Origin of the sequence: Dyella sp. AD56 (genome assembly GCF_002878475.1) — a bacterium.
In the GTDB taxonomy this organism is placed as follows: domain Bacteria; phylum Pseudomonadota; class Gammaproteobacteria; order Xanthomonadales; family Rhodanobacteraceae; genus Dyella.
In genome coordinates, this window is record NZ_NRDP01000009.1 from 1 (window position 1) to 56,958 (window position 56,958).

At 63.2% G+C, this 56,958-nt stretch carries 54 protein-coding genes (1 of these 54 only partly in view); 19 read left to right on the forward strand and 35 right to left on the reverse strand.

All coding sequences use genetic code 11. The features are described 5' to 3' along the window. Positions 1–185: integrase core domain-containing protein (locus tag DyAD56_RS07785; RefSeq protein ID WP_146010465.1), on the forward strand; the 185-nt coding region annotated here is incomplete at its 5' end. 231 nt (positions 186–416) lie between these two features. Here DyAD56_RS07785 and DyAD56_RS07790 read toward each other — a convergent pair. The 6 genes from DyAD56_RS07790 to DyAD56_RS07825 all read right to left on the reverse strand — a co-directional run bounded on the left by DyAD56_RS07790 (position 417) and on the right by DyAD56_RS07825 (position 4,390). After that, the gene (locus DyAD56_RS07790) at positions 417–803 is read right to left on the reverse strand and encodes a hypothetical protein (RefSeq protein ID WP_102302200.1); all 387 of its coding nucleotides are present in this window, start codon (positions 801–803) and stop codon (positions 417–419) included. Between the two features lie 73 nt (positions 804–876). Then, entirely contained in the window at positions 877–1,110 is a 234-nt protein-coding gene (locus DyAD56_RS07795; protein WP_102302201.1) for a hypothetical protein, read from the reverse strand. 174 nt (positions 1,111–1,284) lie between these two features. Continuing rightward, the gene (locus DyAD56_RS07800) at positions 1,285–1,773 is read right to left on the reverse strand and encodes a hypothetical protein (RefSeq protein WP_102302202.1); all 489 of its coding nucleotides are present in this window, start codon (positions 1,771–1,773) and stop codon (positions 1,285–1,287) included. 806 nt (positions 1,774–2,579) lie between these two features. Beyond that, positions 2,580–2,972, reverse strand: coding sequence for a hypothetical protein (locus DyAD56_RS07810; protein ID WP_102302204.1), 393 nt, complete (start codon positions 2,970–2,972; stop codon positions 2,580–2,582). 210 nt (positions 2,973–3,182) lie between these two features. Then, a complete protein-coding gene (locus DyAD56_RS07815; protein WP_146010466.1) occupies positions 3,183–3,614 on the reverse strand; it encodes a hypothetical protein in 432 nt (143 codons plus the stop codon). 464 nt (positions 3,615–4,078) lie between these two features. Next, on the reverse strand, positions 4,079–4,390 hold the full coding sequence (locus tag DyAD56_RS07825) for a hypothetical protein (protein WP_102302207.1): 312 nt from the start codon (positions 4,388–4,390) through the stop codon (positions 4,079–4,081). A gap of 200 nt (positions 4,391–4,590) precedes the next feature. On the opposite strand from DyAD56_RS07825, the gene DyAD56_RS07830 reads away from it, so the two are divergent. Beyond that, complete coding sequence (locus DyAD56_RS07830; protein WP_102302208.1) at positions 4,591–4,938, forward strand: carboxymuconolactone decarboxylase family protein; 348 nt, start codon at positions 4,591–4,593, stop codon at positions 4,936–4,938. A gap of 29 nt (positions 4,939–4,967) precedes the next feature. On the opposite strand, the gene DyAD56_RS07835 is transcribed toward DyAD56_RS07830, so the two are convergent. Further along, entirely contained in the window at positions 4,968–5,801 is an 834-nt protein-coding gene (locus DyAD56_RS07835) for a DoxX family membrane protein (protein WP_199178915.1), read from the reverse strand. A gap of 186 nt (positions 5,802–5,987) precedes the next feature. Here DyAD56_RS07835 and DyAD56_RS07840 point away from each other — a divergent pair, with 186 nt between their 5' ends. Further along, the gene (locus DyAD56_RS07840; protein WP_102302209.1) at positions 5,988–6,404 is read left to right on the forward strand and encodes a hypothetical protein; all 417 of its coding nucleotides are present in this window, start codon (positions 5,988–5,990) and stop codon (positions 6,402–6,404) included. After that, complete coding sequence (locus DyAD56_RS23865; protein ID WP_158241291.1) at positions 6,401–6,544, forward strand: hypothetical protein; 144 nt, start codon at positions 6,401–6,403, stop codon at positions 6,542–6,544. The genes DyAD56_RS07840 and DyAD56_RS23865 overlap by 4 nt, the downstream gene beginning before the upstream one ends. Before the next feature lie 25 nt (positions 6,545–6,569). Here DyAD56_RS23865 and DyAD56_RS07845 read toward each other — a convergent pair whose 3' ends face one another. The 5 genes from DyAD56_RS07845 to ubiA form a co-directional block, all read right to left on the reverse strand. Further along, positions 6,570–7,169, reverse strand: coding sequence for an SMI1/KNR4 family protein (locus DyAD56_RS07845; protein WP_102302210.1), 600 nt, complete (start codon positions 7,167–7,169; stop codon positions 6,570–6,572). Positions 7,170–7,282: 113 nt separating this feature from the next. Further along, positions 7,283–8,545 (reverse strand): RNA polymerase sigma factor, encoded by a 1,263-nt coding sequence (locus DyAD56_RS07850; RefSeq protein ID WP_102302211.1) that lies wholly within the window; start codon positions 8,543–8,545, stop codon positions 7,283–7,285. 267 nt (positions 8,546–8,812) lie between these two features. Continuing rightward, positions 8,813–9,232: a VOC family protein gene (locus DyAD56_RS07855; protein WP_102302212.1), complete on the reverse strand. Its 420-nt coding sequence runs from the start codon at positions 9,230–9,232 to the stop codon at positions 8,813–8,815. A 291-nt stretch (positions 9,233–9,523) separates the two neighbouring features. Further along, the gene (locus tag DyAD56_RS07860) at positions 9,524–9,952 is read right to left on the reverse strand and encodes a YciI family protein (RefSeq protein WP_102302213.1); all 429 of its coding nucleotides are present in this window, start codon (positions 9,950–9,952) and stop codon (positions 9,524–9,526) included. A 181-nt stretch (positions 9,953–10,133) separates the two neighbouring features. Then, positions 10,134–11,159 (reverse strand): 4-hydroxybenzoate octaprenyltransferase, encoded by a 1,026-nt coding sequence (gene ubiA / locus DyAD56_RS07865; RefSeq protein WP_233202332.1) that lies wholly within the window; start codon positions 11,157–11,159, stop codon positions 10,134–10,136. Positions 11,160–11,283: 124 nt separating this feature from the next. Between ubiA and DyAD56_RS07870 the strand changes: the two genes are divergently transcribed. Together DyAD56_RS07870 and DyAD56_RS07875 are read left to right on the forward strand one after the other, a co-directional pair. Beyond that, the gene (locus DyAD56_RS07870) at positions 11,284–11,649 is read left to right on the forward strand and encodes a hypothetical protein (protein WP_102302214.1); all 366 of its coding nucleotides are present in this window, start codon (positions 11,284–11,286) and stop codon (positions 11,647–11,649) included. Positions 11,650–11,857: 208 nt separating this feature from the next. Further along, positions 11,858–14,203 carry a DUF2167 domain-containing protein gene (locus tag DyAD56_RS07875; protein ID WP_102302215.1) on the forward strand — a complete coding sequence of 782 codons (2,346 nt, stop codon included), beginning with the start codon at positions 11,858–11,860 and terminating at the stop codon, positions 14,201–14,203. A gap of 35 nt (positions 14,204–14,238) precedes the next feature. Here the strand turns inward: DyAD56_RS07875 and ilvA are convergent, their stop codons facing one another. From ilvA to DyAD56_RS07930, 11 genes are all read right to left on the reverse strand, one after another. After that, complete coding sequence (gene ilvA, locus DyAD56_RS07880) at positions 14,239–15,801, reverse strand: threonine ammonia-lyase, biosynthetic (RefSeq protein ID WP_102302216.1); 1,563 nt, start codon at positions 15,799–15,801, stop codon at positions 14,239–14,241. After that, a complete protein-coding gene (gene ilvN / locus DyAD56_RS07885) occupies positions 15,798–16,040 on the reverse strand; it encodes an acetolactate synthase small subunit (protein ID WP_102302217.1) in 243 nt (80 codons plus the stop codon). Before ilvN ends, ilvA begins: the two co-directional genes overlap by 4 nt. A 22-nt stretch (positions 16,041–16,062) precedes the next feature. After that, positions 16,063–17,943 (reverse strand): biosynthetic-type acetolactate synthase large subunit, encoded by a 1,881-nt coding sequence (gene ilvB / locus DyAD56_RS07890; RefSeq protein WP_102302218.1) that lies wholly within the window; start codon positions 17,941–17,943, stop codon positions 16,063–16,065. Between the two features lie 201 nt (positions 17,944–18,144). Then, entirely contained in the window at positions 18,145–19,161 is a 1,017-nt protein-coding gene (ilvC, locus tag DyAD56_RS07895) for a ketol-acid reductoisomerase (RefSeq protein ID WP_102302219.1), read from the reverse strand. Beyond that, positions 19,158–20,876 carry a dihydroxy-acid dehydratase gene (ilvD, locus tag DyAD56_RS07900; RefSeq protein WP_102302220.1) on the reverse strand — a complete coding sequence of 573 codons (1,719 nt, stop codon included), beginning with the start codon at positions 20,874–20,876 and terminating at the stop codon, positions 19,158–19,160. The genes ilvC and ilvD overlap by 4 nt, the downstream gene beginning before the upstream one ends. An 8-nt stretch (positions 20,877–20,884) precedes the next feature. Continuing rightward, entirely contained in the window at positions 20,885–21,982 is a 1,098-nt protein-coding gene (leuB, locus tag DyAD56_RS07905; protein WP_102302221.1) for a 3-isopropylmalate dehydrogenase, read from the reverse strand. Then, positions 21,979–22,563, reverse strand: a complete 585-nt coding sequence (gene leuD / locus DyAD56_RS07910) for a 3-isopropylmalate dehydratase small subunit (protein WP_102302222.1) — start codon at positions 22,561–22,563, stop codon at positions 21,979–21,981. The genes leuB and leuD overlap by 4 nt, the downstream gene beginning before the upstream one ends. Before the next feature lie 178 nt (positions 22,564–22,741). Beyond that, complete coding sequence (leuC, locus tag DyAD56_RS07915; protein ID WP_102302223.1) at positions 22,742–24,154, reverse strand: 3-isopropylmalate dehydratase large subunit; 1,413 nt, start codon at positions 24,152–24,154, stop codon at positions 22,742–22,744. Continuing rightward, the gene (locus DyAD56_RS07920) at positions 24,151–25,155 is read right to left on the reverse strand and encodes a branched-chain amino acid transaminase (protein ID WP_102302224.1); all 1,005 of its coding nucleotides are present in this window, start codon (positions 25,153–25,155) and stop codon (positions 24,151–24,153) included. Before DyAD56_RS07920 ends, leuC begins: the two co-directional genes overlap by 4 nt. A gap of 16 nt (positions 25,156–25,171) precedes the next feature. Continuing rightward, positions 25,172–26,764 (reverse strand): 2-isopropylmalate synthase, encoded by a 1,593-nt coding sequence (locus tag DyAD56_RS07925; RefSeq protein ID WP_102302225.1) that lies wholly within the window; start codon positions 26,762–26,764, stop codon positions 25,172–25,174. Between the two features lie 396 nt (positions 26,765–27,160). Next, a complete protein-coding gene (locus DyAD56_RS07930; RefSeq protein ID WP_199178916.1) occupies positions 27,161–27,781 on the reverse strand; it encodes a TetR/AcrR family transcriptional regulator in 621 nt (206 codons plus the stop codon). A 127-nt stretch (positions 27,782–27,908) separates the two neighbouring features. Between DyAD56_RS07930 and DyAD56_RS07935 the strand changes: the two genes are divergently transcribed. The 8 genes from DyAD56_RS07935 (at position 27,909) to DyAD56_RS07970 (ending at position 38,256) form a co-directional block, all read left to right on the forward strand. Further along, positions 27,909–28,478, forward strand: coding sequence for a hydrolase (locus tag DyAD56_RS07935; protein WP_102302227.1), 570 nt, complete (start codon positions 27,909–27,911; stop codon positions 28,476–28,478). 50 nt (positions 28,479–28,528) lie between these two features. Then, positions 28,529–29,317 carry a prolyl oligopeptidase family serine peptidase gene (locus DyAD56_RS07940; RefSeq protein WP_233202333.1) on the forward strand — a complete coding sequence of 263 codons (789 nt, stop codon included), beginning with the start codon at positions 28,529–28,531 and terminating at the stop codon, positions 29,315–29,317. A 237-nt stretch (positions 29,318–29,554) separates the two neighbouring features. Further along, positions 29,555–30,604, forward strand: a complete 1,050-nt coding sequence (locus DyAD56_RS07945; RefSeq protein WP_102302228.1) for a LacI family DNA-binding transcriptional regulator — start codon at positions 29,555–29,557, stop codon at positions 30,602–30,604. Positions 30,605–30,691: 87 nt separating this feature from the next. After that, positions 30,692–33,661 (forward strand): TonB-dependent receptor, encoded by a 2,970-nt coding sequence (locus DyAD56_RS07950; RefSeq protein ID WP_102302229.1) that lies wholly within the window; start codon positions 30,692–30,694, stop codon positions 33,659–33,661. Between the two features lie 136 nt (positions 33,662–33,797). Further along, the gene (locus DyAD56_RS07955) at positions 33,798–35,249 is read left to right on the forward strand and encodes a glucoamylase family protein (RefSeq protein ID WP_102302230.1); all 1,452 of its coding nucleotides are present in this window, start codon (positions 33,798–33,800) and stop codon (positions 35,247–35,249) included. A 3-nt stretch (positions 35,250–35,252) separates the two neighbouring features. Then, positions 35,253–36,563: a sugar ABC transporter substrate-binding protein gene (locus DyAD56_RS07960; protein WP_102302231.1), complete on the forward strand. Its 1,311-nt coding sequence runs from the start codon at positions 35,253–35,255 to the stop codon at positions 36,561–36,563. Further along, positions 36,560–37,438, forward strand: a complete 879-nt coding sequence (locus DyAD56_RS07965; protein WP_102302232.1) for a sugar ABC transporter permease — start codon at positions 36,560–36,562, stop codon at positions 37,436–37,438. The genes DyAD56_RS07960 and DyAD56_RS07965 overlap by 4 nt, the downstream gene beginning before the upstream one ends. Then, entirely contained in the window at positions 37,435–38,256 is an 822-nt protein-coding gene (locus tag DyAD56_RS07970; protein WP_102302233.1) for a carbohydrate ABC transporter permease, read from the forward strand. Before DyAD56_RS07965 ends, DyAD56_RS07970 begins: the two co-directional genes overlap by 4 nt. Before the next feature lie 8 nt (positions 38,257–38,264). Here the strand turns inward: DyAD56_RS07970 and ugpC are convergent, their stop codons facing one another. Continuing rightward, complete coding sequence (gene ugpC, locus DyAD56_RS07975) at positions 38,265–39,356, reverse strand: sn-glycerol-3-phosphate ABC transporter ATP-binding protein UgpC (RefSeq protein WP_102302234.1); 1,092 nt, start codon at positions 39,354–39,356, stop codon at positions 38,265–38,267. A gap of 149 nt (positions 39,357–39,505) precedes the next feature. Here ugpC and DyAD56_RS07980 point away from each other — a divergent pair, with 149 nt between their 5' ends. Continuing rightward, positions 39,506–40,855: a GH1 family beta-glucosidase gene (locus DyAD56_RS07980; protein ID WP_102302235.1), complete on the forward strand. Its 1,350-nt coding sequence runs from the start codon at positions 39,506–39,508 to the stop codon at positions 40,853–40,855. Positions 40,856–40,874: 19 nt separating this feature from the next. Further along, positions 40,875–41,294 (forward strand): hypothetical protein, encoded by a 420-nt coding sequence (locus tag DyAD56_RS07985; protein ID WP_102302236.1) that lies wholly within the window; start codon positions 40,875–40,877, stop codon positions 41,292–41,294. A 6-nt stretch (positions 41,295–41,300) separates the two neighbouring features. Here DyAD56_RS07985 and thrC read toward each other — a convergent pair whose 3' ends face one another. The 6 genes from thrC to DyAD56_RS08010 form a co-directional block, all read right to left on the reverse strand. Further along, positions 41,301–42,611 carry a threonine synthase gene (gene thrC, locus DyAD56_RS07990; protein WP_102302237.1) on the reverse strand — a complete coding sequence of 437 codons (1,311 nt, stop codon included), beginning with the start codon at positions 42,609–42,611 and terminating at the stop codon, positions 41,301–41,303. Continuing rightward, complete coding sequence (locus DyAD56_RS07995; RefSeq protein ID WP_102302238.1) at positions 42,608–43,585, reverse strand: homoserine kinase; 978 nt, start codon at positions 43,583–43,585, stop codon at positions 42,608–42,610. Before DyAD56_RS07995 ends, thrC begins: the two co-directional genes overlap by 4 nt. After that, positions 43,585–44,673: a homoserine dehydrogenase gene (locus DyAD56_RS08000; protein ID WP_233202338.1), complete on the reverse strand. Its 1,089-nt coding sequence runs from the start codon at positions 44,671–44,673 to the stop codon at positions 43,585–43,587. The genes DyAD56_RS07995 and DyAD56_RS08000 overlap by 1 nt, the downstream gene beginning before the upstream one ends. 156 nt (positions 44,674–44,829) lie before the next feature. Beyond that, positions 44,830–44,982, reverse strand: coding sequence for a hypothetical protein (locus tag DyAD56_RS23870; RefSeq protein WP_158241292.1), 153 nt, complete (start codon positions 44,980–44,982; stop codon positions 44,830–44,832). A 93-nt stretch (positions 44,983–45,075) separates the two neighbouring features. After that, a complete protein-coding gene (locus DyAD56_RS08005) occupies positions 45,076–45,327 on the reverse strand; it encodes a hypothetical protein (protein ID WP_102302240.1) in 252 nt (83 codons plus the stop codon). 151 nt (positions 45,328–45,478) lie between these two features. Next, on the reverse strand, positions 45,479–47,482 hold the full coding sequence (locus DyAD56_RS08010) for a bifunctional 2',3'-cyclic-nucleotide 2'-phosphodiesterase/3'-nucleotidase (protein ID WP_102302241.1): 2,004 nt from the start codon (positions 47,480–47,482) through the stop codon (positions 45,479–45,481). A gap of 184 nt (positions 47,483–47,666) precedes the next feature. Here DyAD56_RS08010 and DyAD56_RS08015 point away from each other — a divergent pair, with 184 nt between their 5' ends. Next, on the forward strand, positions 47,667–49,391 hold the full coding sequence (locus DyAD56_RS08015; protein ID WP_102302242.1) for an alkaline phosphatase family protein: 1,725 nt from the start codon (positions 47,667–47,669) through the stop codon (positions 49,389–49,391). Positions 49,392–49,432: 41 nt separating this feature from the next. Here DyAD56_RS08015 and nagA read toward each other — a convergent pair whose 3' ends face one another. The 5 genes from nagA to DyAD56_RS23550 all read right to left on the reverse strand — a co-directional run bounded on the left by nagA (position 49,433) and on the right by DyAD56_RS23550 (position 54,499). Beyond that, a complete protein-coding gene (gene nagA, locus DyAD56_RS08020) occupies positions 49,433–50,587 on the reverse strand; it encodes an N-acetylglucosamine-6-phosphate deacetylase (RefSeq protein WP_102302243.1) in 1,155 nt (384 codons plus the stop codon). Further along, entirely contained in the window at positions 50,587–51,621 is a 1,035-nt protein-coding gene (locus DyAD56_RS08025) for an SIS domain-containing protein (protein ID WP_102302244.1), read from the reverse strand. The genes nagA and DyAD56_RS08025 overlap by 1 nt, the downstream gene beginning before the upstream one ends. A 54-nt stretch (positions 51,622–51,675) precedes the next feature. Next, positions 51,676–52,728 (reverse strand): LacI family DNA-binding transcriptional regulator, encoded by a 1,053-nt coding sequence (locus DyAD56_RS08030; RefSeq protein ID WP_102302245.1) that lies wholly within the window; start codon positions 52,726–52,728, stop codon positions 51,676–51,678. 88 nt (positions 52,729–52,816) lie between these two features. Further along, positions 52,817–54,103 carry a sugar MFS transporter gene (locus DyAD56_RS08035; protein ID WP_102302246.1) on the reverse strand — a complete coding sequence of 429 codons (1,287 nt, stop codon included), beginning with the start codon at positions 54,101–54,103 and terminating at the stop codon, positions 52,817–52,819. A 9-nt stretch (positions 54,104–54,112) separates the two neighbouring features. Next, the gene (locus DyAD56_RS23550; RefSeq protein ID WP_146010467.1) at positions 54,113–54,499 is read right to left on the reverse strand and encodes a hypothetical protein; all 387 of its coding nucleotides are present in this window, start codon (positions 54,497–54,499) and stop codon (positions 54,113–54,115) included. A 68-nt stretch (positions 54,500–54,567) separates the two neighbouring features. Here DyAD56_RS23550 and glk point away from each other — a divergent pair, with 68 nt between their 5' ends. Beyond that, positions 54,568–55,647, forward strand: coding sequence for a glucokinase (glk, locus tag DyAD56_RS08040; protein WP_233202339.1), 1,080 nt, complete (start codon positions 54,568–54,570; stop codon positions 55,645–55,647). Between the two features lie 95 nt (positions 55,648–55,742). After that, a protein-coding gene (locus DyAD56_RS08045) for a TonB-dependent receptor (RefSeq protein ID WP_199178917.1) crosses the window boundary here: on the forward strand, positions 55,743–56,958 show its 5' portion. It continues 1,580 nt past the right edge of the window; only the first 1,216 of its 2,796 coding nucleotides appear in the window; it begins with the start codon at positions 55,743–55,745; the stop codon falls past the right edge of the window.

The following is a 56,958-nucleotide window of genomic DNA, read 5'->3' on the forward strand; positions in this document are numbered from 1 at the left end:
AGAACGCTTACATCGAATCGTTCAACGGGCGCTTGCGCGATGAATGCCTCAACGAGCACTGGTTTCCCAGCCTGCTTCACGCACGCACCGAGATCGAAACCTGGCGCCGGGAATACAACGAAGAACGACCCAAGAAGGCTTTGGGCGGGCTCACGCCCGCCGACTATGCGAAGCAGCTAAAGTGACACTGGGCTCTAATTCGTCCCGCTACTGAAAGCGGGGGGACGTCGCGACGGCAAATGGCTACCGTTGCGTCCGGGATTCAAGAGCAGCGCGACCACCAGGGGAGCCCAGAAGAAAGTGAGGGCGAACCACGTCTTGTATTGCCGCATACCCCCTCCACGTCGCCCCTGGGTTTCTGCCTACGACTTCTGGCTACTGCAAGGTCCGCTCCGGGTCGAAAGCAGACAGGTTAATTACAGTCTTCCAGCCACCTCTTCGAGGAAAGTGGCGGCCCCTATGGGACGAACCACGAGCCCTCGCCCAGTGATGCGAACAACTTCCCCGGAAAAGAGCTCGATCTCCAGTTGGATCGCTCCCTTTGTCGACAATGGAAGCATAAGCAGATTGTCATGGGGACCTTCGTCTGTAACGAGACGGCCGTCCGCGACCTTTGCAGGTAACGAAACCGAGTCTCCGCCGAGACGCGCCTCGTCGATCTGAATCTCGACCGCTTGGCTCCAACCTTTCCCGTCCAGATGCACGTAAGCGTGACTAAAGGTGATCAAAAGCGAGTCGCCACGTGTCTCCATACCACTGATCATCGAATCGTGCAGCTCGATGGAATGAGGCAAGTTGGGCACTATCAGACTCCCTGAATTCCCATACGAATGAGGTCCGCTATGGGTCGAAAGCGGATGCCAGCGCCTTATGGACTCACCCTAAAATCACGCCCTTGATGAACAGCCGCTGCCATCCCTTTTCTTCCATGCACAGAGTCAGGTTCGCGCCAGCCGTCTCTTCGTCCGGATACCACCAATGTCCTGTCGGCCGAAGCCTCTCCAAACACTCGTTGAAGGCTGGCGCCGCCGCATCGTTCTGGCAAGCATCGGCTGACTTCTCGGCACCAGCCGGCGCCCAGCAGAAAGTCGCCTGATAGTGCCGAAGCATGTGTTTGCTGGCCTCTGTATACGGATTCATCGATGCGCAGGACGACAAACCAAGCACTACGGCCACCCCGAGAGTTCGTTTAATCCACACCGTACAAGCCCCCTCCACGGTTTGGTGACGGCGAGTGAAAACCGGCCTTACGCATGTCCCCTTTTTGTGCCTAGGCGGAAATCTTCACCAGGCGCGTGTTGGTTCGACACTGAGCAACCCATGTCTGTCGCGGATGATATAGACATGGTGCTTTTCGGGCAGCTCTGGCAAGAAGAACGGCTCGTCGTTCCAGTAGTCCTCCTTCGAGAACGTCAGCGACGCGTAGTCGAAGCCGTAGTTCCGGGAGATATCAAACCTGGCCACTCCAAGGCCGGGAGTAATGGTGATGCCCCAGACGTCCAGTCGATTCCCTTCCCGTCTGGATATATCGTGCCTGGCCCAGAACTCGGGAATCATTATTCGTGAACAGTTCTCTGCAAGCTCAATTGCATCGGGAATAGCCTTACAAATGTCGGGCATGAGCTTGTCGGCTCTATCGACGCACTCCAGGCAATCTTGTCGATGCTGACACCTCACCCAGATCAATCGCCTTCCGACCTGATACTCGGATCGAAAGAAGCCATCCTGATCGGAATAGATACCCAACGGCCGGTCATCAATGAGCTTTTCCATAAGTACTCTCTCCAGTGCCCGGCGGCTCCATCGTCTTCACAAACGATCGCAAGGTCCGCTTCGGGTCGGAAGCGGACCTAACCAATAGCCCTTTTTACCTAGGATTTGCCCTAGTTTCCATTTGGGGATAGCAATAGTTTCTCTACAAGTGGCCGTCTGACCGACGTCCGCATCAGATTGGCCCACTCTTGCGCGTTATCGTTGAAGACTTTGCAGGCATCGTGAAGCGATATACCTCGGTCGAGACCTAGCTCCCTCGTATCCTTTTCGACTGCCTCTAAGGCACCCTGTCGGACTCGCCGATATAGATCCTCTTCGTCATATGGATGCGGCCTCGATTTCGAGTAATCGGCAAACAATGCATGCGCTACTCGATACTCCTTGGCGTTATCCTTCACATACTCGCTGACAAACATTGAGATGTCGGCACCTTGCTCGGAGCAGAACTCCGCTCGGGCCCTCGTGTTCATGAAGTACACGCCGAAGAATTGCGACGCCGCCAAGAGCCGTTTCGTTTCGAGGTTCGGGGCTTGACTCAATAACGCATCCTGCCGAGTCGAATCTGGGATAACTGGCACAACGGCCACGGATCCGCGAGGCCATGCAACCGCGGCTCCAGAATCAATTTGGCCGACCGGTGAGACAGGCGCCGCCAACACGTCATGTGCCAAGGAGCCGGCGATCGCCAGTAGCACTGCGCACATACAGACCTTCATGTCGCCCCCCCGGGCCCCTAAGTGGAAAAGAATGCTAATTCGTTAGGTCCGCTTTGGGTCGAAAGCGGACACTTTACCCATTCGAAGGCGTCAAACCTCGATCCGAGCTGCCCCTTGGAGAACGGCTACGTATCGCGCGGGCTGCTTTTCGAAGAAGTTCAAATAGATCAGGTGGATGGTGGAGCAATCCCCGCAGAGGACAGGCCCAAAGTACGGCTGCCCGCCACCATGAGCGCGCACTATCGGATGCCCGTCGTATTCGCTCACTTCGCAGCCGAACGTACGCACGATCTCTTCCCGGTCGTTCGTCGGCAGCTCACGAAACCACTGGCCAGCCACAGATACGAACGACAGAACGTTTTGCTGAAGGTGCCTACCGCAACCGTGACACTGGATCGTCAGCGTGGCTAGTTCTTCATGCATGCCGTCAAAGAGCGGAGGCCGATTTGATGATGGCTGCAAGAACGGCTCGTCAATGCGCATGCATGCTCTCTCTCTCCGGGTAACGCAGTATCAACGGTCAAATCATGGAATGTCCGCTTTGGGTCGGAAGCAGACTCTCCCCTCCGGCCAAGTGAAAACCTACCGGAACGCCTTTTTCGATTGGGGAAGCGAACCTTTCAAGGCGCTCTGGCAAGAGTTGTCGAGCCCCCAAAGCCCACACGCCCCTCATTCCCTGTCGCTTGTTTCCTTTCAGGGCGAGGTGCGTCGGAAGCGGGCCAATGCTCCCACCGCCGCACTGGCGATGACAAACGCCACGACGGTCATGAGTAGTCCAGAGAGGTAGATGCCATACCCCAGTCCCTGCGGAAGCGGATTGGTAAAAATGGATCGATACGTCCAGGCTTCAGCCACCAGCAAAGCAGTGGCTAGGTACGCCCACGGGTGGAATGGGCGCAGCAAGCGAAGCACAAGCACGATGGGCAGGCACAGGATGACGTTGATGATCACGTCCTGCGTGAACAGAAGTCCATGCAGGGAATTCCCCGTGACGCCATGCGTGATGAGCCAGTGCGGAATCGGATTGACCTGCACGAGATGGCTCCATACGTATCCAAGCGTGACCACATGGATAAAGCCCAGCATGGCAGACACCACGGCAGCCATCAGCCATTTCCCTGTCATACCCTCTCCCTTTCACGAGCGCATGTTTCTCGGATTGAAAAGCAAGTGACTTGAGCAGCCTTACGCGAGCACCGGCCCACCTTGGGCAGATGTCTGCAATGGGGCGGAAGCAAACGTTGGCGCCGCCGCCCGATTGAGCGATTACCCCCGAAGGGTCTGCTTACTTCGCATTCCGCTTCTTTTCTTCCTTGGCCGCCTTCTTTTCCTTCATCGTTTTGGCCGGCTTTTTCTTGTCGGCCTTCTTCGAATCCATACCCTTGCTCATATCATCTCCTCGGTCATCGTTTGTCGAGTCGCACGTTGGACATTTCGTCCCTTAGATACCGGAGCTTTCGCTCGCGAAGCACCTCACGAACGGAAGATTACGCCAAGCTGAAAATCTGCAACGCTTTGCAGGTAAGGATCTTCGCACCCTCGCGAGGGTCCCTATCTACGTCTGTCGAATGGTCAGGTTTTCACTAACACTACGGCAGTTTGAACTTGCGCGTGGAGCGTAGCGGCCAGACGGACGTGAACTGGGTGCCACCTGCCACGCGGAAAGCGGCAGACATGCCGTTCAGAACGCCCAGTTCTTCCAGAACGTCTTTTGCGCGCCGAAAGGTATGCCGTGGATCAGACGCAAGCATAAAAAGATTGATCTCTTTTGGACTGACATCGTAGCCCTCCAGCTCCACCGTATCGCCCAATGTCTCCTTCAACTTGCCCTCCATCGTCGCGAGAAAGGCTTCGTCGGCCAGGGACTTGCGCCAGAACTTGATGACGAGTTGATAATCCATGTGGCGATTGTAGGCCCAACTACCACCATTAGTCGGCCCCAACGTGTGCCGGCCGTATCGGTACTTGCAGGCTCACCGTAAGGGCAGGCCGTTTGGCCTCGAACCATCGTCGTATTCACCCCGCCGCAACGCAGGGCGCAGCATCGTCTGGTCGTGACCCGGGCAGGGACGGGCGCGATCCACTCCCACGGAGACGCCACATGCTCAACTGGCCTGACTACCGCAAAGAACTGCTTGGCCGCATCGGCGAGATGGCCAAGCTGAGTCCCGACACTGTTGCCGGTTACCAGACGCTATCCAACGCCAACAGCAAGAACGGCCATCTGGACGCCAAAACGCGCGAGCTGATTTCGCTGGCCGTCGCGGTGACCACGCGTTGCGACGGCTGTATCACCGTGCACACCGCCGAAGCGCTCAAACAGGGCGCCACGCACGACGAAATCGCGGAAGCGCTGGGTGTCGCCGTAGCCATGAATGCGGGTGCCGCGCTGGTCTACTCCGCGCGCGTGCTCGATGCTGTACATGGCTACGAAGAACGGCCCAAGTAAGAGTCGCGAATAAGACGACTGCGCGTCCATCAGGCGCGCGCAGTCGGTGCTCGGTAGGAGTCAGCCACCACCCACGCGCCGCATGCAATGGCGGCGGAAATCACCAGCGCCGTCCACGCGGTACGGTCAGTGGGTGCCGCCACGATAGCCGGGACCCACACCAGCACCGTGATGATCCACAGCATGGCCGCCTCCAGCAGAGCGGCCAACCGTGGCAGCACGCCGAGTAGCACCGCAAGGCAGGCCGCGATGCTGGCGGCGCCGGTGAGATAGGCCCAGCCAAGGTGATACGGCAGCCATGCAGGCACCAGCGCCACCGTCTGCTCGCTGTAGAAAAAATGCGCTAGGCCGATCATCGGTAGCGACAGCGCAAACAGCACGCGGGCCGCACGTATGCCGCGCTGCCCGGTGATAGGATGCCACCCGCCACGGCGATCGCCCATGGCCTGAGCAAACAACACCCACGCGCCCGCGAGGATCACCGCGATCTCGCCAAAGCCCAGCCACGTCGCTTCCATCGACGGCACGGCAATCACCGCCGGCACCTTCAGCAGCACCACCCACATCAGCATGAATGCCGTCAGCAACGCCGCTGCCGGCTTTGCCCAGCGCCTCAGCAGCAAGCCAACGCCAGCGATCCATTCGATCGCCGCAAAGGCATAAGCAATCGCCCTGGCACCCGGCATATGCTCTATGGGCAGGTGTTGCCATACCAGGGCCACGTCGCCGTAGACAAAACCCAGCAGGCCCAGCCCGATCATGGTGAGTGCCAAACATTGTTGCGACACGTGCATTTGCGCCACGGGAGTGATGGCCATGTCGTCGGCCAGCAGCGTGGTTGATGCCTGATACGAACGCTCCATACCTTGCTCCTTCACGAAGAACGGACAGGGGGAACAGTGATTCGATACACACGCGGCCAGCCTTGGCCCGAACCACACGACATGCCCTGGCGGGCTGCCGTATCGCGCCATTTAAACGGCTAGCCGGCTGTGGTGCAATCATGGGTGCTAACCGCTTTGGTCCATCGCTCCAACGGAGGGATTGTCATGTACCGACCTCGCCTCATTACAAGCCTGTCGCCGGATACGGATGCCGACGGCATCAAGGTTTACACCATCGCCGCCGATGGCAAAGCGGTGGATATCTCGCACTACCAGCCACGCCTGCATGCCATGAAACAAGCCCGGCCCGTGGCATGGCGCGACACCCCCGCCTTCGCCATCTGCCACGAAGCGGCCAATGCACGCTATCTGGTGTTGGGATGGTGGGGCAACGACAACGAGATGTTCATCGCTGTCGCAGCGCAGGACGCCACCGGCTGGGTGGAAGACATGTCTCGCTATTCGTTCTGCCTGTGGGACATGGAAGTCATGTGGCACGAGCGCAATGCCTTCATCGAATGCCTGTATGGCGCCGTGCCAAGCCTCGATGCATATCGCGCCGACCGGCTGTGCAAGACATGACTACCCACAAGGCCTGGTGGGTCGCCAAGGGCATGGCTCGGCTTATGTTCGTGGTGTTGCTCAGTCTGCTGATGGCAGGTCTGGGCTATCTGGCGATCGTCGCGGTGATCGTGCATTTTCCGCCACACGCGATTTTCTAGCGGCGATCGTGCTGTGCCGCCGAGGCTATTCGTCTTCGAAGACAAATCGATACCCGTCGTTGATCAGCTGCTGCAGATAAACATCGAAGCTCTCGGCAATCACCGCATAGCTGTCCGGATCGTGCAGGAAGCGCATGACCTGGCCGATCTTGCCTCCCGCTGCAGGGTCAAAATCAACATACAGCACCGATGTACCGCCATTATTCATGCAGTGCGAAAAGCACAGCCTTTTGCTCATCGGAACGTTCGGATCGATCCGTGCATCAACCATGTCCGGATCCTCCTGCACGCAATCGCCATAACGCTCGGTGATGCTGTCGCTGGAATAACCCGCAGAGTGCATGTTGAGCGCTTGCCCGGTGGACAGAAGGTAATAGGGATATTCACCGCCATCCACATCAGCCCCCAGCATGAGCACCGCGATCTTGGTGTCGCCATAAGTGCGCCAATAAGTGCCATCCACGCGGCTCCACAATTCGAGCAAGCTGTCGGGGCAGGCAGGATAAGCGTCGCGTATCGCGGCTAGTTGTCCGGCATCGGCACCCGTAGCGATGGTCAGCTGTTCGCGTGCGTCCGGAGGTAGTACTTCGTTCAGGCCAGAAAGATAGGTTTCAACCAGAGACATGCCGCAGCTCGGACGCATTTAAAGGAAGGAGAAGGGTGGAAGGAAGCACGGTGAAAAGGTCGTGTGCCGAACTACGTGAAAGGCTTCGAAATGAGAGCTTTCAGTGCGTGTCATCAGCTCGGTACGTTGGCGGCACGCTGTAGCAGCAGTTCGCGCTCTCGCAGGTTGCGGGCGAGTGAGGCCGCGCGTTTGAGCTCTTCGCGCGCCTCGCCATGGCGGCCCAGTCGTCCCAGCAGCTCGCCGCGCACGCTGGGCAGAAGGTGGTACTGGCGAAGCAAGGGCTCGTCGCGCAGGGCATCCACCAACGATAGGCCAACTTCCGGGCCAAATGCCTGGGCATGCGCCACCGCGCGATTGAGAGCGACCACGGGCGAAGGCATGGCGCGAGCCAGCGCGTCGTACAGCGCGGCGATGCGCGGCCAGTCGGTGTCCTCTGGCGTGAGGGCTCGCGCATGGCAGGCAGCAATGGCCGCCTGCAAGGTGTACGGGCGTGCAGTACCACCCAGCGCTTCCGCGCGTTGCAGCGAGGCAAGGCCGCGCCGTATCAGCAGTTGATCCCAGCGTGTGCGGTTCTGGTCGTTCAACAGGATGGGTTCGCCATTCGGTCCCTGCCGCGCAGCCGTGCGTGACGCTTGTATTTCCATCAGCGCGACTAGGCCATGCACTTCTGCTTCGGTAGGCGCCAAGCCGGCGAGCACGCGGCCAAGGCGCATGGCTTCGTCGCACAATTGCGGGCGCATCCAATCACCGCCGGAGGTGGCGGCGTAGCCTTCGTTGAAGATCAGGTAGACCACTTCCAGCACGGAAGCGAGTCGCACCCCCAGCTCGTCGCCGCGCGGCACTTCAAACGGCACCTGCGCGTCGCTGAGCGTGCGCTTGGCGCGCACAATGCGTTGCGCGACGGTGGGCTCGGGCACCAGAAAGGCGCGCGCAATTTCCACGGTGGTCAAGCCACCGAGCATGCGCAGCGTAAGTGCTACGCGCGCCTCGGTGGATAGCACCGGATGGCACGCGGTGAAGATCAGGCTGAGCAGGTCATCACCCACCGGGTTGTCGAGCATGGCATCCGGGTCTCCCACGGATTGTTCGAGCTGGTCTTCGATCTCACGCGTCAGTTCGTCTTCCTTGCGCCGGTGCAAGGCACGGCGACGCATCTGGTCGATGGCGCGGTGTTTGGCCGTGGTCATCAACCACGCACCGGGGTTGCGCGGCACACCGGTGGTCGGCCACTGCTCCAGCGCCGTCACCAGCGCGTCCTGCGCGAGCTCCTCGGCTACGCCTACATCGCGAACGATGCGGGCAAGGCCGGCGATAAGGCGCGAGGCTTCCATGCGCCAGACGGCGTCGATGGTGCGATGGATGTCGGTGGCGGTCATGGCCGCTGATCACAGCACCACCCATCCTGCGGCGCAAGTTCGCACGCACCATGCCGCCGTAGCCTATAGCCTGTTCAACAGCTCCATTCTTGCCATTCGTCATTCCGGCGCAGGCCGGAATCCAGTAGCGAGTACGTTAGATGTTCGCGGTAACCGGACATGTTTTGGGGGTGCTTCGCGAAACCCTGATACAGAGGTCACTGGATTCCGGCCTGCGCCGGAATGACGGTGAGGGGAATGAGCAGTGCGGAGATGTTGAGCCGTGGATCAGGGCGGCGACATCACCATCCAGTGCACGCCAAAGCGGTCGTGCAACATGCCAAAGGCGGAGGCGAAGAAGGTTTTCGACAGCGGCATGGTGACGCCGCCACCGTCAGCCAGTGCGTGGAAATAGCGCTTTGCCTCTGCTTCGTCCTTCGCATTGATCACTAGGGAAAAGCCCTGGAACGTGGGCTTGCCGAGGCAATCACCGTCGGATGCATTGACCAGTGATTCCCCGATCTTCATCGATGCATGCATGATCTTTTCCCCGTCCGGCGGACGCGGCCCCGCGGGCTGGTCGTCCGGTTGCTCGGGGTTGTCCTTGAAGCGGACGAGATTCTGCACTTGCGCACCGATGGCCTGGCCATAGAAGGCAAGCGCTTCCTCGCAGCGGCCATCGAAGAACAAGTAAGGCTGGATCAGCATGACGATGTCTCCCTTGGAGCGATGATTGGGTCTGTTAACGCCATTGGCGTAGCCCGCGTTGCTTGTCCGTAGCCACCCGGTGGTAGTGCGCGGCGCCGGCCTGGCTGGCTGCCAGGTCAAGCCGTGCGCTGCTGCCGGGTGGCTACGGACAAGCAACCCTCCGGGCTGGGTCTTTTTGTCCGCCATACCGCGTCATCACTCAGTCGTGTACGGACGTACATTCCTTCGTTCTTCCTTGTCTGGCGGACAAAAAGCTCCCAGCGCGGGCCACGCCAATGGCGCTAACAGACCCTAGTGACTGTCGGCCATCTTGGCGCGTAGCTGCGCTTCCTGCTCGCGCAGTTCGGGGGTGAGCTCCTCGCCGAAATCTTCGGCCTCGAACACGCGGCGGATTTCGATCTCCGAAGCACCTTCCTCAAACGGATTAGGGCAGCGCTTCATCCATTCGATGGCTTCTTCCAGCGAAGCGACCTGCAGCAGCCAGAAGCCGGCGATCAGTTCCTTGGTTTCGGCGAATGGGCCGTCGATGACGGTGCGCTTGTCACCTTCGTAGCGCACGCGCGCGCCGTTCTTGCTGGGGTGCAGCCCTTCGCCGGCCAGCAGCACACCGGCCTTGACCAGTTCCTCGTTGAACCGGGTCATCTCGGTGAGCAGTTTTTCGCTGGGCATGTCGCCGGCTTCGGAGGCCCGGCTGGCGCGGACCATGGCTACAAATCGCATCGTGGTAACTCCTTCGTATGGCATGAATGGACCTGCCTTGGGCGGTCCTCATCCTGACGACGAACGACCCTGGCAAGAATCGACAGGGTAATCGACGACATTTTCAGAAGGTGTTTCGAGTGCGTGTAGGCGAGTGCGTAATCGCAGGCTTCACACCGCGGTCACGCACGCAGCGGGGTGCTCAGCGGAATGCCAGCGCCAGCACGATGCCTATCCACACCGCCATGCCCAGCCAGTTGTTGTTGCGGAAGGCCCACAGGCAGGCGGCGCGGTCATGGCTGCGGATGCGCCAGAGTTGCCAGCCAAACAGGCCGGCGGCCGCCAGCAGGCCCAGCCAGTATGGCCAGCCCAGCATGGCGCGCTGGCCCACAAACAGCATGGCCAACAGAAAAGTGGCAATCAGGATGCCCAGGATGGGCAGATCCGCATCGCCGAACAAAATGGCGGTGGACTTGGCGCCGGCCTGGATGTCGTCGTCGCGATCCACCAGGGCGTATTCGGTGTCGTAGACCACCGACCAGATGATGTTGGCAATAAACAACAGCCAGCCCACGGGCGGCACGGTGTTCATCACGGCGGCAAAGGCCATCGGGATGGCCCAGCCGAAGGCCGCGCCCAGTACCACCTGCGGCAGGTGCGTGTAGCGCTTGGTGAACGGGTAGATCGCGGCCAGCGCCGCGCCCGCAAACGACAGTTCGATGGTGAGCCGGTTGGTGAACAGCACCAGGATGAACGAGCACACCAGCAGGCTGGCAAATACGATCAAGGCTTCGCGCGGCGTCACCCGACCCGCCGCGATGGGGCGGCCGGCGGTGCGTTCCACCTGTGGGTCCAGCTTGCGGTCGGCGAAATCGTTGATGGCGCAACCGGCCGCGCGCATGAAAAACACGCCCAGCGTAAAGATCACCAGCAGTTTCACCGGCGGGAAATCCGACGCGGCCAGCCACAGCGCCCACCAGGTGGGCCACAGCAGCAGCAGGGCGCCGATGGGGCGATCCATACGGGTCAGCACCAGGTAATCACGCGCCTTGGTGCGGTACGCCTCGGGCAGCTTCTGCAGTAACCAGTCGAGCACGCGCGTGGCGCGGGTGGAGCTGTCCGCCGGCTGCGCGGTACGCGATGGCGCAGCGCCGGGCCGCGGGCGCGGGCGCGGCGTGTTGGTGGACGGCAGATTGCGCCGCTGGCGCTTGCGTGAGGTAGGAGCCATCTTCCAAGTTTACCGTGCTCCACCCTTGCACGTGGCGTGACGTATGGCCGATTTGCATGGCGCAGGCTGTCGCAACCTCGTCACAAAGCGGCCTACACTCCGGGCTTCTGCGCGGACGATACCCATGCCCAAAGCCCTTAGCCACATCGCCCTGATCGTCAACCATCCCACCCGCACCGCCCACCTGCTGACCGATGTGTTTCCGGATGCGCGCGTCCTGCGCGGGGAAGATCCGGAGGATTCACACCCGGAGGTGATTCTTGCGCTGGCCGGGCTGGAGTTTGCGCTGATCCGCGGGCAAGGGCCGGCCTCCCGCAACGGCGACCACATCGCCTTTGCCGTCACCAAGCAGGAGCAGCTCGACTGCGCGCGCCGCATGGACGCGCTGGCGCTGGATTACCAGATGGCGCGCGACGACACGGCGCTGTACTTCAGCGACTACGACAACCACGTGTTCGAGCTGGAAGTGGTGGACGACGTTGCGCCCTGAGCGTGCCGTCGCGTGGGTGAAGGCGTCGGCGCTCTATTCAGTCGCGCGTGCATCGAGACAGCGCGCCGAAGCGGTGAACGTTCTACACTACGCGGGCGTCTGATAGGGGCAGGCGTAGTCATCATCGACCTTGGAAGACAAGGGCGTCATGCACGCAGGATCCTTCGCGTGATCGTTCCATGATGCCCCTCACGCATGGATTGCCGCTATGAAGTCATCGATCACCCTCCGCCGCCCGGCGCTTGCTTTACTCCTTGTCTGCACCGGCATCGCCTACGCCGATACCTCGCCGTCCGAACCGAAAAATGCGCCGTCGCCCCGGTTGATACCCGTCTGCGCCGAAACGCTGTACCGCGCCTGCGGCCTGGTGGATCGGCAAGGCAATTGGGCGGTGCAGCCGGCCTATAGCGAGCTGTACGCCAATGGCGATATCTGGGTGGCCGAGCGGGAATCCCATCGGATCGACCTGCTGGACGCCGCCGGCAAGACCATCAGCGAGACCTCGCTGCAAGACATCGGGCGTTTCAATGAGGGACTTGCCGCAGCGCAGGATGCGAAGGGCCAGCAATACGGTTACATCGACACCAAGGGCCAGTTCGTCATACCGCCGAGCTATGAAACGGCCGGTGGTTTCTCCGGTGGGCTGGCGGTGGTCGGCAACACCGTCGACGGCGACTTGAAGATAGGTGTGATCGATCGGCAGAACCATCTTGTGGTGCCGCTCGGGGAATACGAGCACGTGGACGCCTATGCCTTTGGGCTGGCGGTGGTGCAGCGGGGCGAATCGCCGGTGAATGGCGGCGCCACGCAGCTGGGCGTTATCGATGCGCACGGCAAGCTCGTGATGCCATTCGCGGAGCGCATGGGCTTGACCGTTGTTGGCCCGGGGCGCGTGCTGGAGGCGACATCGAAGAACCACGACACGATCGATCACTATCGACTGCTGGATACGCAAGGCCACGAATTGTTCGCCGTGTCCGGCGATAGCGCGGTAATCCAGGATCCTACGGAAGGTCTGTCTTTCTTTGCGGATGCCGAGGGGCGAACTGGCGTGCTCGACATCCAGAGCGGCCACGTTGCCGTGACACCGCGCAAGGAGTGGAGCGGTGGCCTGCCCTTTTCGGAAGGTCGCGCGTGGGTTCTGCTATCCATTGGCGACAATGGCAATCAGGTACACGTACTGATCGACCGCAATGGCAAGGAGCTGTTGCGCCGGACCGGAAACAGCATCGGCGATTTCCATGGCGGCATCGCAGCAGTCACCGATGACCTGGGCCGATGGGGCTTGATCGACCACGCCGGCAAGCCGATGAGCGCATTCGAGTTCTACTCCGCTTTGGCGCCGTGGTCGTGGTCCGAGCAGACGCCCAGGGATGGTGACGTCATGCAGTTCACCGAAATCACGTCACTGCACGACAGCCCGCAACGAACGGTATGGATGAACGCCAAGGGTGCGTCCATTGTCAGCCTCGAGCCACAGACCTGCGGCATTCAGGCTGTGCACAACGCCAAAGGCGAAACCATTTGGCCCGCCAACGTGGCCGATACCTGCGCTGCCAAGGCATCATCCGATGGATCGAGCCAGGCCGCTCTCAGCGATGGCGCGAAGGCCGTGTTGCTGGAAGCTGCGCAGCGAAAACTGCAGTTGGCGAAGGAAGAAGATAAGCGCAACGGTTACGAGTTCGGTCCGTCGTCCGGCGACATCCTCATTCCGCTCGGCGTTGAGTGGCAGCACGGTCCGGCGACCATCAAACTCGATGGGCCTGCGACATTCGATTTGCCCAAGGGCTACCGTTACCTGTCGCCGGAGGCGGTGCGTAAGCTGCCGAACGACCCTTCACCGGATGCCAGCCTTTCCGTAGCGCTGGTTGCACCGGAAGACGGTAGCTGGATCGCGCGCATGGTCGTGGCACAGCAAGGTTACGTGCCCACGGAAGGCGTCCAGCTCGATACGCAGCGGCTGGAACAGACCATCAACTACTACGGTGCGCGCTTTGATATACACGCGCCCGTTGGTAGCGCGCACATGACGTCCATGAAGTGGCTTGCCAAGCCCGCGTGGGATGCAGCACACCACCGCCTGGACTGGGGCTACCGCTACACCGACATGGGCTCCCCCAACGGCGGCTACCACTACGACAGCCATGCGGAATTGAACAACGTCACGCTGGGTCGCCTCTATGCGGTTGCGCTGCAGATCACGTTGTCCGGGTTCGATCAGGATCAGAAACAGGCGGTCATCGGCAATCCACTGAACACGCTCGCCCAAGGCATCCATTTCGATCAGGGCGCGCGTTATGAGGATCATCAGACGGCTGACGCCACCGCTGCGCTAGGCCTTGAAGGCTTCATCACCGGACCCAAACCGGAGGAGACGAAGGCCTCCGAAGATCTCATCATCCAAGGCATGGCACGCGCGGAAGAAAAACGCGACCTGCACATCCTGGGGTTGCTGGGTCGTCTGGCCATCCTGATCGTGCCGGTGCTGACGGCATGGGGCGTGCGGCGGGCCCGGAAAGCGAGCGGATCAAGCGAGCCGACCAACAACGGCTGATGTTTCATTATGCGTTTCGCTGATACCAGCGCTGCTCAGCGCAGCAATAACCGGTACGCCGGATTCTCGCTCTCGTCGCGGAACGGATAACCCAGCGTATCGAGGAAGGCCTGGAACAGTGTGCGCTCGTCCTGCGGCACCTGGATGCCGACGAGGATGCGTCCGTAATCGGCACCCTGGTTGCGGTAATGGAACAGGCTGATATTCCAATCCGGGTGCATGTGGCTGAGGAAACGCGTGAGTGCACCCGGCCGTTCGGGAAACTCGAAGCGATACAGCAGTTCGTCGCGTGCCAGCGGTGAGCTGCCACCGATCATGTGGCGTAGATGCAACTTGGCGAGTTCGTCGTCGGTGAGATCGAGCACACCGAAGCCGTGCGAGCGGAACGCGTCGATAAGCGTCTCGCGCTCATCGCGGTGCGTGGTCTGCACGCCGACGAAGATATGCGCCTCGCTGGCATTGCCGATCCGGTAATTGAATTCGGTGATGCTGCGCTGATCCAGCGCGGCACAGAAACGCCGAAAGCTGCCGCGTTCCTCGGGAATGGTAACGGCGAACACCGCCTCACGCTGCTCGCCCACTTCCGCGCGCTCAGCGACAAAGCGCAGCCGGTCGAAGTTGAGGTTTGCGCCGGACACAATGGCGACCATCGGGTGCTCCGACGCGCCGTGTGTCGCCACGTACTGCTTGAGCCCCGCCAGGGCGAGTGCGCCGGCCGGTTCGGGTACGCTGCGCGTGTCATGGAATACGTCACGGATGGCGGCACAGATGGCGTCGGTATCCACGCGCACCATGTCGTCCACATAGCGCTGGCACAGCTCGAAGGTCAGGTCGCCCACGCGCTTCACCGCCGTGCCGTCGGCAAACAGCCCGACTTCCGGAAGCGTCACCGGCACGCCCGCCTGCAGCGATTGCACCATGGCATCGGAATCGCAGGTCTGCACGCCGATGACCTTGATCTCCGGACGCAGCGCCTTGACGTAGCCGGCCACGCCGGCGAGCAGGCCACCGCCACCCACCGGTACGAAGATCGCGTGCAGCGCACCGGGATGTTGGCGCAGGATCTCCATGCCCACCGTGGCCTGCCCGGCGATCACGGCAGCATCGTCGAAGGGATGTACAAAGGTGTAGCCGCGTTCGGCCTGCAGGCGCGAGGCCGCCGCCTGCGCGTCGCTATAGGAATCGCCGGCCAGTACCACCTCTACTCGCGGACCGCCAAAGCGTCGCACGGCGTCAACCTTCACTTGCGGTGCGGTCACGGGCATCACGATAACGGCGTGTATGCCCAGTCGCGCTGCCGCCAACGCCACGCCTTGCGCATGATTGCCGGCGGAGGCGGCGATGACGCCGCGCGCCCGCTGCTCTGGGCCAAGCTGCGCCATGCGGTTATACGCGCCGCGCAACTTGAACGAGAACACCGGTTGCTGATCTTCGCGCTTGAGCAGTACGTGTTGACCCAGGCGCGTGGACAGCAGCGGTGCAGCGTCCAGCGAAGTTTCCCGCGCCACGTCGTAGACCCGCGCGCCTACGGTCTGCCGTAGCAGTTCGTGCTCGCTCAGGCTGTCCGTCGCATCGGCAGCGGCGACCAGTGCATTCATGGCGTGGTAGCGGGATGGCTAACGTCGATCACATCGACCAGCTTGCGAGTCTGCTTGATGATCTGCTCCACCGTATCGTCCGCACCATGCATGACTAATGTGAGTTGCGACACCTCCGGGTCATCAGTGGTGGCGACGGTGAGCGAGTCGATATTGCAGTGGCGCGCGGCGAACATGCCGGCCACGCGCATCAAAGCGCCGGATTCGTTTTGCAGCAGGATGGAAAGTGTGTGTTTCATACGGGTTCCCTAGCGGCGATCCTCAGAACATGTCCGATGTGGCATCACCGGATGCTGCCGGTGGTACGCGTGACGGAATGAAATCGCCCGTAATCATCTGAGCGTATGTCGCGCCCGGTCCCACCATGGGATACACGCCAGCATCGGGATCGATCATCACCTCAAGGAAGGCAGGACCATCAAAGGCGAGAAAGTCGGCAATGGTGTCTGCCAGCTCGTCCTTGTTCTCCAGCCGCTTCGCCCACTCGAAACCATCGGCCTGCGCGGCTTTGATGAAGTCCTTCTTGTGCAGGCTCTTGTCGGACGAGGCGAAACGGCCGCGGAAAAACAGCTTCTGCCACTGGCGCACCATGCCGTCGCCAATGTTGTTGAGCACCACCACCTTCACCGGCAGGTTGTAGGTGGTGACGGTTTCCAGCTCGCCGAGATTCATGCGGATGCTGGCGTCCCCGTCGATATCGATCACTATCGCATCGCGTCGCGCGAACTGCGCGCCGATGGCGGCTGGCAGGCCGAAGCCCATGGTGCCCATGGAGCCGGAGGTGAGCCAATGGCGCGGCTCGCGGAAGTCGAAGTACTGAGCGGCCCACATCTGGTGTTGGCCCACGCCCGTGCTGATCACGGCACGGCCTTGCGTGTGGTGGTTAATCGCCTGGATCACCGCCTGTGGTTGGATCAATGCGCTGTCGCGATCGTAGTTGAGCGCATGCGTCTGCTTGAGCGCGGCGACATGCGCATGCCAGTCCGCATAGCGACCGTCGCTGCCAAAGTTCAGCGCGTGGCGCACGCCGTACTGGTGTAGGCGTGACAGGGTGGCGTCGAGGTCGCCGTGGTGATGCCAGTGCACCGACTTCACCTTGCCGATCTCGGCCGGGTCGATATCGATCTGGGCGATAAAGCGCGCGTTGGGCGCGAAGCGATCGGGCACGCTGGCGACGCGATCATCGAAACGCGCACCCAGGGCCAGCAGGAAGTCGCAATCCTCCACGGCATAGTTGGCATGGGCCGTGCCGTGCATGCCAAGCATATGCAGTGCGAGCGGATCAGTGGTGTCCACCGCGCCGATGCCCATCAGCGTGGTCGTTACCGGCAGGCCAAACTGTTTGACGAAAGCACGCAGCGTGGCGGATGCCTCGCCGGCAATGATGCCGCCGCCGGCGTAGATCAACGGGCGCTTCGCCTTCGCCAGTGCATCGAAGAAGGCCACACAGTGTGCGTCGTCCACGCGTGCGCTTTGAATGGCGTGCTGGCGTGCGCGATAGCCCGGAATCGGCAGCGTGCCTTCGCCGGCAAAGGCGAGCGCGGTGTTCTGTACGTCCTTGGGAATATCCACCACCACCGGGCCGGGGCGTCCACTGCGCGCAATCTCGAAGGCGGTACGCAACGTGACTTCCAGTCGCGACGGATCGGTGAGCAGGAACACGTGCTTGGCGCACGGACTCATGATGTTGCTGACCGGTGCTTCCTGGAAGGCGTCGCTACCCAGCGCGCCCGTGGGCACCTGGCCGCAGATCACCACCATCGGTATCGAATCGGACATCGCATCACGTACCGGCGTCACCATATTAGTGGCGCCCGGGCCCGAGGTGACGATGGCGACACCCACCTTGCCCGAAGCGCGCGCATAACCGGCAGCCATGAAGCCTGCGCCCTGCTCGTTGGCGGGCACGATCAGCGGCATCGGCTCGCCACCCATGGGCGAGAGATGCGTGGCGTTGTAGCGGAACACGGCGTCGTACACCGGCAGGATCGCGCCGCCCGAATAACCGAACAGCACGTTGACGCCTTCGTCGGCCAGTACCTGTACCACCACTTCCGCGCCGCTCATGCTCTGGCCGGCCAGCGGGTGGGTGGTCAATGGTGCAGGCACGTCACGATCTTCGACGGCTCGGTGCAATGGCATGTTCACGGTGATCGGTTTTCCCAGTGCATCGCCGACGCATCGGCGAGCGGAATAGGGTTTGAAAATTCCCTCCCCTGAAAACCAGGGGAGGGCCAGGGAGGGGCAATGCGTGCGGGATTGGCGCCCCTCGAGTCGAGCAAAAACCTTGAAACTTGGGTTCTGCTTGTCATCCCTGCGAAGGCTGGGATGACGAGCAAAGCATCAACCGACTTTCTTCAACGGCTCCGCTGCCTTCGGTGCATTCGCCTGCAGCCACGGCATGCGTGCGCGCAGCTTCGCGCCCACCTGTTCCACCGGGTGCTCCAGGTCTGCCTGCTTGAACTTCTTGTAGTTCGGCAGGCCGGCCTTGTACTCGGCGATCCAGTTGTTGGCGAAGGTGCCATCCTGGATGTCCTTGAGCACTTCCTTCATGCGCGCCTTGGTGCCGGCGTCGATCACGCGCGGACCGCTGACGTAATCGCCGTACTGCGCGGTCTCGGACACAAACTCCAGCATGCGTGCGATGCCGCCTTCGTAGAACAAGTCCACGATCAGCTTCAGTTCGTGCAGCACTTCGTAATAGGCGATCTCCGGCTGATAACCCGCTTCCACCAGCGTCTCGAAACCGGCCTGCACCAGCGAGCTGGCGCCACCGCACAGCACGGCCTGTTCGCCGAACAGATCGGTTTCAGTCTCTTCCTTGAAGTCGGTCTTGATCAGCAGTGCACGACCGCCGCCGATGCCGTCGGCATAGGCCTTGGCCTTGGCTTCCGCGTGGCCGCTGACGTCCTGATGCACGGCCCAGATGCTGGGCACGCCGCGACCGATTTCATACTCGCGACGCACCAGCGCGCCCGGGCCCTTCGGGGCGACCAGGACCACGTCGATGTCCTTACGCGGATCGATCTGCTTGAAGTGCACATTGAAGCCATGCGCAAACAACAGCGCCGCGCCGGGCTTGATGTTCGGCTCGATGCTTTCCTTGTACAGCGTGGGCTGCACCATGTCGGGCGTGAGCACGGCGACGAGATCGGCGTCCTTCACCGCATCACCCGGCTCGGCCACGGTGAAGCCTTCGGCGCGGGCCTTCTCCCACGAGGGGCCGTTCTTGCGCAGGCCAACCACCACATCGAGACCGGAGTCGCGCAGGTTGAGGGCGTGGGCGCGGCCCTGGCTGCCGAAGCCAAGGACGGCGATGCGGGCTTTGGCCAGCGAATCGTTGGTGGTGCTGCTGCTCATGCGGTGACTCCTGCGGTCGTGTCTTCGTAGACGTGTGTGGAAGCGGATGCGGATGGACTGCGTGGTGCAATGGGTTGCGTGGTGGCGCCGTCGGAGGCGGAGCCGACCAGGGAGACGTACTTGGCCAGCGCGCCGCGCGTGACCTTGGGTGCTGGCGGCTGCCAGCCAGCGCGCCGCGAGGCGAGGTCGGCGGTGGTGCTGATCGCTCGCGTGTCGGCGTCGATACGGATGCGATCACCTTCGTGCAACAACGCGATGGGGCCGCCACGTGCGGCTTCCGGTGCGATATGGCCAACCATGTAGCCATGCGTGGCGCCGGAGAAACGGCCATCGGTGATCAATGCGACGTCGTCGCCCATGCCACGGCCAATCAGTGCGGCGGTGACGCCGAGCATCTCGCGCATGCCCGGGCCACCGGCAGGACCTTCGTTGCGGATGACGATGACGTCGCCCTTCTCGATGGTGCCGCCTTGCACAGCGGCGAACGCCTGTTCCTCGCTTTCGAACACACGAGCGCGGCCTTCGAAGTGATTGGCGCCCTTGCCGGCGAGCTTGAGGATGCAGCCTTCCGGTGCGAGGTTGCCGTAGAGGATGGAGTAGCCGCCGCGTGGCTTCAGTGGCTGCGTCACCGGATGCACCACGTCCTGCGTCTCGGCGCGTGGAGCGGCGGCGGTTTCTTCGAACAGGCTGCGGCCGGTGACGGTGGGTGCGTCGTCCAGCATGCCAGCGGCGATCAGTTCCTGCGCCACGCGAGCTGCGCCGCCGGCGCCGAACATTTCGACGGCGGTGTAGCGGCCGCCCGGCAACAGGTCGGCGATCACCGGCGTGTGCTTGGACGCGGGTTCGAAATCCTCCAGCGTCCAGCGCGTGTCTGCTTCGCGCGCGATGGCGAGCAGGTGCAGCACGGCGTTGGTGGAGCCGGCGGTGGCGGCGACCATGCGCGCCGCATTGCGGAAAGCGGTTTCGGTGAGGAACGCGCGCGGCGTGCGGTTCTCCCGCAGGCATTCCATCACCAGTTCGCCGCAGCGGTGCGCGGCCGCAGTCTTTGCTGGATGCGTGGCGGGAATGTCGTTGAAGCCCATCGGTGACAGGCCCAGCGTGGTGAGCACCATCGCCATGGTGTTGGCGGTGAACTGGCCGCCGCAGGCACCAGCGCCCGGGCAGGCGTCGCGCTCCACCGCGGTCAGTTCCGCATCGTCGATCTTGCCTGCGCCGTGCGCGCCGACGGCCTCAAACACCTGCTGGATGGTGATCGGGTGTTGGTCGTGCGTGCCGTGCGCAATGGTGCCGCCGTACAGCGCAACGCTGGGGATGTCGAGGCGAGCCATCGCCATCGCAGCAGCGGGGATGGTCTTGTCGCAGCCGCACAGCACCACCATCGCGTCCAGGCAATGGCCATCGACGGCCAGCTCGATGGAGTCGGTGATGACCTCGCGGCTGATCAGTGAGGCGCGCATACCCGGTGTGCCCATGGCGATGCCGTCGGTCACCGCGATGGTGTTGAACTCGACGGGTGTGCCACCGGCGGCGCGGATGCCATCGGCGACGTGTACGGCCAGCTCGCGCAAGTTGAGGTTGCACGGGCTCACGTTGGACCACGTATGCACCACGGCCACCAGCGGTTTGGCGATGGCTTCATCGTCCAGGCCGGTGGCGCGCAGCATGGCGCGGGCGGGTGCGCGGTCGGGGCCGGTCTTAATCAGATCACTACGCATTTTGATACTCATCCGCAGGCCCGGCCCCAGCGCAGAAAAGCCGCTGCGTTGCAGGCGTGTTCGTCAAGGGCGGCCAGCACCGCGTTCAATACGTCCTGCGTACCGGCGCTGCCGCCGATATCACGCGTGTGTGGGCCGTGTTCCAGTACGTCGGCGACGGCGGCTTCCACCGTGCTCGCTTCTTCTTCCAGGCCCAGCGAATGACGCAACAACATGGCGGCGGAAAGGATCGCGCCGGTGGGGTTGGCCACGCCCTGGCCGGCGATATCCGGCGCGGAACCGTGGATGGGTTCGTACAGACCAGCCTTGCCTTCGCCCAGCGAGGCAGACGGCAGCAAGCCCAGCGAACCGGCGAGTGCAGCAGCTTCATCGGTGAGGATGTCGCCGAACAGGTTTTCGGTGACCACCACGTCGTACTTGCCCGGCTGCGTGAGAAGCAGCATCGCCATCGAGTCGACCAGTTGGTGCTCCAGCTTCACATCCGGATACTCCGCGGCAATACGCTGCACCGTAGTGCGCCACAGGCGCGAGGTTTCCAGCACGTTGGCTTTGTCCACCGAGGTGACGTGCTTGCGGCGTTCGCGTGCCAGTTCGAAGGCACGGCGCGTCACGCGCTCGACTTCAGCCACGGTGTACTTGCACTCGTCGATGGCGGTGTCGATGGTGCGCGTCTTGGCGCCGAAGTACGCGCCACCGGTCAGTTCGCGCACGAACAGCACGTCGACGTCCTTCAACTTCTCGTTCTTCAGCGGCGACAACTCAGCCAGCGCGGGATGCACCTGCAGCGGGCGCAGGTTGGCGTACACGCCCAGCGCAGCGCGCAGCGCGAGCAAACCCTGTTCTGGGCGCACCGGTGCATTCGGGTCGGACCACTTGGGGCCGCCGACGGCGCCGAGCAGCACGGCATCGGCGGCCTTGCATGCTTCCAGCGACGCGGCGGGCAGCGGCTCGCCGGTGGCGTCGATGGCGCAACCGCCGATCTGATGTTCCTCGAAATGAAAATGATGGTCGTAGTGCGCGGCAACCGCGTCGAGCACGGCCACGGCCGCTGCAGTGACTTCGGGGCCGACGCCGTCGCCGGGCAGGGTGACGATGTGCGCTCTCATGCAGCTTTCTCCACGCGTTGTTCGTAGGCAGTGATGGCGTCTTGGTGGTGCTGGAGGTAACCCAGCTGGTCCACGCCGTTGAGCAGGCAGTGACGTGCAAAGGGTTCGAGCTGGAAGCGGATGTGGCCGCCATCCGGCAGGGCGATGACCTGCTCGCGTATGTCGATGGTCAGCTCGATACCGGGATTGGCGAGCAGCCAGCGGTGCTCGGCTTCGTCCAGCACAATGGCGAGCAGGCCGTTCTTGAGCGCGTTGTTGCGGAAGATGTCCGCGATCTCACTGCACAACACAGCGTGGATGCCGTAGTCCAGCAGCGCCCACGGCGCGTGCTCGCGCGAGGAGCCACAGCCGAAGTTGCGGCCCGCGACGAGGATGGAGCAACCCTGAGCTTTCGGCTGGTTGAGCGGAAAAGCGGGGTTGTCGCTGCCATCGGCCTGATAGCGCCAGTCGTTGAAGCACAGCTTGCCCAGGCCTGCGCGCTCGGTGGTGGTGAGAAAGCGCGCCGGGATGATGCGATCGGTGTCGATGTTCTCGTCCGGCAGTACGGCCGTGCGGGAGTGGAGGCGGGTGATGGGGCGCATTAACAAACCTCCGAAGGACAACATGATGCGGTGGTGTTTGCTCCCTCTCCCCTTGTGGGAGAGGGTTGGGGTGAGGGGCGGGTGCTCGCGGCAAAGGCAATCGATGCGGGGCTTTCGCAAGATTGGCCCCTCACCTCGGTCCTCTCCCCGGAGGGGAGAGGAAGACAAGCGCGCATGCTCATGCCGCCACCTCCGTCATGTACTCACGTGGATCGGCAATGCGCCCCGCGACGGCCGATGCCGCTGCCGTCGCTGGACTCGCCAACACCGTGCGTGCGCCCTTGCCCTGTCGCCCCTCAAAATTACGATTCGACGTGCTCACCACCAGCTGGCCCGGCTGCGCGAAATCGCCATTCATCGCGATGCACATCGAACAACCCGGTTCGCGCCACTCGGCGCCTGCGGCCGTGAACACGTGATGCAGGCCTTCGTTCTCGGCATCGCGGCGCACCGCTTCGGAACCCGGCACCACCAGCATGCGCACGCCATCGGCCACGCGACGACCACGCAGCACGCGTGCGGCCTCACGTAGATCGGACAGGCGCGAGTTGGTGCAGCTACCGACAAACACCACGTCCACCGGCGTGCCCTGCATCGGCTTGCCGGCTTCGCTCTTCATGTAGTCGAGGGCGCGCTTCTCCTGTGCATTGCGCGCGGCCGGTACAGGCTTGTCCATGGCGATGGCCATGCCCGGATGCGTGCCGTAGGTCACCGTGGGGCGGATCTTGCTGGCGTCGATGCGCACTTCGCGGTCGTACTCTGCGCCCGTGTCGGTGCGCAGTGCCTTCCAGCGCGCTACGGCTTCGTTCCATGCGGCACCCTGCGGAGCGCGCGGGCGACCCTTCAACCAGGCGAACGTCGTTTCGTCCGGCGCGATCAAACCGGCGCGCGCGCCGGCCTCGATGGACATGTTGCACACGGTCATGCGCTCTTCCATCGACAGTTGTTCGATGGCTGCGCCGCGGTACTCGATGACATGGCCGGTGCCGCCGTCCACGCCGATCTCGCCGATGATGTGCAGGATCAGATCCTTGGCGCCGATGCCGGCGGGCAGGTGACCATCGACATGAATGGCCAACGTCTTCGCCTTGCGCTGAAGCAGGCACTGCGTGGCCATCACATGGCCGACTTCGGTGGTGCCGATGCCGAACGCCAGCGCGCCGAACGCGCCATGGGTGGAGGTGTGGCTGTCGCCGCACACGATGGTCATGCCCGGCTGCGTGGCACCCAGTTCCGGACCGAACACATGCACGATGCCGCGATCGCTGCTGTCCCAGCCGTGCAGTTCGACGCCGAATTCGCGGCAGTTTTTCTCCAGTTGCTCTACCTGCGCCTTCGCCTCCGGATTGGCGTAGGGGCGCACGCCGTCCGTGCCCGTGGGCAGGGTCGGCGTGGAGTGATCCAGCGTGGCCAGCATGCGATCCGGGCGACGCAACTTCAGGCCGCGCTCGCGCAGTTCGCTGAAAGCCTGCGGCGAGGTCACTTCGTGCACCAGATGCAGGTCGACGTAGAGGATGGCCGGCGTGTCGGTGGATTCAGCGGCGACGACGTGCGCGTCCCAGATCTTTTCGAACAAGGTCTTCGCGGTCATGCCGTTGCTCCCAACGAAGCAGGCTGTTGGTGAGCAGTACGGCCATGGGTGGCCGCTTTTTGATCTTCGTGGTCAGGGATGACCACATTGGATACCGCCGTTAACCATCCCCACTTGTCCTCGGTGGTGCCGTCGAACAAGCCGAAGAACGCTTTCTGCAGTGCGCGCGTGATATCGCCGGGACGACCTGCGCCCACCTGCTTGCGATCCACCGAACGCACCGGCGTGATCTCAGCGGCGGTGCCGGTCATGAAGATCTCGTCGGCGGTGTACAGCGCTTCGCGGGGCAGGTCGCGTTCTTCCACTGCGATGCCCATCTCGCCGGCCAGCGTGATCACCGATTCGCGCGTGATGCCGGCCAGGATGCCCGCGCTGGTCGGCGGGGTGAGTAGCTTGCCATTCTTCACCAGGAACAGGTTCTCGCCCGCGCCTTCGCTCAGCAGGCCGTTGTGGCCCAGTGCGATGCCTTCGGCGTAGCCGCCGCGACGCGCTTCGAGCGCGATCAACTGGCTGCTGAGGTAGTTGCCGCCGGCCTTGGCCCAGCTCGGCAAGGTGTTCGGCGCGGGGCGGTGCCAGGAGGATACGCACACGTCGGCACCGTGCTCGATAGCGTCGCCCAGATACGCACCCCATTCCAGCGCCATGATCGCCACGTCCACCGGCGAATCGGCCTTGGGTAACACGCCGAGGCCACCAGCGCCGCGGAACACGATGGGACGCACGTAAGCAGATTTCATGCGGTTCGCGCGAATCACTTCGTGACAGGCGGCGTTGATCTCGTCTTCGCTGTAGCCGATCTCGATTTCGTAGACGCGCGCGGATTCGAACAGGCGACGCGTGTGATCGGCGAGACGGAAATAGGCGGGGCCCTGTGGCGTGGCATACACACGTTCGCCTTCGAATACCGAGGAGCCGTAATGCAGGGCGTGGGTGCTGACGTGGACCGTCGCCTCGGTCCAGGGTTTGATCTGGCCGTTGTGCCAGAGAAATGGCGTAGTCATCGGTTGGCTCCTTGAATCACAGGCTGGCGACGGCCGCCCGTTGCGAGACGGGTTGCTGTCGTTCGATGCGGTTGACGATGGCGAGCGCGGCATGCGCGGTCGCTTCGATGATGTCGGTGGATACGCCTAGCCCACGCCAGTCACGCTCGGCGTGGCGGGCCGTAAGGTTGGCCTGGCCCTGCGCGTCACCGCCCTCACTGACGGCGCGCACTACGAACTGAGTGACGTCGAGCGTGGTGCCAGTGGCGCGCTCGATCGCGCGCAGCACGGCATCCACGGGGCCGTCGCCGATAGCGGCTTCGCCCACTTCTTCGCCGTTGTCGTGCGACAGCTTCACCGAGGCCGACGCGCTGCCGCTCATATGCGAATTGGTGTTGAGCTGCACGATGCGCCACGGGCCGGTCGCTTCCGGGTCCATGCCCAGCGCGATGGCTTCCAGGTCTTCGTCATGCACTTCGCGTTTTTTGTCGGCCAGCGACTTGAAGCGCGCGAAGATGCTTTCCATCGCGGTCTCGTCTACTTCGTGGCCCAGCGTCTGCAAGCGCTGGCGCAGGGCGTGGCGACCGGAATGCTTGCCCAGCACCAGCTTGGTCTCGCCCATGCCAACGTCCTGCGGGCGCATGATTTCGTAGGTGCCGCGATGCTTGAGCATGCCGTGCTGATGGATGCCCGACTCGTGCGCAAAGGCGTTGTCGCCCACGACCGCCTTGTTGCGCGGCACGGCCTGGCCAGTCAGCTGTGTCAGCAGGCGTGAAGTGGGATACAGCTTGCGTGTGTCGATGCCGGTTTCCACGCCGTAGTAGGCGGGGCGCACGCGCAGCGCCATCACGATCTCTTCCAGCGAGGCATTGCCTGCGCGCTCGCCGATGCCGTTGATGGTGCATTCCACCTGGCGTGCGCCAGCAGACACGGCGGCGAGGCTGTTGGCCACCGCCATGCCCAGGTCGTCGTGGCAGTGGCTGGAGAACACCACGTTCTCCGCCCCGCGCACGTGTTTGCGCAGGTAGGCGAAGCGTTCGGCGATTTCAGCGGGGGTGGTGTAGCCCACGGTGTCGGGTGCGTTCACCGTGGTGGCGCCCGCGGCGATGGCCGCGCTGAACACCTCGACCAGGTATTCCGGCTCGGTGCGCATAGCGTCCTCGGCGGAGAACTCCACCTCGTGGCATAGCTGCTTTGCGCGCTCGATGGCGGCGCAAGCGGTGTCGATCACCTGCTGCTTGCTCATGTTGAGCTTGTGTTCGCGGTGCAGCGGACTGGTGGAGAGGAACAAGTGGATGCGCGAACGGCGCGCACCCTGCAGCGCGCGGCCGCAAGCATCGATATCGCCGTCCACGCAGCGGGCCAGCGCACAGATCGTGGGGCCGCGCAGCACGCGGGCGATCTCAGCGACGGAGGCAAAGTCGTCGGGCGAAGCGCTGGGGAAGCCCGCCTCCAGAACGTCCACGCCAAGCGCTTCCAGCGCATGCGCCATGCGGAGTTTCGCCCGGCGGTCCATCGAAAAGCCGGGCGCTTGCTCGCCGTCGCGCAGGGTGGTGTCGAAGATGCGCACGCGTTCGGTGGCTACGTCGCCCACGTCGCTGCTCTCGTTGCTGGTTGTTTCTGGGGTCATTGCTTGGCTCCGCTGGCACGCGCCGTTGGGCAACAAAAAACCCCGCATCCGTTTCCGGGTGCGGGGTTCTTTGGTCGTATTCAGGTGGTCTTTCTAGTTACCTGTACACACGCCCTCAGCCCGCACCTCCGTTGGTAATAAGGAGTACGAGTACAAGGGCAAGAAGGAGGTTGTTGCGAAGGCGCAGCGCGCCGTCGATGGTCGGGGGACCAATCGGTTCGGCTATGCGATCGTGGCTGTTGCGCTGCGACATGCATTCGACCCTAATGGGCCGTCTAACGGTCTGTCAACAGTTTCTTTTGAAAACTTTAAAATCGCGTGCCGCGCTGCACATTCGGACGTCCAGACGGCTGGACGCCTCGCGCGTACGTAGCGCACGCGCGAGGTACAGCGTTCTCAGGAGCGCGAAGCGAGCTCGGTGAGATACAGCGCGAGGGCTTGCTGCAGCTGGTTTTGCGCGGCTTTACGCAGGGTCGCGGGTTGTTCGCTTTCAAGCGCCACGGCGGCCTTCATCATCTGCTGCACCACCATCGCCGCGGGGCGTAGCTCACCGGCGGGAATGCGTGGCGCGTGGATCGCAAGGATCTGGCTAAGGTAATCGCGCATACGTTGGCGAATGGTGCGACCCAGCATGGAAGGCAGGGCGCCGGCGACCTCGGTCAGCGTGACCATGGCCGGGTGCTGCTTGCGATAGTCCACGAAGGTACGGATGAGTCGCGCCGCAAGTTCTTCCGTTGTCCAGTCTGGCGTTTGCGCGACCAGCCGTTCCATTCGCTCGTTGAGGCCGTTGGCGTGTTCGCTCAGCAGGGCCTCGGCAAGCGCCTCTTTGGTGGGAAAGAACTGGTAGAGCGAGCCGATCGAGGCCTCCGCGCGGGCGGCGATCTCGGTCATGGTGGCTGCATCGAAACCTTTTTCGACGAAGCAGGCGGACGCGGCCGCCAGCAAGGTCGCCACGCGCTCGTGGCCACGCCGACGGCTGGGCGCACGACCGCCCTGGCTTGTCTTTTGTGAGGACATCCTCATAAACTCCAATGTGAGGCTATCCTCACATAGCGACTATTTCCGGCCGGTGTTCGACGCGGCATGAACGCAGCCGATTCTACGCTGATGACTACCCAATCCCCGCATATCCATGGAGTTCCCGATGGAAAAGCTTGACCCCCGCACCACCGCGCTCGTCCTTATCGACCTGCAAAAAGGCATCGCGCCGTTCGCCGGCGGACCGCATTCCAGCGCTGATGTGAACGCGCGTGCCGGCCGCCTCGCCGCCCGTTTCCGCGAGCTCAAGGCACCGGTGGTGCTGGTTCGCGTGGGCTGGTCCGCCGACGGCGCCGACATGCCGCGTCCGCTGACCGACGAGCCGCCGCGCAACATGACGTTGCCCGCCAACTGGATGGAGTACGCCGACGAGCTCAACGTCACCGACGGCGATATCCACATCACCAAGCGTCAGTGGGGCGCGTTCTACGGCACCGAGCTCGAACTGCAGCTGCGCCGCCGCGGCATCACTCAGATTGTGCTGGGTGGCGTGTCCACCAATATCGGTGTGGAATCCACCGCGCGCAACGCCTTCGAGCTGGGCTTCAACCAGGTGCTGGTGGAAGACGCGATGAGCTCCAGCAACGCCGATCAGCAGCGTTTCGCCGTGGAAAACATCTTCCCGCGCCTGGGTCGTGTGCGTTCCACTGAGCAGGTACTGGCCGCGCTGGCCTGATCTATCGTCCGCCAGCTACTCTCCCGTGGACTGACACCCGGGAGAGTGGCATGGCGGCAAAACACCTTGGATGGGCGGCAGTCTTGCTGCTGGGCATGGTTTCGACAGCGCAAGCGGCCGATGCGCATTTCGTCGCCGATGCGGTGACGGTGAATGGCCATCGCCACGCTTTCCAGGTGTTTGTTCCCCGCGACTGGAGTGCGGATCGCGCGTGGCCGGTGGTGCTGTTTCTGCACGGCAGCGGCGAACGCGGCAACGACAACCAGGTCCCGTTGAAGCAGGGCCTGCCGCTGTGGCTGAAAGAACACGGCGACGACTTTCCCGCCGTAGTGGTGGTGCCGCAGGCACCGGCCGACACTGTGTGGAGCGGCGAGGTCGAGCAGGCCGCCATGGCCGCGCTGGACAAGAGCATTCATGCCTACCACGGGGACCGCTTGCGGCTTTACCTCAACGGCCTCTCCATGGGCGGCTATGGCGTGTGGCAGATCCTGGCGGATCATCCCGGCATGTTTGCGGCCGGCGCGGTGATCTGCGGTGGCGTGCGTGCCCTGGATGACATGCCGGAGCTGAAGGTCTACGGCATTCCCGCGCATGTCGATCCCTATGCCTGGGTGGCAGGCCGGGTGAAGTCGACGCCGGTGTGGATCTTCAACGGATCGGTCGATGATCAGGTGCCTCCGGCCGAATCGCACGCCATGAATCAAGCGCTGACACATAGTGGCGACGAGGTCCGCTACACCGAGTTCCCGGGTGTGGGCCATGCCTCCTGGGGCCCGGCGTACGCCACGCCCGAACTCTGGCCCTGGCTGTTTTCGCACCGGCGCAGCAGCCAGGGCTGATCGCTTCAGGTTTCAATCCTTCGGAAAACCAAACGATCGATGTTGCGCCGCGAGAGCTACGCAGCCGCGGTAGCGACCGCGCAGCTACGCGATTGGGCTTGAGGTTTCAGTCCATAAACTATTGCGCTGCATCAAGAATCGTCTGATATCGTGACTTTACAAGTTTTGATGAAAACGTTTACGTTCCGCCGCACACGCGGAGGAACGCTCTTCTACTGACGTGTCCCAGGAGCCGATGTGTCCACCAAGAAGGCCACCATCAAGGATGTGGCGCGCGAGGCGAAAGTCTCGATCGCGTCGGTGTCGCGCGTGCTCAACGGCCTCGGTGGCGTCACCGCGGAAACGCAGGATGCGGTGCGCAAGGCGGCGGCCAAGCTGCACTACGTGCCCGATAACGCCGCGCGCAGCCTGATCACCGGCCGCACTCACACCATCGGCGCCGTGCTGCCGGATCTGTTCGGCGAGTTCTTCTCTGAGTTGATCCGCGGTATCGATCTGGCTGCCCGTGCGCGTGGCCTGCACTTGCTCGTATCCAGCTCGCACGATGGCGTGGAAGACGCGGCGGTAGCCGTGCGCACCATGCGTGGCCGGGTGGACGGCATGATCATTCTTTCCGAGTTCGTCGATGGCCCGTTCCTGGAGCAGAACGTGCCTTCGGACCTGCCCGTGGTGTTGCTGGACAGCCCGGTCGACAACCCGCGCTTTCCCGCGATCAACCTGGACAACATCGCCGGCGCGCAGGCGATGGTGAAACACCTGCTCGATACCGGCCACGAGACGGTGGCGCTTGTTACCGGACCCGCCGGCAACTACGACGCGCAGGAACGCGAAAAAGGTTATCGCGCGGCGATGGGGCAGTTCGCGCCCAAGGCGCCGCTCAACATCGTGGCTGGCGACTTCACCGAGGAATCGGGTTATCGCGCTGGCCGCGCTCTGCTCGCGCAGGCGACGCGTCCGCGCGCCGTGTTCGCTGCCAACGACATGATGGCGGTGGGCTGCCTGTATGCCTTCAAGGAAGCCGGCATCCGCGTACCGCAGGACATTGCGCTCGCGGGATTCGACGACATCCTCATCGCACGGTACGTCACGCCTTCGCTCAGTACCGTGAGCGTCAGCATCGCGGAACTGGGCAAGAGCGCATTGCTCCTGCTTACCGAGCTCATGGAAGGCAAGGGCCACGCTGATGGCCCACATATCCGCACCCTCCGTTGCGACGTAGTCGCTCGCGAGTCGTGTGGCGCACAGCAAACCAACGTCGCACCGAAACATCCTCCGGCGCTCGTCTGAGCGGCGGCCTTTGTGGGAGGGGAGAACCAGATGATTTTTCTACGCCAGAAAAGTAAACGTTTACTAGCTGTCGCCATCGGGCTTGCGATGGCTTCTTCCGTGCCCGTCATCGGCTGGGCGCAGAGCTCGGATGCGACCATTCGTGGCCAGGGCCCGGCCGATGTCGACGTGGTTGCCAAGAACACGGCGACGGGTGCAACGCGCCGCACGCACACCGACAAAGCCGGCAGCTACGCACTGGTGGGGCTGCCGCCCGGCACCTATCAAGTCGATGCCGGCCCGGGCACGGCACGCACGGTCACCGTGACGGTGGCATCGGTATTCACGTTGAACCTGAGCGCGCAGCAGGCCACTGCCGCCACGTCGGCTGAGGCCAACGCCCAGAACCTCGGCGGCGTGACCGTCTCGGCCACCACGCTGCAGGAAGTGAAGACGTCCGAAGTGGGCACGCTGGTGTCTATGCGTCAGATCGAAACCACACCCGCCGCATCGCGCAACTTCCTGGAATTTGCCGATACCGTGCCCGGCATGGTGTTCACGCGTGACGCCAACGGCAACACCAGCTTGCGTTCCGGTGCGCAGGCCAGCTCCAACATCAACGTCTATATCGACGGCGTGGGCCAGAAGAACTACGTGCTTCCCGGCGGCACCACGGGACAGAACAACAGCCAGGGCAATCCGTTCCCGCAGTTGGCCGTGGCCGAGTACAAGGTCATCACCTCCAACTACAAGGCGGAGTACGACCAGCTCTCCAGTGCCGCGATTACGGCCGAGACAAAGTCGGGCACCAACCAATTCCACGGCGACGTATTCGGCACCTTCACCAACGGCCCGATGCGCGCAAAGACGCCTTCCGAAGAAGCGACGGACAGGAAGGTCGACTCGCACGAGAAGGACTACGGCTTCGATTTCGGCGGTCCCCTCCTCAAGGACAAGGCGCATTTCTACATCGCGTATGAAGGCAAGGAGTTCAACAGCCCTATCACTGTCGTGCCGGCGGGTGATTCGAGCTTCTGGCCGAACCTGCCGCAGAACGTCAAGAACGAGCTAGGTCCGGCGAGCCTGCCGTTCAAGGAAAACAACTGGTTTGGCAAGGTGGATTGGGAGCCGACCGACCGCGACCGCATTGAGGTGAGCGGCAAGTACCGCAACGAAAATGCCATCAGTGGCATTGGTGAGCAGAACACGGCTAACACGGCGCTCAACACGCATAACACTGACAAGCGCTTCGACATCCGCTGGGATCACAGTACGGATAGCTGGTTCAACCGCCTACAGGCGACGTACGAAGATGCGTTCTACACGCCGACGCCGATCATCACGGGTGTGGGGGCGCAATACACGGCCTACAACAACCAGAACCAGCCGCTGATCGTCAATGGCGCCTCGCCGCTTTCGTTCCAGAACAAAGGCCAGAAAGGTCCGGCGATTTCGGACGACTTCACCCTCAATGACGTGCAGTGGCACGGCGATCACGTCATCAAGATGGGCGTGAAGTTCAAGTCGGTAAAACTAACGGCGCAAGACGCCGGTGACACCAACGCGCTGGCTACCTATGCGGTGGGTCCGGACGGTACGGAATCCATCCCGTACAAGATCCAGTTCGGCGCACCGGTGCCGGGCCAGAGCCCGGTGGCGACCAGTCGCGACAGACAGTTCGGCACCTACATCCAGGACGACTGGCAGGTGGACGATCACTGGACGTTCAACATCGGCGTCCGTTGGGATTACGAAGAAACGCCCTCGTACCTCAATTACGTGACGCCGGCTTCCGTCATCGCAGCGATCAACTCGCAGGATCCGAACGCACCGACGGGCCAAACCTATGCGCAGACGCTCGCCAAGGGCGGCGTGAACATCAACAACTACATCAGTACCGGTAACAACCGAAAGGCGCAGAAGAACGAGATTCAGCCGCGCCTCGGCTTCTCCAATGATCTGTTCGGCGACGAAGAGCACGTGATCTTCGGCGGCTGGGGCCGTTCGTACGATCGCAACCTGTACGAATCGCTGCAGATCGAGCAGACCAAGTCGGTGCTGTCGCAGCCGACGATCAACTTCAATACACCGCTGGTGCCTTGTGCCGCTGGCCCAACTTGCCTGGCCTGGAATCCGGCCTACCTGAGCATTCCTGCCTTGCAAGCGCTGGTCGCCAACAGCACAGCGGGCAAGGAAGTGGACATGATCAACAACAACTTGAAGGCGCCATATTCCGATCAGTTGAGCATTGGTATGCGCAACAAGATCGGCGATTGGAATACCAGTATCGCCTTCGTGAACATTAAGAGCCACGACGGCATTGTCTATACGTTGGGTAACCGCTATCCGAACGGCAGCTTTTGGCAGAACGGCAGTCAGCCGTGGAGCTTCGGCATCCCTGGCTACGGTAGCCTGATCATTGGCAACAACGGCTTGAAGACCAAGACCAACCAGCTCCTGCTGTCGGTGGAGAAGCCGTACACCGCCGACTCGCACTGGAGTGCATCGTTCGCCTACACGTACACGAATGCGGTGCAAAACAACGACAACCAGGATCCCACTGACCAATACGCGTTCGATTACGAGACGATAGGGAAATACCCGTTCACCGATGCCGCGCTCGCCAAGCATCGTTTCGTTGCCACCGGCTCGCTCGATGGCCCGTGGGGCTTCGTGTTTGGCAGCAAGTTGACCCTGGCCACGCCGATACCTGACCTCGGACTCCAATGCGGCTGGGCGCCACCGACGGGCGTGGATAACGGCACGGTCAACGGCGGCGGCTGCCTGAACTTCTCGATCCAGCCGCCGGGAACGGGGCGTTTCCTGGTCGGCGGCAAGGTATTCGGTTATCGCGACCTCGATCTGCAGGCCACCAAGAACTTCAAGATCTGGGGCAACTTCAACGGTTACGTGCGCATCGACCTGCTCAATGCGTTCAACTGGAATAACTACGTCGACTACATCCAGACCATCGGTACGAACGGACAGGTGACACGGCGTCAGGTGATCTATAACCCCACCGGCGACATCACCGGCTACCCGCGTACCCTCAAGGTCACTGCAGGCATCAACTTCTAAGTGGCACCCCCCAAAGCCGTCAGGACGATGGCATTTCACGAGGCCCGCGTTTTGCGGGCCTCTCTTTGAGAGCCCGGTCGATATCGCAGCGCGCAATTGGCTGAGATAGTGGAAGGGTTCAAGAGGGCTACCGATCATGCACAAACGAATCCTCCGCGCGCTTCTCGCAGGCGCACTTACGCTGGCGTCCGGCGTCGCTCTTGCGGCACCGGCGGATGCGCCCGCGCTCAAGTACCAAGCACTACCTAAGGACCAGCGCGCCGCCATCGACGAACTGGAGCACCGCACGTTCCAGTGGTTCTGGGACAGCGCCGATCCGGTGACCGGCCTGGTACCCGATCATTGGCCGGCCGACTCGTTCGCCAGCATCGCCTCGGTGGGTTTTGCACTTACCGCTTATGGCGTGGGCGTGGAGCGCGGCTACATCACGCGTGAGCAGGCGGTGGACCGAACACTCGCCACACTGCGCTTTTTCAACGACGCCACGCAGAACGACAGCGAAGACGGCGCCACCGGCTATCACGGCTTCTTCTACCACTTCCTCGACATGAAGACCGGCAAGCGCTATTCGCGCGGGGTCGAGCTGTCGAGCGTGGATACGACGCTGCTGCTGGGCGGCGTGTTGTTCTCGCAAACGTATTTCGATCGTTCCGCGGCCAAGGAAAAGCAGATCCGCGCGCTGGCCGACACCATCTATCGCCGTGTCGACTGGACCTGGATGCAGCCCAAGGCACCGCTGATCAGCATGGGCTGGACCCCGGGCGGCCAGTTCATTCCATCCAACTGGAAGGGTTACGACGAAGGCATGCTGGTGTACGTGCTGGCGCTGGGTTCGCCCACGCACCCGGTGAGCGACGATGCATGGCAGGCCTGGACCAGCACCTATCCCAAACAATGGGGCGAGTTTCAGGGACGTACCTTCCTCAACTTCGCGCCGATGTTCGGTCACCAGTACAGCCATTCCTGGGTCGACTTCCGCGGCATCCAGGATGCGTGGAGCCGCGATCACCAGACCGACTATTTCCAGAACAGCCGCCAGGCCACCTACGCCCAGCGTTCCTACGCCATCGCCAACCCCAATCACTGGGAGGGCTATGGCGAGAACATCTGGGGCCTCACCGCCTGCAACGGACCGGGCGATGCGATGGTGAAACGCGACGACGGCAGTACGCGCGCGTTCTACGGCTATACCGCGCGCGGCGCGGGCCTCGATTACGTCTCCGATGACGGTACCATCGCGCCGACCGCCGCTGGCGGCTCCATCGCATTTGCCCCGGAGATCGTGGTGCCTGCGCTGCTGGAGATGAAGAAGCGCTACGGTGACGCCATCTATGGCAAGTACGGTTTCGTCGATGCTTTCAACCCAAGCTACGACACGGGTACCGTGCCGAAGGATGGTCGTCTTGTGAAAGGCATGGGCTGGGCCGACGACAAGCAGATCGGCATCGATCAGGGCCCCATCGTGCTGATGATCGAGAACTGGCGCAGCGGTTTCGTGTGGAACGTGATGCGCAAGAATCCGTACATGCGCAAGGGCTTGGAGCGCGCCGGTTTCAGCGGCGGCTGGCTGGACGAGAAGCCACGGTGAGCCATGCCTGATCCGTCACGCCGCAACAGCGCAACGATCTGCCGGACGGCATGTCGCCTGCTGGCCGCCGTCGCGCTGTTGCTGGCGGGTTGTTCGTCATCGAAGGATGCGCGCACGCTGACGTTCTGGACGATTGGCCGTGAGGGCGAGGCCGTGGTGAAGCTGCTGCCGGAGTTTGAGCGCGAACATCCGGACATCCACGTGGAGGTACAGCAGATGCCGCTCACCGCGGCGCACCAGAAGTTGCTGACCGCCTTTGCCGGCGACTCCACGCCGGACCTGACTCAACTCGGCAATACGTGGTTGCCGGAGTTCGCCGCGTTGAATGCGCTGGAGCCGTTGCAGCAACGGGTGGCCGCGTCGGCCGTAGTGAAGCCGGACGACTACTTCACCCACATCTGGTCGATCAATCTGATCGATGGCGCACTCTATGGCGTGCCTTGGTACGTCGATACGCGCCTGCTGTTCTATCGCCGCGACCTGCTCAAGGCTTCCGGCTTCAATGCACCGCCGCGCACCTGGAACGAATGGCGGAGCATGCTCGCAGCACTCAGCCATCCCGATTGCGGCGTCTACGGCATCCTGCTGCCCACCAACGAGTACGAACAGCTGATGTCGCTGGCACTGCAGCAACCCGAGCCGATGCTGCGCGATGGTGGGCGCTACGGCAATTTCCGCAGCGCCGGCTTCAAGCGTGCGCTGGCGTTCTACGTGGACACCTTCCGACTTCGGCAAGCGCCGGCCATCACGGCGGTGGAAGCGGGCAACCCGTGGGATGAGTTCGGGCGCGGCGTGTATGCGTTCTACTTCTCCGGCCCGTGGAACATCGGCGAGTTTCGACAGCGGCTGTCGGCGGATCGAGAGAGTGAATGGGCGACTGCGCCATTGCCCGGCCCCGACAGCGCGGGCATGGGTGCGGCCGGTGGCTCCAGTCTCGTGGTGTTTCGCCGCTCGGCGCACAAGGACGACGCCTGGACGCTCATCGAGTATCTATCACGGCCCGACGTGCAGCGAAGCCTCTACGATCTGCTGGGCGACATGCCCGCGCGCCGTAGTGCATGGGATGGCGGCAGCTTGCGCACCGATCCCAAGGTGCAGGCGTTCCGCGAGCAGTTGGAGCACGTGAAGCCGTCGCCGTCCGTGCCGGAGTGGGAACGGATCGCCAACGAAATGCAGTTGGTGGCTGCACAGGCCGTGGCAGGTGAACTGACGGTCGATGAGGCGGCGGCCGAGATGGATCGGCGTGCGGATCGCATCCTCGAAAAGCGCCGCTGGATCCTTGATCATTCGCGTACTGCGGGAGCATCGCCATGAGCCCACAGCGCGCCGCATGGTGGTTCCTGGCGCCGGCGATGCTGGTGCTTGGCGTCTTCTTCCTGCTGCCGGTGATCGCGGCGCTTGGGCTCAGCCTCACCGATTACGATCTGTATGCTCTGGCGGATATCCGCCACCTGCGCTTCGTCGCCCTGGGCAACTACTGTGATCTACTCCATCAGAAGAAATTCTGGTCGGCGCTCGGGCACACGCTGTACTTCGTGATCGTGGGCGTACCGCTCTCCCTCATGGTGTCGCTGGGCGCAGCGTTGCTGCTCAACTCGCCGCTGGTGCGCTGCAAGGCTTTCTTCCGCACCGCGCTGTTCGCGCCGGTGATCACCACGGTCGTGGCGGTGGCGGTGGTGTGGCGCTACATCTTCAACACCAAGTACGGGTTGTTGAACTACGCACTCGCCACGGTGGGTATCCATCCGGTGGATTGGCTAGGCGACCCGCACTGGGCCATGCCGTCGATCATCCTGTTCGCGGTGTGGAAGAACTTTGGCTACAACATGATCATCCTGCTCGCCGGGTTGCAGGCGATCCCGAAGGATCTTTACGAAGCCGCACGTATCGACGGCGCATCCGCGCTGCAGCAGTTCCGACATATCACCCTGCCCATGCTCGGGCCGACATTGCTAATGGTGGGCATCCTCACGGTATCCGGCTATTTCCAGTTGTTTGCCGAACCCTACGTGATGACTGAAGGCGGGCCGCTGCAGAGCACCACCAGCGTGCTCTACTTGATGTACAACGAAGGCTTCAAATGGTGGAACTTCGGCACTGCGTCGGCCGTGGCATTCCTTCTATTCGTCATCATGTTTGTCGTCACCGCATTGATGCTGCGTCTGGGACGCCGGGGAGCAGCGGCATGAATGCGCGCGCCGCCAAGGCCATCATTCACGGCCTGCTGATCGGCGGCACGCTGGTGGCGGTGTTCCCGCTGCTTTGGATGCTTGCGGTGTCGTTCATGCAGCCCGGCGAAGCCGGCAGCTTGCCGCCGCCGCTGTGGCCGGCGCATGCCACTTGGCACAACTACGAAGTGCTATTCCTGCGTGCCGGCGTGGGCCGCTATCTGTTCAACAGCTTCGCTATCTCTGCAGCCATCACACTGTTGTCGCTCGCCTTCAACCTGATGGCCGGCTACGCGTTCGCCAAGCTGCGTTTTGCGGGCCGTGAGCGTCTGTTCCAGATGTTGCTCGGCTTGCTGGTGATCCCGGCGCAAGTGGCCATGCTGCCGCTGTTCCTGATGCTCAAGAGTATAGGGCTGGTGAACAGTTACGCTGCCGTGGTGCTGCCTGCGGCGGCCACGGCGTTCGGCATTTTCCTGGTGCGCCAGTACGCGCGCGGCATTCCCGATGAACTGCTGGAAGCGGCGCGCATCGACGGCGCGGGCGAGCTGCGCATCTTTGGCCAAATCGTACTGCCGCTGCTCAAGCCCATCATGGTGACGCTGGCGATCTTCACCTTCCTCACTGCGTGGAACGATTTCATGTGGCCCTTGATCGCGTTGACGGGGCAGGAACACTACACACTGCCGCTCGGCCTCGCCTCGCTGGCGCGAGAGCACGCGCAGGACAGTGAACTGATGATGGCGGGCTCGGTGGTGACGGTGATTCCCGTGCTGGCGTTGTTCCTTGCCATGCAGCGTTACTACATCGAGGGCTTGCTGCTGGGAAGTGTGAAGGGATGACGGGTCGCTCAGGCGATGCGCGCGCCCGAGACCGGGTCGAATATATGCAGACGATCGAGCGCCAGTTCGAAATGCATCACGCTGCCAGCGTCGGGCAGGGCGCTGGGCGCTACGCGCGATACCAAGGTTTGGTCACCGCGACGCAAGTTGAGGAAGATTTCGTTGCCTACCGGCTCGGTGACTTCGAGCACGGCGCTTATGGCCGCGTTGGCGTCACCGGAGGGACGCAGGTCTTCCGGTCGCACGCCAAGCACGATCTCACGGTCGATCCACGGCAGCAGTTCCGGCGCTTGCGCTTCCAGCACGCCCAGCCGCACGTCGCCCAGCGGAGTTTCGAGATGCCAGCCGTGGCCGTGGCGCAGCGACCCGCGCAGCAGGTTCATCGCCGGCGAGCCAAGAAACCCAGCCACGAACAAATTCGCCGGTTGTTCGTAGAGGCGCATCGGCGTGTCGATCTGCTGGATCTGTCCACCGTTGAGCACCACGATGCGCTGGCCCAGCGTCATCGCTTCGACCTGGTCGTGAGTCACGTAGATCATGGTCGCGCCAAGTTGGCGATGCAGGCGTGCGATTTCCACGCGCATCGACAGACGCAGCTTGGCGTCGAGGTTGGACAGCGGCTCATCGAGCAGGAACACGCGTGGTTCGCGCACCAGCGCACGCCCGAGGGCGACGCGTTGCCGCTGCCCGCCGGACAGCGAGGCCGGCAGCGCGTCGAGGCGATGTTCCAGTTCCAGTCGTGTGGCCGCCTGACGTACGCGTTCATCCACCTCGGCCTTCGATTTGCCGCGCAGGCGCAGGCCGAAGGCGAGGTTCTCCGCCACCGTCATGTGGGGGTACAGCGCATAGTTCTGAAACACCATCGCGATGTCGCGGTCTTTCGGCGACACCTCGTTCACCACGCGGCCACCGATGCTCAGCGTGCCGGAAGAGATCGATTCCAGGCCGGCGATCATGCGCAGCAGCGTGGTCTTGCCGCAGCCCGACGGGCCTACCAGCACCAGCAGTTCACCGTCAGCGATGTCGAAACTCGCTTCGGCCACACCGACATGGCCGTTGGGATAGACCTTGCTGATGCGATCCAGACTCACCTTAGCCATCAACGCCTCTCGCTCCGTGTTGCCGGCGGCCGCGCGAGCCACCGTAGCCGAATGTGGATGCCACCGGTGCACATCCGGGGCGCGCTAGGCTATTCTCAGTATGTAAGCGTTTACATCAAGCCGCAACGCGGCATAGGGAATTCCTCGACATGACCCAGAGCTATCGCTTTCCCCCCGGCTTCCATTGGGGTGCCGCGACCTCGGCCTACCAGATCGAGGGTTCGCCCTTGGCCGATGGGGCGGGGCCGAGCATTTGGGAGCGCTTCGCGCACACGCCGGGCATGATGGCGAACGGCGATACCGGTGACGTCGCGTGTGATCACTACCGACGCTACAAGGACGACGTGCAGCTGATGCGCGCGCTGGGCCTACAGGGCTATCGCTTCAGCATTGCGTGGGCGCGCGTGCTGCCGGAAGGCACCGGCCGCATCAATCCGAAGGGCGTGGACTTCTACTCGCGGCTGGTCGACGAATTGCTGGAAAACGGTATCGAGCCGAACGCCACGTTGTTCCACTGGGATCTGCCGGCAGCGCTGGACGACCGCGGCGGCTGGCTCAATCGCGACAGCGCAAACTGGTTCGCCGAATACGCCAGCGTGATGTACAAGGCGCTGGATGATCGCGTGAAGCGTTGGTCCACACTCAACGAGCCCTGGGTGGTGACGGATGGCGGCTATCTGCATGGCAAGCTGGCGCCCGGTCACCGCAGCAAGTACGAGGCGCCCATCGCCACGCACAACCTGATGCGCGCCAGTGGCGCAGGCATCCAGGCGTATCGCGCGCTGGGTAAGCATGAGATCGGCGTGGTGTTCAACATCGAGCCGAAGTACTCGGCATCCAATAGCCCGGACGACATTGCGGCCACACGTCGCGCGCACGCGTACATGAACGAGCAGTTCGCCGACCCCGCGTTGTTGGGCAGTTATCCGCCGGAGCTGAAGGAGATCTTCGGGCCGGCGTGGCCAGATTTCCCCGAAGACGACTTCAAGCTGACGAAGCAGAAGGTCGACTACGTCGGCATCAATTACTACACGCGCGCCGTGGTGAAAAACGACCCCGAGGCGTATCCGCTGAAGGCCGTGCCGGTGCGCCAGCCCAACGTCACGCACACCGAAACGGGTTGGGAAGTGTACGAGCAAGGCTTCACCGATACGCTCACGTGGTTCAAGCAGCGCTACGGCGATATCCCGCTCTACATCACCGAGAACGGCTCGGCGTTCTACGACCCGCCGGTGGCCGAGGGTGACGTGGTGGAAGACCCGCTGCGCACCAGCTACCTGCGCAAGCATCTGCAGGCGGTGCATCACGCCATCCAGCAGGGCGTGGATATCCGGGGCTATTATGCGTGGTCGTTGCTGGACAACCTGGAATGGTCGCTGGGCTTTGCCAAGCGGTTCGGCTTGTACCACGTGGACTTCGCCACGCAGAAGCGCACAACCAAGGCGACGGCGAAGTTCTACACCAAGGTGATCGAGAGCAACGGCGCCGTGCTGGATTGATCAACAGAGGAGCAGGGCCATGCGTCGACGGAACACCATGCTGCATGCCCTGACCTTGTTCTTAGCCTTCTCGGGTGCGGCCGCTGCCGCGTCGCCAACGCCATGCGATGGCGTGGACAGGCACCTGACCGATAGCCAGAAAGCGCAGTGGGCCGCGCCTATTGCCAAGCAGTTCGGCGTAGCGAAAGTCGATGTGCTGCAGTCGTTCGCGTACGGCCATTGGCGCATCGTCTACGCGGCTACACATGAGACGGACGAAGTCTTCCTCTTCTATGCCGGCGACCCTACTACGTCGCGTTACGTGACGCTGTGGGGTGGCGCAGCGATGGAAGATGAAGAAGCCGAGATCCGCGCCTGGGCGCTGAAAGATGCGCCGGGCATCCCGGAGCGCCTCGCCGCGTGTTTCGCCTGGCATGTCAGCAAACACCGGGACATGTAGTCCCGGTTATGCGGTCGGAACGGCGAACCATTCCTTGAGCAGTTCATCACGAGCCGCCATGGGCTCCGCGTGTGCCGGCCGGTCGAGCATTGCCGCGAGCGCCGGTGGTACATCGAGCTGACGGCCGATCAACGGCTCCACCACGCTGTCGAACTTGGCCGGATGGGCGGTGGCCACCACGGCCCATGGCAGCCCGGTAGAACCCATTCCATCAAGCAGGTGCACGGCCGTCGCAGTGTGCGGACAGAACACTTCGCCATGTTCGCGCGCGTGGCGCACGATGGTCTCGCGGATGGCATTGTCGTCCACGCTGCTGGCGTGCAATTGCAGACGCAACTCGTGATCGTGCGGGAAGGTCCAGCGCAGGCGTTCGAAGTTGCTCGGGGCACCCACGTCCATGGCGTTTGCCAGCGTGGCGATGGCTGGGCGCGGCGAATAAGGTGAGCCGTCGAAGTAGTCGCTCAGTGTGGCGTTGGCGTTGCAGGCGAGGTGGACCTCGCCGACTGGCAGGCCCATCTCGCGAACCCACACGCACGCCAGCGCATTGCCGAGATTGCCGGTCGGCACGATGAAATTGAGCGGCGTACGGTGTTCCCACCACCACGCTAGCGATGCATGCGCGTAATAGCTCATCTGCGGCAACAGCCGGCCGAGGCTGATGCTGTTGGCGGAGGACAGAGGTACGCGTTGCTGCAGCTCTGCGTCGTTGAGCGCTGCCTTCACCATGCGCTGGCAGTCGTCGAAGCTGCCGTTGACGCGCAAGGCCTGGACGTTGTCGCCAAAGCAGCCCAACTGATGTGCCTGTCGTGGCGACACGCGCCCGTCCGGATACAGAATCACCACGCGCACGCCGGGCTGGCGATGGAACGCCGCGGCCACGGCCGCGCCGGTATCGCCGGACGTTGCCACCAGAATGGTCAGCGGTGTGTCGTCATCGCGACGAAGGCGGCGGAAGCAGGCGGCGAGGAAACGCGCGCCCACGTCCTTGAAGGCGGCGCTTGGCCCGTGGAACAGTTCCAGTATCGACGCATCGTGCCGGTAAGGAAGCCGGCGCAGCGGCACCTCGAAGTTCAACGCCTCGCGGCAGATCGCCGGAAGTTCGCTCGCCAGCGAAGAACCACGGAAGAACGGATCAAGCAATGTCGTGGCCGTATCGGCGAGCGAACCGTGCGGATCGAAATCGCCCACATCCCGCTGCGGCAGCGCCTCGGGCACGTACAGGCCGCCATCGGGGGCCAGGCCCGCCGCGATCACTTCCTCGATGCCGGCGGCATGTCGTGCGCCACGGGTGCTGCGGTAGTGCAACGGCTCGATCATGCCGCGTCTTCCTCGTCGACCAGCGCCGCGGCGGGTCCATTGATGGGTGAAACCAGCACGTCGCTGGCGAGGCCTTCGGCCGCAAATGCCGCCGACATGGCAGCACCCGCTCGTTCAGCATCCTCGCGCCGCTCATACCAGCCGAATACGCTGGGGCCGGCGCCGGAAATACTGGCGCCGAGCGCGCCGTGATCCAGGGCGGCCTGTTTCACGCGTGCGAATCCTGGGACCAGCGGCGCGCGTCTTGGTTCCACCAATACGTCCTTCAAGCCTTCGCGCACCAGTTCGGCATCGCCGCGCTGGCAGCCGGTAAGGAAGAGCGCAAGGTTGGCTTGCTGCGCAACCACGTCGTGCAGGTCGAAGCCTGCGTTGAGCACCGCGCGTGCCTGTCGCGTCTCCAGCACCACATGCGGATGCACCAAGGCGCAATGCCAGCTCTCCGGCACAGAAAGGCGCAACAGACGATCGCGCGTGGACAGCACCAAGCCGCCAAGCAGCATGGGCCCCAGGTTGTCGCCATGTCGGCTGCCACTCGCTACGGCTTCACCGTCGAGTGCAAATCCATACAGCGCTTCGCGTGGTAGCGAACGTTCGAGCAACGCGTTGGCGGCCACCAGCGCGGCCACGCACGAGGCCGCCGAACCGCCCATGCCGGACCCCAGCGCAATACCCTTGTACAACTCCACTTCAAAGCCGTGGCGCAGGCCCAGCGCGCGACGCAGCGACATCAGCGCCGCGCCTGCGGTGTTGCTGGCCGCATCGAAGGGCAGGTCGGTGACAACGCCGTGGATGGCGGCAATGCGCACCACCGGTTCATCAATGCGGCGCACGACGGCGCGATCGCCCGCGCCCGCCACGCTGTGCCCAAGGATATCGAAACCAACAGCGACGTTGCCGACGCTGGCGTAAGCCATGGCTTGTGCGCTTAGCGCGCGTTGCGGGGACATCAAGGATTCCATCAGTTGTGCATTCATCAGCGCACCTCCAGCGATTCGGCGATGCGCAATAGATCGGCGAAAACGCCCGCCGCCGTCACTTCCGGGCCGGCGCCGGGACCTTGCACCAACATCGGGTTCTCACGATAGCGGTGCGTGGTGAACTGTACGACGTTGTCGGTGAGACGCGTGTGCGCGAAGGGATGCGACTGCGGCAATACGGCCAACCGCACGCTGGCGTGACCCTTCGCGTCGAGGCTGGCGACGTGCCGCAGCACGCAACCGTGCGTCTGCGCGTGGGCAACCTGGTGCGCCATCGGTGTGTCGAGCAGGTGCAGCTTGTCCATCACTTCGTCCGCGGGGAGCGCGGCCAGTTCGCGCGGCACCAGGCTTTGCACATCCACATCGTCCAGCGACAGCGACCAGCCTGCTTCACGCGCCAGGATCACCAGCTTGCGTGCCACGTCGAGGCCGGAAAGATCATCACGCGGATCGGGCTCGGTATAGCCCAGCGCATGCGCCTCGCGCACCAGCGCGGAAAACGGGCGGCTGCCGTCATGGCGATTGCACAGCCACGCGAGCGTGCCGGAGAACATGCCTTCCACTGCGAGCAGCTCGTCGCCCGTGTCGAGCAGGTCGCGCAGCGTCTGCACTACCGGCAGGCCGGCGCATACCGTGGCTTCATAGCGGAAGCGCGCGCCGCCGCTGCAGGCCGCGCGGATCGCGTGCAGGCGTGGCATCGGGCCGCTACCGGCGAGCTTGTTCGGCGTCACCACGTGAATGCCGTTGGCCAGCCACTCGGTGTAGCGCGACGCGACCGCGTCGCTGGCGCTGCAGTCGATCAGCAAGGCATGACGGCCATCGTTGCCGCGCAGGTGCGCGACGAAATCGTCGAGGTTGCTGGGGCGCCAGGTCTGCGCGCTATCGTGGCGGCCGTTGAGTTCCGGATCGTCGATGTCCAGCCACATGCGGCGGCTGGCCGCCACGCCGCACAGGCGCAGATCCAGTCCCGCACGGGCGAGGCGCGGCTGCGCGGTGCGCAGCTGGTCCAACAGGGCGCTGCCGACACGGCCGGGACCGACCAGGCCCACGGCGAGAACGCGCTGGCGCGCGGTGGTCGTCGGCAGCGCAACGGCATGTGGTGGTAGCGACGGTTGTTCGAGCGAGGGTGATGCGACAGCGTTCACGGTGGCCTCCAAAGGTGGTGGCCCGTGCTCGTCGAGGGGAGTCGGAGTGTGCGCCGGCCCGCCTCATCAGAGGGCGGGGCCGTTTGCGTCAGGAACTTATTCGCGCACGGAGACCCACCCCGACCTGGTGGTAATAGTGGTCGTGGTGGTGGTCAGGGTGGCGAGGGTCAGTGCACCGGCGAACAGCGACGCGCGCCCGGTGGAAACCGGGTGCTGGAACATGCGTGCTGGCGCAATAAGCGGCGACATGGTCCCGACCTTAGGGCGATTGCTGCACTGCAGTCAACAGGTACGTTTGAAACCGTTGGACCTTCCGCTGGCTACGCGCGAGCGCCTGCGCGATCAGTCCTGCTTGCCCCAGCGCCAGCGCGCCGGCTCGCCCTTGAGCCAGCACACAAGCAGCAGAACCGCGGTGAGAGCCGCGGCGTAGAGCACAAACCAGCCGTGCGAATGGTCGGCCTTCAGCCATGCTCCGCCACCGGCCAGCAGGGCGATGTACGCGCCCAGCACCAGCAGCCCTTGCCAGGTGGTGGGAAATCCCCAGCCCCAGCCGTAGCGCTTGGCGGGAAACCAGTACTTCTGTTCGCCTTGCATCGGATGCCTCCCGGCGTGTCAGGAGCACGCGCGGCAGAGTCTACGCCGTTGCGGGTATGGGAGATGGCCCAGAGGTTCCATTCGTCATTCCGGCCTACGCCGGAATGACGGTGAGGAAAACGGACGCTTACTCGGGATTTTGAACAGGTGCTCAGTGCGACAGGTCGATGGCGTATTCCGCCGTGCCGTCGCCGTTGTCCTTCAGCTGGCGGATGTTCTTCAGTCCCGCTTCGCGCGCCACGTCCTGCTTGCCGGTGGCTGCCTTGAACACCACTTCACCGCGCGTCTTCACCGGCACGAAATGCCACGAGGCAGCGGGCAGATCCTTGGCGGTGAGCGTCTGCTTTTTCTGCAGCCACTTGGCCAGGATCTCGCGTGCGCCGTCCGGTGCGGCCAGCACGACGTTGCTGCCGTCCAGGCCGGGGAAGGTGCCACCGCCGCTGGCGCGGTAGTTATTGGTGGCAACGACGAAGGGCTGGTCCGGCTTCACCGGCTTGCCCTTGTAGGTGAGTTTGACGATGCGCTCGCCGACCGGCTTGGTCACGTCGATCTGATAGCTCAGGTCACCCTGGATCTGGTCGAAGTTGTAGCCGGGCAGGCGGTCGCCGATGAGCTGTTGCTCGCCTTCCTTGGTCGGGTCGATGCGGTTGAAGCGCTCGGCCGACTTCTCCAGCCATGCCTTGAGCCCGGCGCCATCCACCTTCACCACCGCGAGCGTGTTCGGATAGAAGTACAGGTCCGCCGCGCTGCGCAGGGTCAGCGGCCCGGTGGCGACGTCGGTGTAGTCATCCGGGCCGCCGAAGCCTGTGCGGAACGCCGCCGCCGCTGCCAGTACCGGCACTTTCGCCAGTTCCGGGTGGGTCTTGGGCAACTCGCTCTGCACGTAGTCGCGCATGGCCGCGTTGATCGGCGCGAGCGCGGTCATGTTGCCTTCGTCAGCGAAGTAGCTGCTCAGGTGCACGCGCGTCTCGCCGATGGGCGTGTTCACGTAAGCCACGGCAGCTTCATGCGCCTGCTGCACCAGCGGGGCGATGGCTGGGTCTGCCGGCACGCACTCGTTCTTCTTCGGACAGATGGGGCGCACTTCGCTGTGCGTCTGGCTGTCGTCGATCACCCAGTGGCCGTCCTTGCGCTGCAGGGCCAGATCGATCACGCCCAGGTCCTTGCCGAAGAAGCCGCCCATCACGGCAGGCTTGCCCTGCACAAAGCCGCGCTCCGCATCGACGCCCTTCATGCCCTTGTAGTGCGGGCCGGGGAATTCGGTATGCGAGTGGCCGAGCAACACCACATCGATGCCCGGGATACCGGCGAGGTACCAACCGCCGTTTTCCATATCGGGCGTGTAGGGCGCTGTATTGAGGCCGCCGTGCAATACGGCGACGACAATATCCGGATGCTGCGCCTGCAGCTCTGGCAGGTATTTCTGCGCGGCCTCGACCACGCCGGTCACGGTGACCTTGCCGGCCAGGTTCTGCTTGTCCCAGTCGAGGATCGGCGGCGGCGTAAAGCCGATGATGCCGACCTTGAGCGGCACCTTACGGGTGCTGCCATCGGGCGCGGTGACGGTTATGTCCTTCTGCACCACCGTCCACGGCTTGAAGATCGGCGCGCCGTCGCGCGTGCTGAATACGTTGGAGAGCACCAGCGGGAAGTGCGGGCCGGCGCAGCGGTCTGTATGGCCGCCATCCACGTTCATCGGCGTGCCGGTGACCTGCGAAAGAAAGCCCAGGCCATAGTTGAACTCGTGGTTGCCAGCGGTACCGCCGTCGTAACCCATCGCGTCCATGGCCTTGTAGATGCCCAGTTCCTCGTTGCAGCTGACCGGCTTCACCAGGGCCTGGTAATCGGCCAGCACGCTGCCTTGGATGGTGTCGCCGCTGTCGAACAGAAAGCTGTTCGGGTACTGCTCGCGAGCGCGGCGGATCAGGGTGGCCACCCGCTCATAGCCCACCGAATCGTCCTCGCGCTGCTTGTAATAGTCGTAGCTGAGCACGTTGGAGTGGACGTCCGTGGTCTCCAGGATGGCCACTTGGGCGTGGCTGCCGTTGGGCAGCGCGGCCGTGTGGCTAGTTGTCTGGCTGGCGCAGCCGGCCAAAACAGCGGCGGCCAGCGCGGCGAGGGGAAGGAGGCCAAACGGGAGAAAGCGAGGGGTCATGGGCCTGTCCATGGAGGGGCAAGGGGGGCAAACCTAGCAGATCGGCAAGTCATCTTGCCGCGCAACGGCCGCTGAACCGCTTCAGGCCGCCATTTGGCCGTTGCCCACCATTGTGCATGTGACAGCGGCAAGTCCGTAGAATTGCCACCAAATGACACCGGGCCGAACAGGGGGCCTTCCGCACATGCCGCAACAATCGCTTCGCTTCCTGCGGAAAAGTGGGCCGTGGCTGCTAGCCGCGGGTTTCTTCCTGTTTTGCGTCAACATGACCGCGCTGCGCGAGCCTGCGTTGCTGCAGCAGGCATTCGTGATCGCCTTGATGGTGTGTGCGTTCGGCATGTTGCTGTCGGCCTTCGCGCGCCCAGCCACCGCGCTGGTGCTGAGCGGCGGCTTGTTCCTCGGGCTGAACTTCCTGTCCGTGATGAAGCTGCGTTACCTCGATTCGCCGCTGATGCCGGCGGACTTCATCTACTACGCGCGCAGCAGCTTGCTCGAAACGCTGGGGCATTACCCGCACCTGTGGATGTTGTCGCTGGTGGTGTGCGTGGTGACGCCGCTGGCGCTGTGGGCGGTGTGGCGTTTTGATCGTCGGTTGCTGGCCCACACCCGGCCGAGTCGCGCCTGGGTGATGCGCCTGAGCGGCGTGGCGGTGTGGGCGTTCGCGTTCTGGATCTGCCTGCTGCCCAACGGCCCGTTCGCCGAAGTGCATGCGAAAAACGTGTGGGAGAAGCTCTCCGACGACGCGCAGATCACCAACTTCTTCGTCAATTTCAGTGATTCGGACGTCCGCCTGCCTGCCATGGGCGACGACGCGCAGGCCGAGCAGGACTGGGGCTCCACCGCGTCGGGCGAGCCGGCGGCGATCCCGCGCTCAGCGGACTCGTATCCGGACATCGTGCAGGTGCTGGAAGAAAGCACCTTCAATCCTTCCAACTTCACCCAGTGCAATATCCCCGAGTGCCGCGTGGCGATGTTCAAGACCGATGTGCGCACGCGTGGCACCGGCCCGATGCGCGTACATACGTTCGGCGGCGGCACCTGGGTCAGCGAGTTCGCTACGCTCACCGGCATGCCGCAGGACATCTTCGGCCCTGGCGGCATGTATGCGCCCTACGTGCTCGCACCGCACGTGCAGGACAGCCTGCCGCGCCAGCTGCAGCGCTTGGGCTATCTCACCATAGCGATCTATCCGACCAATGGTGCTTTCCTCAACGGTCGTAACGCCTACAAGGCGTATGGCTTCGACCAGTTCTACGACGCCAATCAGCTGGGCCTGGAGGAGTGGGAGGAAACCGACAAGCAGATGTTCGACGCGGCCAAGCGCGTCTACGACAAGGTGAAGAAACCGGGTCAACCGGTATTTGTGATGATCCTGACGCTGGCGCAACACGGCCCGCACGATACCGATCCGCTGTCGTCGCTACCGGCACCGTTCAACAAGGGCGTGCTCAAGGGCCTGCCGACGCGCGAGTCGCTCAACTTCAACACGTACCTGTCGAACCTGCACAACTCCGACGCTGCGATGAGCGGGCTGGAGCACGATTTCCTCGATCGTGCGCAGCCAACAGTGATCGTGCACTTCGGTGACCACCAGCCTTCCTTCAGCGGCCTGATCAAGACGATGCCGCGCACGTGGCCGGATGCGTTGTCCCCGTACAAGGACTACCTCACCTACTACATGATCAAGAGCAACTTTCACGGCGCGTCGTTGCCGACGTACCCGATGCTCGACATCGCGTTGTTGCCGAGCATGGTGCTGCAGGCGGCGGACTTGCCGACCGATCCGTATTTCTCAGCGGCGATTTCGTTGCGCACGCGCTGCAACGGTCTCTACACCGATTGCGCACAGCCAGAGCTGGTGAAGTCGTATCACGCGTGGATCTTTAATCGACTGCACGTGTACGAATAAAGCGTTAAAAAAAAGAGCGGCGAATTCGCCGCTCTTTTCTTTTAGACGTCGTAGCGCACTCCGGAAATCCAGGTTTCCTTCACCACCAATCCATCGTCCAGCACCGCGAAGTCCGCGCGCTGCCCGGCAACGAGACGGCCGTGCGTGCGATCCAGGCCGAGCCACGCGGCGGGATAAGCACTCGCCATGCGCGAGGCTTCGGCTAGTGGCAGGCCGACCATATCCACCAGGTTGCGCACGCCAGTCGCCATGTCCAGCGCCGAACCGGCGAGCACGCCCGTATCGCTCTGGCAGATGCCGTCGCGGGCGATGATGGTCTGGCCGTTGAGCACGTATTCCGGGTTATCCGAGCCCACCGGCGGCATCGCATCGGTAACCAGCACGCTCTTACCCGCCGCCTTGGCGGCGATGGCCACGCGCAGCGCGACGGGGTGCACGTGATGGCCGTCGACAATCAGGCCGCACCAACTGTGCGGGTCGTCCAGCGCGGCACCGACCACGCCGGGTTCGCGGCTGCCGAGCGGCGTCATGGCGTTGTACAGATGGGTGAAGCCGCACACGCCCGCGTCGAGCGCGGCGCGCGTGGTGGTGTAGTTGGCGGCGGTGTGGCCAGCCACCACGCGAACGCCAGCCTCGCTGAGCTGACGGATGGTATCGAGCGGCACTTCTTCCACTGCCAGCGTCAGCATGACCACGCCGCGACGGTTGCGCGTGATGGCGGCGATGTCTTCCGCGTCGGGCAGGCGGAACAGGCTGGCGTTATGGATGCCCTTGCGTGCAGTGGCGAGGAAGGGGCCTTCCAGATGGATGCCGAGCACGCCCGGCACGCCCTGTTCGATGGCGGCGTCCACGGCATCGAGCGCCTTGCTCATCACTTCGGCGGTATCGGTGATCAGCGTGGGCAGGAAGCCGGTGGTGCCGTACTTTCGATGCGCGGCGCCAATGGCTGCCAGTGCATCCACGGTGGGCTCGGCGTTGAACAGCACCCCACCGCCGCCATTGACCTGCACGTCGATGAAGCCCGGCAGCAGCAGGCGGCCTTCCAGGTCATGCGCTTTCGCGCCGGCAATGCGCGGATCGTCGGCGCGGGTGATCGCCTCGATGCGTTCCCCGCGTACCAGGACAGCCAGACCGTCCTGCGGACCGTGGTCAGTGAGCACGCGACCGTTGATGAGTGCGGTAAGGGGCGTCGCCATTACATCGTCTCCGTAACCTTGCGCAGGTGCGGCGGCACGTCGGGGTCGTAACCGCGCGCCAGCGACAGCGCGCTGGCAGCGCGATAGAAACTCTGCACGGCAAGCAACGGCGACACGATGGGCGCGATGTTGTCGGGCAACGGCAGCTTGTCCGGGTCATGGTTGCCCGGCGCCGCGATGAACACACGGGCACCGCGCGAACGGAACTCGTTGGCGACTGCCATGGTGTTGTCCAGCGTGCCGTCGTCCTGTGCAAAGAACAGCACCGGAAAACCATTGCCGACGAGCGCCATTGGGCCATGCTTCACTTCGGCTGCGCTGAAGGCTTCCGCATGCAGGCCGCAGGTTTCCTTGAGCTTGAGCGCAGCTTCCAGTGCGCCGCCGAAGCCGTAGCCGCGGCCGACCACGAACAGGCTGCTGGCGCCGGTGAGGCCTTCGGTCATGGCGCTCCAGTCGCAATCCCAGCCGCGGCGCAGATCGTCGGGTAGGCGATTCACGACATCATGCAGGGTCTGGTCGTTGCTCCAGTGTGCGGTTAGCTGTAGCACGGCGGCGAGCGTGGCGAGGTAGCTCTTGGTCGCGGCGACGCTCAGTTCCGGGCCGGCGCGCAGCGGCACGAAGGTGTCGGCCATCTGCGCCAGCGGGGAATCCTCCACGTTTACCAGCGCCACCACATGTGCGCCAGCATCCTTCGCGGCTTGCGCGCTGCGCAGCAAGTCGGGGCTCTTGCCCGACTGCGAGATGGCGACGAACAGCGCGCCATCCAGATGCAGGTCCGCGTCGTAGATGGAGGAGATGGATGGCGACGCCGAGGCCGTAATCAGACCCAGGCGCGTCTCGAAGACATACTTTGCGTAAGCGGCAGCGTGGTCGGAGCTGCCGCGTGCGCAAGTGACGATGAAGCGGGGAGGCCTGGCCCGGAGCAGCTCACCCAGTTTCTTGAGGATGGGCGCGTTCTCGCGCAGCTGGCGCTCGACCACGGCGGCCGCTTCATGGGCCTCGCGGTACATCAGGGTGGAGCTTGCTTCCTTCATCGTCTATCTCTTGGTATGCGTGTGGGCGCACACCGCTCGGGTCGAGGCGTGGCCTCAGCCCTTGCGTGGCGTCGGGGTTTGCGGTGGCGCAGTGGAGCCGCGCACGACCAGTTCGGGTACGAAACATTCGCTGTGCGGCAATTCCACGGCCGCGCCAGCCTTGCGTTGCAGTTCGGCCATCAGTTGCAGCGCGGCGTGGCGGCCGATGTCGCTGGTGGACTGACGCGCGGTGGTAAGCGCGGGCCATGCCTGCTTGGAGAACGGGCTGTCCTCGAAGCCGGCAATGGAAAGATTCCACGGCACATCCATGCCGCTCGAACGCGCAGCAGCGAGTACGCCGGCGGCGATTTCATCGTTGCTACCGAAGATCGCGGTCGGCGGGTCTTTCAGTGCGAGCAGCTTGCGCGCGCCGCGGAAACCGTCGTCGAATGCGTAGCGGCCGGGCAACACCAGCTTCTTGTCCATCGGCAAACCGTACTCACGCAGCGCGTCGGCGTAGCCCTGGTAGCGCTCCGGGCTGGACCGGTGGTGCGGTTCGCCCCACAGGAAGCCGATGCGCTTGTGGCCCATCTGAATCAGGTGTTCGGTGATGGCGTACGCCGCGCTGCGGTCGTCGATGTAGACGCAGGGGGCGCCGTCATGAGGATCTTCGCGCGAGGAAATAATGCGCACGAAGCTGACGTCATTATCGATCAGGGTGTTGATCAGCTCGGCTTGTTCCGACATCGGCGGCGCCAGCACCAGGCCAGCGAGGCGATTGCGCTCGACCAGCGCGCACAGTTCCGCAGCCAGATCGGGCGAGGACGAATCGCAAGGGTGGATCAGCAGGCCGAAGCCGCGCTCGCGGCAGGCGGACAACACGCCGTCCTGCATGCTGATCACGTAGTGCGCGTTCGGGTTGTCGTACACCAGCCCGATGGCATAGGCATGCGTACTGCGCAGGCCGCGCGCGGAAGGGTTGGGCTGGTAGCCCAGCGCCTCGATCGCCCGCTCAACCTTTTCGCGCGTATCGGCGCGAACGGAGGCCTCGTGGTTGATCACACGCGAGACAGTCTTGAGCGAAACGCCCGAACGCTTGGCGACGTCCTTGATGGTGGGGTTGCGCAACGTGGAAACTCCGGCAATACGGGAAGTGGCATCGTAGCCCAGCGGGCCTTTGCCTGCGGATGGCGCGCGTGGCGCGCCGTCCCAAGGCTCAGCGCGCGTGCTGGCCCACGCGGTGCCCCCTCACGCCGTAGTACAGGATGTACAGGTAGCAGGGCACCATCAGCGCCATGAATACCAGCTGGAAGTTGAAGTGCTGTTTCAGATGCACGAACAGTTGGGGAACCAGGGCGCCGCCCGCGATCGCCATGATCAGCAGCGCCGAGCCACGCTCGGTCAGGCGGCCCAGGCCGTGGATGGCGAGCGGAAAGATCGCCGGCCACATCATCGCGTTGGCAAAGCCCAGCGCGGCGACGAAACCCACCGAGGTATGGCCGGTGGTGATGTACGCCCCCAGCGTGAACAACACGCCCAGCACCGCCGATACCGCAAGGTAGCTCTGCTGCGAAATGAAGCGAGGGATCAGCACCAGGCCCGCCAGGTAGCCGGCGAGCATCGCAATCAGCGTGTACGAGGTGAAATGCTTGGTTTCGTCCAGCGGCAGGCCGAAGCCCTGGCCGTAGGTGCCGATGGCGTCACCCGCCATGACTTCCACGCCCACGTAGAGGAACAGGCACAACACGCCCAGCCACAGGTGCGGGAAGCTGAAGATGCCGCCCTTGCCATGGCCGATGTCGGATTCGGCATTGGCGCCGGCCGGCTTGATCTCCGGCAGCGGCGAGCGGATCACCCAGATCGCCAGCACCACCAGCAAGCCCGCCATGATCATGTACGGCATGTGGATCTTAGCGGCGAACGCGTTGAGCAGAGCTTCCTTCGCTTCCGGCGTCGCCGCGGCTTTCACCTGCGTATCGAAGGTGTCGATGCCGCTGAGCACCAGGGCGCCGAACACGAACGGCGCTAGCGCACCCGCCACTTTGTTACAGATGCCCATGAAAGCGATGCGCTGCGCAGCGCTGTCGATCGGGCCGAGGATGCTGATATACGGGTTGGACGCCGTTTGCAGCAGTGCCAGGCCTGCGCCGATGACGAACAGGCCGACCAGTGCCGGATAAAAGATGCGCATGCTGACGAACTGGCCGAACAAGACCGCGCCAATCGCCATCACGAACAGCCCCAGGCCCATGCCTTTCTTCATGCCCGTGCGGCGAAGCACGCTGGAAGAAGGAATCGCCAGGAAGAAATAGGAGAAGTAGAACACCAGCGGCACAAGAAAGGCCGACACGTCATCCACGTTGAAGGCCAGCTTCACGAAGGTGATCAGCGGGCCGTTGAGCCAGGTGACGAAGCCAAAGATAAAGAAGAGCACGCCGATGATGAGCATCGGCACGACGCTAGAAGAGCGCGACTCGCCGGCGGCAAGCGTTGTGGCAGACATGGATGGACTCTACTCCCCGCGGATTGCCGCTGAACGATGGGCCTGGACAGGCCCGATTCCCCCGAAAGGCCTTCCCTCCCCCGAAGGGTAGAGGAAACGGCAAGCGTCGTTATCAACGCTAAGCACAACGTTGTCAAATTTTGTCACGAACAAGCCATCGAAGGGTGTCGCGACCACTGTCCGAAATGCCCCCCATGGCACGGCCTCATGCTGCATCGCGGCAGTCGTGAGATGTTGGCAGTCGGCACCCTCGGGTTTGTTATAAAAGCTTTTATTTACATCGTGTTGTGCTGCATCAAGTAGTTGCGCGGCTGGCGTCATTTTATGCGATTGCTGGCGTGCGCCAAATCGTTGTTTCGCATGATAAAACGTCGTATTGACAACGTTGTCATTCAAGCCAAGACTCCGGCCAAAATCGGGGCGGGCGTCGTGCAGTGCGGCGCAGACATGGCGAGGGGATGGCGGTGGCGCAAAGCGGTAACCACAGTCTGGATACACGTCGGCTACCCCTCCTGCAGGGGGCTTTCCTCGCTGCGGACGTCGGAGGAACACACGCACGCATCGGGCTGGTGAGTCGCCAGCCGGACGGGACGCGTCCGGTGACGGTGCTGCAATACCACCGCTATGCGTGCGCCGAGTGGCCGAGCCTGACCGCGGTGCTGCAGGATTTCGTCGGCCAGTTGGATCATTCCGTGCACGTCGACCGCTGTGCAGTGGCGAGTGCCGGTTACGTGCTGGGCGACGCCATCGTCAACGACAACCTGCCGTGGCCCGTCTCCATCCGCGAGATCCGCGACAGCTTGGGCATCGACCAACTGGCGGTAGTCAACGACTTCGAAGCAGTGGCCTACGCCACCCAGTTCCTGAGCACGACCGACACCACCGCCGTGATCGAGAGCGAAGCGCCGGCAGCCGAAGGCCCGGTGCTGGTGATGGGCCCGGGTACGGGCCTGGGATCGGCCGTGCTGCTACCCGGTCATCCGCATGCGACGGTGCTGGCCACCGAAGCGGGCCAGATCGCGCTGGCGCCGGGCAACGAACGCGAGATCGAGATTCTTCGTTACCTGGCGCGCGACCGCGCCTATGTGTCCTTCGAACACGCCCTGTCGGGGCCGGGTCTGCTCAACCTGTATCGCGCACTGTGCGCGCTGCGAGATCAAGCACAGGTACTGACCCAGCCGAGCCAAGTGACGCAGGCAGCGCTGGAGCGCAGCGACGCGGCGGCAGTGGAAGCGCTGGACGTGTTCTGCGGTTTGCTGGGCAGCTTTGTCGGCGATCTGTGCCTGCTGTATGGCGCACGCGGGGGCGTGTTCCTGGCCGGCGGCATTCTTCCGCAGATCCGCGATGTGCTGCTCACCAGCAGCTTCCGCCAGCGCTTTTTCAACAAAGGCGTCATGCGCGCCTTTCTGCAGCAGGTTCCCGTACGACTGATGGAGCACGGCCAGCACGGTGTCATTGGCGCCGCCGGGCTGTTCATCGATTTGCAAAACCGAGAGGGCGCCGCCACGGGCCCTCGCGCCGGGGAGAGCGCAGTACCCACGTAGTTCCAATCAATCCAACCGGGCACATGCCCAACCGACACGTTGCAGCCGACGTCCCACAACGTTCTCTGCAGTGAAGCCTTCGAGGGGAGGACACCATGTCACATCGCAAAACACTGCTAGCCGCCAGCATCGTTGCCGGGCTGTGTATTTCCATGTCGCTTCATGCGCAGGACGCGCAGCAGACCGGTACCACCCCGCCAACGTCCAGCACTAATCCCACGACGAACCCCAATGCCAATGCGCAGCAGGCACCGGACCAGTCGCAGGCCAAGCAACTGGCAACGGTCACTGTTACCGGCATCCGCGCCAGCCTGCAGGCATCGCTGGATACCAAGCGCAATGCCGATGCAATCGTTGATGCCATCACGGCGACGGATATCGGCAAGTTCCCCGCGACCAACGTGGCCGAAGCGCTGGCGCAGATCCCTGGCGTTACGCTGGATCGCCTCTTCGGCGCCACGCAGCGCGTAAGCATCGATGGCATCGACCCCAGCCTCAACAATGCGTTCCTTGACGGCCATCCGGTGGCCCAGGCGATGTGGCTGTATGGCGATAGCCCGAACCGTGGCTTCAACTATTCACTGCTGCCGCCGGAAATCCTGGGCCAGCTTGAGATCTTCAAGACCCCGGAAGCACGCTTGCCGGAAGGTAGCCTGGGCGGCACGGTGTTCATGCATACGGTGCAGCCGCTGGATGTGCCTTCCAACACGCTGACCGGTTCGTTTGGCGTGAACTACAACGACATGGTGGACAGGCAGCGCCCGAATGGTTCGGTCTTCTATAGCTGGCACAACGACGACAAGACCTTTGGTGTCGATGTTTCCGCACAGCATTACGAAGAGATCACCTCGCGCCAGGGCCAGGAAATCTTCGGTTATTCGACCGCCGGTTCCGTCGCGTCCGCTAATCCAGCCGTGGCATCGGAAATTGCCGCGGGAACCATCAAGGCCAGCGACCAGTTTCCTAACGAGTTGAACGTCGCTGATTTCCAGCAGACTGAGAAGCGCAACAGCGTCTTCGTCAACATTCAGTACAAGCCGAGCGACCATTTCGATAGCACGCTCAGCCTGATGTACATGAATGATAGCCTCAACAACATCAATACATCGCTCTATCCGATTGCCTCCGCCAGCCCCATCACCAGCTTGGGACCGGCCAACTCGGCTGGCTTCATCACGTCCGGCTCCGTGGCCGGTACGGCCTGCTACCACAGCTTCAACTGCGCCAGCCCTGCGCTGACCTTTGAAGACAACGATGCGCGCGGTTCGTATGTGCAGACTCGCGGTATTGACTGGCGCGGCACCTACCGCG

Excerpts from the sequence above, each read along its gene's own strand:
- DyAD56_RS08005 (WP_102302240.1), bottom strand. The coding sequence starts at position 45,327 with ATGCAAGGCGAACAGAAGTACTGGTTTCCCGCCAAGCGCTACGGCTGG.
- DyAD56_RS07845 (WP_102302210.1), bottom strand. The coding sequence starts at position 7,169 with ATGTCTCTGGTTGAAACCTATCTTTCTGGCCTGAACGAAGTACTACCT.
- nagA (WP_102302243.1), bottom strand. The coding sequence starts at position 50,587 with ATGGCGACGCCCCTTACCGCACTCATCAACGGTCGCGTGCTCACTGAC.
- DyAD56_RS07920 (WP_102302224.1), bottom strand. The coding sequence starts at position 25,155 with ATGACTACGCCATTTCTCTGGCACAACGGCCAGATCAAACCCTGGACC.
- DyAD56_RS07940 (WP_233202333.1), top strand. The coding sequence starts at position 28,529 with ATGGCGGCAAAACACCTTGGATGGGCGGCAGTCTTGCTGCTGGGCATG.
- ilvB (WP_102302218.1), bottom strand. The coding sequence starts at position 17,943 with ATGCCATTGCACCGAGCCGTCGAAGATCGTGACGTGCCTGCACCATTG.
- ilvN (WP_102302217.1), bottom strand. The coding sequence starts at position 16,040 with ATGAAACACACACTTTCCATCCTGCTGCAAAACGAATCCGGCGCTTTG.
- DyAD56_RS07810 (WP_102302204.1), bottom strand. The coding sequence starts at position 2,972 with ATGCGCATTGACGAGCCGTTCTTGCAGCCATCATCAAATCGGCCTCCG.
- thrC (WP_102302237.1), bottom strand. The coding sequence starts at position 42,611 with ATGATCGAGCCGTTGCACTACCGCAGCACCCGTGGCGCACGACATGCC.
- DyAD56_RS08035 (WP_102302246.1), bottom strand. The coding sequence starts at position 54,103 with ATGTCTGCCACAACGCTTGCCGCCGGCGAGTCGCGCTCTTCTAGCGTC.
- DyAD56_RS07835 (WP_199178915.1), bottom strand. The coding sequence starts at position 5,801 with ATGGAGCGTTCGTATCAGGCATCAACCACGCTGCTGGCCGACGACATG.
- DyAD56_RS07815 (WP_146010466.1), bottom strand. The coding sequence starts at position 3,614 with ATGACAGGGAAATGGCTGATGGCTGCCGTGGTGTCTGCCATGCTGGGC.
- DyAD56_RS07850 (WP_102302211.1), bottom strand. The coding sequence starts at position 8,545 with ATGACCGCCACCGACATCCATCGCACCATCGACGCCGTCTGGCGCATG.
- ugpC (WP_102302234.1), bottom strand. The coding sequence starts at position 39,356 with ATGGCTAAGGTGAGTCTGGATCGCATCAGCAAGGTCTATCCCAACGGC.
- DyAD56_RS07930 (WP_199178916.1), bottom strand. The coding sequence starts at position 27,781 with ATGTCCTCACAAAAGACAAGCCAGGGCGGTCGTGCGCCCAGCCGTCGG.
- DyAD56_RS23865 (WP_158241291.1), top strand. The coding sequence starts at position 6,401 with ATGACTACCCACAAGGCCTGGTGGGTCGCCAAGGGCATGGCTCGGCTT.
- DyAD56_RS07860 (WP_102302213.1), bottom strand. The coding sequence starts at position 9,952 with ATGCGATTTGTAGCCATGGTCCGCGCCAGCCGGGCCTCCGAAGCCGGC.
- DyAD56_RS07875 (WP_102302215.1), top strand. The coding sequence starts at position 11,858 with ATGAAGTCATCGATCACCCTCCGCCGCCCGGCGCTTGCTTTACTCCTT.
- DyAD56_RS07830 (WP_102302208.1), top strand. The coding sequence starts at position 4,591 with ATGCTCAACTGGCCTGACTACCGCAAAGAACTGCTTGGCCGCATCGGC.
- DyAD56_RS07980 (WP_102302235.1), top strand. The coding sequence starts at position 39,506 with ATGACCCAGAGCTATCGCTTTCCCCCCGGCTTCCATTGGGGTGCCGCG.
- DyAD56_RS07955 (WP_102302230.1), top strand. The coding sequence starts at position 33,798 with ATGCACAAACGAATCCTCCGCGCGCTTCTCGCAGGCGCACTTACGCTG.
- DyAD56_RS07870 (WP_102302214.1), top strand. The coding sequence starts at position 11,284 with ATGCCCAAAGCCCTTAGCCACATCGCCCTGATCGTCAACCATCCCACC.
- leuC (WP_102302223.1), bottom strand. The coding sequence starts at position 24,154 with ATGACCGCGAAGACCTTGTTCGAAAAGATCTGGGACGCGCACGTCGTC.
- leuB (WP_102302221.1), bottom strand. The coding sequence starts at position 21,982 with ATGAGAGCGCACATCGTCACCCTGCCCGGCGACGGCGTCGGCCCCGAA.
- DyAD56_RS07935 (WP_102302227.1), top strand. The coding sequence starts at position 27,909 with ATGGAAAAGCTTGACCCCCGCACCACCGCGCTCGTCCTTATCGACCTG.
- DyAD56_RS07795 (WP_102302201.1), bottom strand. The coding sequence starts at position 1,110 with ATGCTTCGGCACTATCAGGCGACTTTCTGCTGGGCGCCGGCTGGTGCC.
- DyAD56_RS07800 (WP_102302202.1), bottom strand. The coding sequence starts at position 1,773 with ATGGAAAAGCTCATTGATGACCGGCCGTTGGGTATCTATTCCGATCAG.
- DyAD56_RS08015 (WP_102302242.1), top strand. The coding sequence starts at position 47,667 with ATGCCGCAACAATCGCTTCGCTTCCTGCGGAAAAGTGGGCCGTGGCTG.
- DyAD56_RS07950 (WP_102302229.1), top strand. The coding sequence starts at position 30,692 with ATGGCTTCTTCCGTGCCCGTCATCGGCTGGGCGCAGAGCTCGGATGCG.
- DyAD56_RS07970 (WP_102302233.1), top strand. The coding sequence starts at position 37,435 with ATGAATGCGCGCGCCGCCAAGGCCATCATTCACGGCCTGCTGATCGGC.
- DyAD56_RS07985 (WP_102302236.1), top strand. The coding sequence starts at position 40,875 with ATGCGTCGACGGAACACCATGCTGCATGCCCTGACCTTGTTCTTAGCC.
- DyAD56_RS07925 (WP_102302225.1), bottom strand. The coding sequence starts at position 26,764 with ATGACCCCAGAAACAACCAGCAACGAGAGCAGCGACGTGGGCGACGTA.
- ilvD (WP_102302220.1), bottom strand. The coding sequence starts at position 20,876 with ATGCGTAGTGATCTGATTAAGACCGGCCCCGACCGCGCACCCGCCCGC.
- ilvC (WP_102302219.1), bottom strand. The coding sequence starts at position 19,161 with ATGAGCAGCAGCACCACCAACGATTCGCTGGCCAAAGCCCGCATCGCC.
- DyAD56_RS07965 (WP_102302232.1), top strand. The coding sequence starts at position 36,560 with ATGAGCCCACAGCGCGCCGCATGGTGGTTCCTGGCGCCGGCGATGCTG.
- DyAD56_RS07855 (WP_102302212.1), bottom strand. The coding sequence starts at position 9,232 with ATGCTGATCCAGCCTTACTTGTTCTTCGATGGCCGCTGCGAGGAAGCG.
- DyAD56_RS07995 (WP_102302238.1), bottom strand. The coding sequence starts at position 43,585 with ATGAATGCACAACTGATGGAATCCTTGATGTCCCCGCAACGCGCGCTA.
- DyAD56_RS07825 (WP_102302207.1), bottom strand. The coding sequence starts at position 4,390 with ATGGATTATCAACTCGTCATCAAGTTCTGGCGCAAGTCCCTGGCCGAC.
- leuD (WP_102302222.1), bottom strand. The coding sequence starts at position 22,563 with ATGCGCCCCATCACCCGCCTCCACTCCCGCACGGCCGTACTGCCGGAC.
- DyAD56_RS08010 (WP_102302241.1), bottom strand. The coding sequence starts at position 47,482 with ATGACCCCTCGCTTTCTCCCGTTTGGCCTCCTTCCCCTCGCCGCGCTG.
- ubiA (WP_233202332.1), bottom strand. The coding sequence starts at position 11,159 with ATGGCTCCTACCTCACGCAAGCGCCAGCGGCGCAATCTGCCGTCCACC.
- DyAD56_RS07960 (WP_102302231.1), top strand. The coding sequence starts at position 35,253 with ATGCCTGATCCGTCACGCCGCAACAGCGCAACGATCTGCCGGACGGCA.
- DyAD56_RS07840 (WP_102302209.1), top strand. The coding sequence starts at position 5,988 with ATGTACCGACCTCGCCTCATTACAAGCCTGTCGCCGGATACGGATGCC.
- DyAD56_RS08025 (WP_102302244.1), bottom strand. The coding sequence starts at position 51,621 with ATGAAGGAAGCAAGCTCCACCCTGATGTACCGCGAGGCCCATGAAGCG.
- ilvA (WP_102302216.1), bottom strand. The coding sequence starts at position 15,801 with ATGAATGCACTGGTCGCCGCTGCCGATGCGACGGACAGCCTGAGCGAG.
- DyAD56_RS23870 (WP_158241292.1), bottom strand. The coding sequence starts at position 44,982 with ATGTCGCCGCTTATTGCGCCAGCACGCATGTTCCAGCACCCGGTTTCC.